General features: G+C 66.3%; 58 protein-coding genes (2 of these 58 cut by a window edge). 29 read left to right on the top strand and 29 right to left on the bottom strand.

Annotation, left to right across the window (positions count from 1 at the left end; all coding sequences use genetic code 11):
• Positions 1-342: the 3' portion of a TetR/AcrR family transcriptional regulator gene (locus OHA42_RS35825; RefSeq protein ID WP_406232573.1), read on the top strand. 237 nt of this gene lie to the left of the window's left edge; the window shows 342 of its 579 coding nt (coding positions 238-579); its start codon lies beyond the left edge, outside the window; the stop codon is at positions 340-342.
• A gap of 72 nt (positions 343-414) precedes the next feature.
• Positions 415-1,881, top strand: a complete 1,467-nt coding sequence (locus OHA42_RS35820; protein ID WP_406232571.1) for a phytoene desaturase family protein — start codon at positions 415-417, stop codon at positions 1,879-1,881.
• Between the two features lie 142 nt (positions 1,882-2,023).
• Here OHA42_RS35820 and OHA42_RS35815 read toward each other — a convergent pair whose 3' ends face one another.
• The 7 genes from OHA42_RS35815 to OHA42_RS35785 all read right to left on the bottom strand — a co-directional run bounded on the left by OHA42_RS35815 (position 2,024) and on the right by OHA42_RS35785 (position 9,235).
• Positions 2,024-2,944, bottom strand: a complete 921-nt coding sequence (locus OHA42_RS35815) for a cation diffusion facilitator family transporter (RefSeq protein WP_406232569.1) — start codon at positions 2,942-2,944, stop codon at positions 2,024-2,026.
• Between the two features lie 1,035 nt (positions 2,945-3,979).
• Positions 3,980-5,212: a mannose-6-phosphate isomerase, class I gene (gene manA, locus OHA42_RS35810; protein WP_406232567.1), complete on the bottom strand. Its 1,233-nt coding sequence runs from the start codon at positions 5,210-5,212 to the stop codon at positions 3,980-3,982.
• Positions 5,212-6,438, bottom strand: a complete 1,227-nt coding sequence (locus OHA42_RS35805) for a tobH protein (protein WP_406232565.1) — start codon at positions 6,436-6,438, stop codon at positions 5,212-5,214. Before OHA42_RS35805 ends, manA begins: the two co-directional genes overlap by 1 nt.
• A gap of 88 nt (positions 6,439-6,526) precedes the next feature.
• A complete protein-coding gene (locus tag OHA42_RS35800) occupies positions 6,527-7,903 on the bottom strand; it encodes a phosphomannomutase/phosphoglucomutase (RefSeq protein WP_406232563.1) in 1,377 nt (458 codons plus the stop codon).
• Between the two features lie 53 nt (positions 7,904-7,956).
• Positions 7,957-8,337 carry a DUF3499 domain-containing protein gene (locus OHA42_RS35795; RefSeq protein WP_328413358.1) on the bottom strand — a complete coding sequence of 127 codons (381 nt, stop codon included), beginning with the start codon at positions 8,335-8,337 and terminating at the stop codon, positions 7,957-7,959.
• A gap of 122 nt (positions 8,338-8,459) precedes the next feature.
• Positions 8,460-8,939 carry a metallopeptidase family protein gene (locus OHA42_RS35790; protein ID WP_328405384.1) on the bottom strand — a complete coding sequence of 160 codons (480 nt, stop codon included), beginning with the start codon at positions 8,937-8,939 and terminating at the stop codon, positions 8,460-8,462.
• 62 nt (positions 8,940-9,001) lie between these two features.
• Complete coding sequence (locus OHA42_RS35785; RefSeq protein WP_040709504.1) at positions 9,002-9,235, bottom strand: WhiB family transcriptional regulator; 234 nt, start codon at positions 9,233-9,235, stop codon at positions 9,002-9,004.
• Between the two features lie 492 nt (positions 9,236-9,727).
• On the opposite strand from OHA42_RS35785, the gene cofD reads away from it, so the two are divergent.
• The 15 genes from cofD (at position 9,728) to hpf (ending at position 25,364) form a co-directional block, all read left to right on the top strand.
• On the top strand, positions 9,728-10,726 hold the full coding sequence (cofD, locus tag OHA42_RS35780) for a 2-phospho-L-lactate transferase (protein WP_328405382.1): 999 nt from the start codon (positions 9,728-9,730) through the stop codon (positions 10,724-10,726).
• A complete protein-coding gene (locus OHA42_RS35775; protein WP_406232561.1) occupies positions 10,723-12,066 on the top strand; it encodes a coenzyme F420-0:L-glutamate ligase in 1,344 nt (447 codons plus the stop codon). Before cofD ends, OHA42_RS35775 begins: the two co-directional genes overlap by 4 nt.
• Positions 12,067-12,154: 88 nt before the next feature.
• Positions 12,155-12,673, top strand: coding sequence for an NUDIX hydrolase (locus OHA42_RS35770; RefSeq protein ID WP_406232559.1), 519 nt, complete (start codon positions 12,155-12,157; stop codon positions 12,671-12,673).
• Between the two features lie 513 nt (positions 12,674-13,186).
• Positions 13,187-14,452: an alkane 1-monooxygenase gene (locus OHA42_RS35765; protein ID WP_406232557.1), complete on the top strand. Its 1,266-nt coding sequence runs from the start codon at positions 13,187-13,189 to the stop codon at positions 14,450-14,452.
• Positions 14,449-14,622, top strand: a complete 174-nt coding sequence (locus OHA42_RS35760; protein ID WP_328405374.1) for a rubredoxin — start codon at positions 14,449-14,451, stop codon at positions 14,620-14,622. Before OHA42_RS35765 ends, OHA42_RS35760 begins: the two co-directional genes overlap by 4 nt.
• Positions 14,619-14,801, top strand: a complete 183-nt coding sequence (locus OHA42_RS35755) for a rubredoxin (protein ID WP_063047281.1) — start codon at positions 14,619-14,621, stop codon at positions 14,799-14,801. The genes OHA42_RS35760 and OHA42_RS35755 overlap by 4 nt, the downstream gene beginning before the upstream one ends.
• Before the next feature lie 40 nt (positions 14,802-14,841).
• Positions 14,842-15,462 (top strand): TetR family transcriptional regulator, encoded by a 621-nt coding sequence (locus OHA42_RS35750; protein WP_328405369.1) that lies wholly within the window; start codon positions 14,842-14,844, stop codon positions 15,460-15,462.
• 246 nt (positions 15,463-15,708) lie between these two features.
• Positions 15,709-16,812 (top strand): alkane 1-monooxygenase, encoded by a 1,104-nt coding sequence (locus OHA42_RS35745; protein ID WP_406239834.1) that lies wholly within the window; start codon positions 15,709-15,711, stop codon positions 16,810-16,812.
• A gap of 136 nt (positions 16,813-16,948) precedes the next feature.
• Positions 16,949-18,433, top strand: coding sequence for an adenosylhomocysteinase (gene ahcY, locus OHA42_RS35740; protein ID WP_328405367.1), 1,485 nt, complete (start codon positions 16,949-16,951; stop codon positions 18,431-18,433).
• Positions 18,434-18,544: 111 nt separating this feature from the next.
• The gene (locus OHA42_RS35735; protein WP_406232553.1) at positions 18,545-19,192 is read left to right on the top strand and encodes a dTMP kinase; all 648 of its coding nucleotides are present in this window, start codon (positions 18,545-18,547) and stop codon (positions 19,190-19,192) included.
• Positions 19,193-19,270: 78 nt separating this feature from the next.
• A complete protein-coding gene (gene mtrA / locus OHA42_RS35730; protein ID WP_062984230.1) occupies positions 19,271-19,948 on the top strand; it encodes an MtrAB system response regulator MtrA in 678 nt (225 codons plus the stop codon).
• A gap of 74 nt (positions 19,949-20,022) precedes the next feature.
• Positions 20,023-21,765 carry an MtrAB system histidine kinase MtrB gene (mtrB, locus tag OHA42_RS35725; RefSeq protein WP_406239832.1) on the top strand — a complete coding sequence of 581 codons (1,743 nt, stop codon included), beginning with the start codon at positions 20,023-20,025 and terminating at the stop codon, positions 21,763-21,765.
• A 2-nt stretch (positions 21,766-21,767) separates the two neighbouring features.
• Positions 21,768-23,573 carry an MtrAB system accessory lipoprotein LpqB gene (lpqB, locus tag OHA42_RS35720; protein ID WP_406232551.1) on the top strand — a complete coding sequence of 602 codons (1,806 nt, stop codon included), beginning with the start codon at positions 21,768-21,770 and terminating at the stop codon, positions 23,571-23,573.
• Between the two features lie 207 nt (positions 23,574-23,780).
• The gene (locus tag OHA42_RS35715; protein WP_406232549.1) at positions 23,781-24,425 is read left to right on the top strand and encodes a ComF family protein; all 645 of its coding nucleotides are present in this window, start codon (positions 23,781-23,783) and stop codon (positions 24,423-24,425) included.
• A gap of 231 nt (positions 24,426-24,656) precedes the next feature.
• A complete protein-coding gene (hpf, locus tag OHA42_RS35710; protein WP_406239830.1) occupies positions 24,657-25,364 on the top strand; it encodes a ribosome hibernation-promoting factor, HPF/YfiA family in 708 nt (235 codons plus the stop codon).
• Positions 25,365-25,435: 71 nt separating this feature from the next.
• Here hpf and OHA42_RS35705 read toward each other — a convergent pair whose 3' ends face one another.
• Genes OHA42_RS35705 through OHA42_RS35695 form a run of 3 tightly spaced genes read right to left on the bottom strand, consistent with a single transcriptional unit; the run spans position 25,436 to position 27,151 of the window.
• Positions 25,436-25,945 (bottom strand): hypothetical protein, encoded by a 510-nt coding sequence (locus tag OHA42_RS35705; protein WP_406232547.1) that lies wholly within the window; start codon positions 25,943-25,945, stop codon positions 25,436-25,438.
• Between the two features lie 58 nt (positions 25,946-26,003).
• Positions 26,004-26,435: a hypothetical protein gene (locus OHA42_RS35700; RefSeq protein ID WP_406232545.1), complete on the bottom strand. Its 432-nt coding sequence runs from the start codon at positions 26,433-26,435 to the stop codon at positions 26,004-26,006.
• Between the two features lie 11 nt (positions 26,436-26,446).
• The gene (locus OHA42_RS35695) at positions 26,447-27,151 is read right to left on the bottom strand and encodes a helix-turn-helix domain-containing protein (protein WP_406232544.1); all 705 of its coding nucleotides are present in this window, start codon (positions 27,149-27,151) and stop codon (positions 26,447-26,449) included.
• 324 nt (positions 27,152-27,475) lie between these two features.
• Between OHA42_RS35695 and OHA42_RS35690 the strand changes: the two genes are divergently transcribed.
• A complete protein-coding gene (locus OHA42_RS35690; RefSeq protein WP_406232542.1) occupies positions 27,476-28,768 on the top strand; it encodes an acetyl-CoA C-acyltransferase in 1,293 nt (430 codons plus the stop codon).
• A 10-nt stretch (positions 28,769-28,778) separates the two neighbouring features.
• Here the strand turns inward: OHA42_RS35690 and bluB are convergent, their stop codons facing one another.
• The 6 genes from bluB to OHA42_RS35660 all read right to left on the bottom strand — a co-directional run bounded on the left by bluB (position 28,779) and on the right by OHA42_RS35660 (position 35,740).
• Entirely contained in the window at positions 28,779-29,399 is a 621-nt protein-coding gene (gene bluB, locus OHA42_RS35685; protein ID WP_406232540.1) for a 5,6-dimethylbenzimidazole synthase, read from the bottom strand.
• Positions 29,400-29,589: 190 nt separating this feature from the next.
• Positions 29,590-30,837 (bottom strand): fatty acid desaturase family protein, encoded by a 1,248-nt coding sequence (locus OHA42_RS35680; RefSeq protein WP_406232538.1) that lies wholly within the window; start codon positions 30,835-30,837, stop codon positions 29,590-29,592.
• Positions 30,838-30,936: 99 nt separating this feature from the next.
• Positions 30,937-32,349, bottom strand: a complete 1,413-nt coding sequence (locus OHA42_RS35675; RefSeq protein ID WP_406232536.1) for a fatty acid desaturase family protein — start codon at positions 32,347-32,349, stop codon at positions 30,937-30,939.
• A 79-nt stretch (positions 32,350-32,428) separates the two neighbouring features.
• Positions 32,429-33,586: a ferredoxin reductase gene (locus tag OHA42_RS35670; RefSeq protein WP_406232535.1), complete on the bottom strand. Its 1,158-nt coding sequence runs from the start codon at positions 33,584-33,586 to the stop codon at positions 32,429-32,431.
• A 137-nt stretch (positions 33,587-33,723) separates the two neighbouring features.
• Positions 33,724-34,278, bottom strand: a complete 555-nt coding sequence (locus OHA42_RS35665; protein ID WP_406239828.1) for a DUF6912 family protein — start codon at positions 34,276-34,278, stop codon at positions 33,724-33,726.
• Positions 34,279-34,318: 40 nt separating this feature from the next.
• Entirely contained in the window at positions 34,319-35,740 is a 1,422-nt protein-coding gene (locus tag OHA42_RS35660; RefSeq protein ID WP_406232533.1) for a WS/DGAT/MGAT family O-acyltransferase, read from the bottom strand.
• A gap of 690 nt (positions 35,741-36,430) precedes the next feature.
• Here OHA42_RS35660 and secA point away from each other — a divergent pair.
• The 5 genes from secA (at position 36,431) to OHA42_RS35635 (ending at position 41,668) form a co-directional block, all read left to right on the top strand.
• The gene (gene secA, locus OHA42_RS35655; protein ID WP_406232531.1) at positions 36,431-39,259 is read left to right on the top strand and encodes a preprotein translocase subunit SecA; all 2,829 of its coding nucleotides are present in this window, start codon (positions 36,431-36,433) and stop codon (positions 39,257-39,259) included.
• A gap of 109 nt (positions 39,260-39,368) precedes the next feature.
• Positions 39,369-39,746, top strand: coding sequence for a nuclear transport factor 2 family protein (locus OHA42_RS35650; protein WP_406232529.1), 378 nt, complete (start codon positions 39,369-39,371; stop codon positions 39,744-39,746).
• An 11-nt stretch (positions 39,747-39,757) separates the two neighbouring features.
• On the top strand, positions 39,758-40,060 hold the full coding sequence (locus OHA42_RS35645; protein WP_406232527.1) for a hypothetical protein: 303 nt from the start codon (positions 39,758-39,760) through the stop codon (positions 40,058-40,060).
• A 325-nt stretch (positions 40,061-40,385) separates the two neighbouring features.
• Entirely contained in the window at positions 40,386-40,781 is a 396-nt protein-coding gene (locus OHA42_RS35640) for a nuclear transport factor 2 family protein (protein WP_406232525.1), read from the top strand.
• A gap of 11 nt (positions 40,782-40,792) precedes the next feature.
• Complete coding sequence (locus tag OHA42_RS35635; RefSeq protein ID WP_406232523.1) at positions 40,793-41,668, top strand: TIGR03560 family F420-dependent LLM class oxidoreductase; 876 nt, start codon at positions 40,793-40,795, stop codon at positions 41,666-41,668.
• Between the two features lie 2 nt (positions 41,669-41,670).
• Here the strand turns inward: OHA42_RS35635 and rsgA are convergent, their stop codons facing one another.
• From rsgA to OHA42_RS35620, 3 genes are all read right to left on the bottom strand, one after another.
• Positions 41,671-42,723 carry a ribosome small subunit-dependent GTPase A gene (gene rsgA, locus OHA42_RS35630; protein WP_406232521.1) on the bottom strand — a complete coding sequence of 351 codons (1,053 nt, stop codon included), beginning with the start codon at positions 42,721-42,723 and terminating at the stop codon, positions 41,671-41,673.
• Positions 42,672-43,982 carry a 3-phosphoshikimate 1-carboxyvinyltransferase gene (gene aroA / locus OHA42_RS35625; RefSeq protein ID WP_406239826.1) on the bottom strand — a complete coding sequence of 437 codons (1,311 nt, stop codon included), beginning with the start codon at positions 43,980-43,982 and terminating at the stop codon, positions 42,672-42,674. The genes rsgA and aroA overlap by 52 nt, the downstream gene beginning before the upstream one ends.
• Positions 43,983-44,465: 483 nt before the next feature.
• The gene (locus OHA42_RS35620) at positions 44,466-45,974 is read right to left on the bottom strand and encodes an aldehyde dehydrogenase family protein (protein WP_406232520.1); all 1,509 of its coding nucleotides are present in this window, start codon (positions 45,972-45,974) and stop codon (positions 44,466-44,468) included.
• A gap of 181 nt (positions 45,975-46,155) precedes the next feature.
• On the opposite strand from OHA42_RS35620, the gene OHA42_RS35615 reads away from it, so the two are divergent.
• Positions 46,156-46,962: an SOS response-associated peptidase gene (locus OHA42_RS35615; RefSeq protein ID WP_406232518.1), complete on the top strand. Its 807-nt coding sequence runs from the start codon at positions 46,156-46,158 to the stop codon at positions 46,960-46,962.
• 32 nt (positions 46,963-46,994) lie between these two features.
• Here OHA42_RS35615 and OHA42_RS35610 read toward each other — a convergent pair whose 3' ends face one another.
• Positions 46,995-47,306, bottom strand: a complete 312-nt coding sequence (locus tag OHA42_RS35610) for a hypothetical protein (RefSeq protein WP_406232516.1) — start codon at positions 47,304-47,306, stop codon at positions 46,995-46,997.
• 74 nt (positions 47,307-47,380) lie between these two features.
• The gene (gene ybaK / locus OHA42_RS35605) at positions 47,381-47,875 is read right to left on the bottom strand and encodes a Cys-tRNA(Pro) deacylase (RefSeq protein WP_406232515.1); all 495 of its coding nucleotides are present in this window, start codon (positions 47,873-47,875) and stop codon (positions 47,381-47,383) included.
• A gap of 261 nt (positions 47,876-48,136) precedes the next feature.
• Between ybaK and OHA42_RS35600 the strand changes: the two genes are divergently transcribed.
• Positions 48,137-48,778: a sigma-70 family RNA polymerase sigma factor gene (locus OHA42_RS35600; protein WP_406239824.1), complete on the top strand. Its 642-nt coding sequence runs from the start codon at positions 48,137-48,139 to the stop codon at positions 48,776-48,778.
• Positions 48,779-48,798: 20 nt separating this feature from the next.
• A complete protein-coding gene (rsrA, locus tag OHA42_RS35595) occupies positions 48,799-49,071 on the top strand; it encodes a mycothiol system anti-sigma-R factor (protein ID WP_406239822.1) in 273 nt (90 codons plus the stop codon).
• An 84-nt stretch (positions 49,072-49,155) separates the two neighbouring features.
• Here the strand turns inward: rsrA and OHA42_RS35590 are convergent, their stop codons facing one another.
• Positions 49,156-49,230: a 50S ribosomal protein bL37 gene (locus tag OHA42_RS35590; protein ID WP_022597109.1), complete on the bottom strand. Its 75-nt coding sequence runs from the start codon at positions 49,228-49,230 to the stop codon at positions 49,156-49,158.
• Positions 49,231-49,320: 90 nt separating this feature from the next.
• On the opposite strand from OHA42_RS35590, the gene OHA42_RS35585 reads away from it, so the two are divergent.
• Positions 49,321-49,536 carry a biotin/lipoyl-binding carrier protein gene (locus OHA42_RS35585; protein ID WP_406232513.1) on the top strand — a complete coding sequence of 72 codons (216 nt, stop codon included), beginning with the start codon at positions 49,321-49,323 and terminating at the stop codon, positions 49,534-49,536.
• A 24-nt stretch (positions 49,537-49,560) separates the two neighbouring features.
• Positions 49,561-51,075, top strand: coding sequence for a sensor histidine kinase (locus OHA42_RS35580; RefSeq protein WP_406232511.1), 1,515 nt, complete (start codon positions 49,561-49,563; stop codon positions 51,073-51,075).
• A gap of 690 nt (positions 51,076-51,765) precedes the next feature.
• Here OHA42_RS35580 and OHA42_RS35575 read toward each other — a convergent pair.
• Both OHA42_RS35575 and OHA42_RS35570 read right to left on the bottom strand, forming a co-directional pair.
• Positions 51,766-52,020 (bottom strand): WhiB family transcriptional regulator, encoded by a 255-nt coding sequence (locus OHA42_RS35575; RefSeq protein ID WP_011211115.1) that lies wholly within the window; start codon positions 52,018-52,020, stop codon positions 51,766-51,768.
• A 250-nt stretch (positions 52,021-52,270) separates the two neighbouring features.
• A complete protein-coding gene (locus OHA42_RS35570) occupies positions 52,271-53,215 on the bottom strand; it encodes a diacylglycerol/lipid kinase family protein (protein ID WP_406232508.1) in 945 nt (314 codons plus the stop codon).
• A gap of 91 nt (positions 53,216-53,306) precedes the next feature.
• Between OHA42_RS35570 and OHA42_RS35565 the strand changes: the two genes are divergently transcribed.
• Positions 53,307-53,744, top strand: a complete 438-nt coding sequence (locus OHA42_RS35565) for a hypothetical protein (protein WP_406232507.1) — start codon at positions 53,307-53,309, stop codon at positions 53,742-53,744.
• 12 nt (positions 53,745-53,756) lie between these two features.
• Here OHA42_RS35565 and OHA42_RS35560 read toward each other — a convergent pair whose 3' ends face one another.
• The 5 genes from OHA42_RS35560 to OHA42_RS35540 all read right to left on the bottom strand — a co-directional run.
• Positions 53,757-54,437: an endonuclease V gene (locus OHA42_RS35560; RefSeq protein ID WP_406232505.1), complete on the bottom strand. Its 681-nt coding sequence runs from the start codon at positions 54,435-54,437 to the stop codon at positions 53,757-53,759.
• A gap of 30 nt (positions 54,438-54,467) precedes the next feature.
• Entirely contained in the window at positions 54,468-54,965 is a 498-nt protein-coding gene (locus OHA42_RS35555; protein WP_406232503.1) for a GNAT family N-acetyltransferase, read from the bottom strand.
• Complete coding sequence (locus OHA42_RS35550; protein ID WP_406232501.1) at positions 54,962-55,573, bottom strand: acid phosphatase; 612 nt, start codon at positions 55,571-55,573, stop codon at positions 54,962-54,964. Before OHA42_RS35550 ends, OHA42_RS35555 begins: the two co-directional genes overlap by 4 nt.
• Before the next feature lie 133 nt (positions 55,574-55,706).
• Positions 55,707-56,945, bottom strand: a complete 1,239-nt coding sequence (locus OHA42_RS35545; RefSeq protein ID WP_406232499.1) for a hypothetical protein — start codon at positions 56,943-56,945, stop codon at positions 55,707-55,709.
• A 27-nt stretch (positions 56,946-56,972) separates the two neighbouring features.
• On the bottom strand, positions 56,973-56,978 hold the final stretch of the coding sequence (locus OHA42_RS35540) for a DEAD/DEAH box helicase (RefSeq protein ID WP_406232497.1). 1,755 nt of this gene lie beyond the right edge of the window; the window shows 6 of its 1,761 coding nt (coding positions 1,756-1,761); the start codon falls outside the window, past its right edge; its stop codon occupies positions 56,973-56,975.

Raw genomic sequence — 56,978 nt, 5'->3', positions numbered from 1 at the left:
CGTACGGGTGCGTCGAACCCGGCCGCGGCATTGGCGGCGATCGCGCGGGCCTACCTGGACTTCGCGACCGCCAATCCGGCCCGCTACGACGCGATGTTCGTGCTGACCACCGAGCTGAGGTTCGGTCCGGAAGCGCCGAAGGCGCTGAAGGATTCGTTCGGCGAGATCGAGGCCGCCTACAAACCCTTCGCGGGTGCGAACGATCTACAGGCGGGAACGGAGGTGGCGTGGGCCGCACTGCACGGGGTGGCGACCCTGGATCGCGGCGGACGGCTGCGCCCGGATCTGCGTGAGCAGCGCATCGAGGTCCTGATGAGCCAGTGGACAGCCGGCCGGGAGTGAGTTCGAAGGCGACAGTGTGTCGTGCACGGCAGATCAGAGCGTCCGGGTGGCGGGCAAGGCAGAGTGGGAAGTATGCCTGATGTTGTAGTCGTCGGATCCGGACCGAACGGGCTCGCCACGGCGGTGATACTGGCGCGGGCCGGGCTCGACGTGGAAGTGCACGAGGCGCAGGACGCCGCGGGCGGCGGTTCCCGGACCGCCGAGGTGACCCTGCCCGGCTATCGGCACGACGTGTGCGCCGGTGCGCATCCGATGGCGCTGGCCTCGCCGTTCTTTCGTGCGTTCGACCTGCGTGCGCACGGGGTCGAACTGCTGGTACCGCAGGTGTCCTACGCGCATCCGCTCGACGGTGGGAACGCCGGGCTGGCCTGGCGTGACCTCGACCGGACCGTGTACGGCCTCGGCCGGGACGGCGCGGCATGGCGCTCACTGTTCGGACCGCTCGTGGACCATTGGCGCGAGGTGGTCGAACTGGCGATGTCGGATCTGCGCCATCTTCCGGGAGACCTCGCGACCGCGGTGCGATTCGGCCTGCGCATGATGGAGCAGGGAACGCCGTTGTGGAACATGCGTTTTCGTGAGTCCGCCGCGCCCGCGCTGTTGACCGGTGTTGCCGCGCACGCGATCACCCCACCGCGCGCGTTTCCCGCCGTCGGGGCCGGTCTATTGCTCGGCACCCTCGCGCATGCGGGCGGTTGGGTGCTGCCGCGCGGCGGCAGTCAGGCGATTGCGGATGCGATGATCGCCGAACTCGAGCGGCTCGGTGGCCGGGTCGTCACCGGCCATCGCGTGGACTCACTGGCGGAATTCGGCGATGCTCAGGCGATCGTATTGGACACGGCCCCAGCCGAACTGCTGCGCATCGCGGGCCCTCAACTGCCGGAACGCTACGCCGCACGCCTGCGCCGCGTCCGCTACGGCGGCGCTGCGTGCAAGGTCGACTTCGCGCTGTCGGGACCGGTGCCATGGCAGGCCGAGGGCTGCGATCTCGCTGGGACTCTGCATCTGGTCGGCACGCGCGTGCAGGCAATGGCCGCCGAAAAGACCGTTGCCGCAGGACAACACGCAGCGCGGCCCTACGTGCTCGCCATCCAGCCCGGTGTCGTCGATGCGAGCCGGGCTCCGGCGGGCGCTCACACCTTCTACACCTACGCGCATGTGCCGAACGGCTCGACCCGTGACATGACGGAGTCGGTGATCAAGCAGGTCGAACGCTTCGCCCCCGGATTCCGTGACCTGATCCTGGCCTCGCATGTCCGCACCGGCGCCGAAATGCCTTCCCACAATGCCAATTACGTCGGCGGTGACATCTCCGCGGGCGCAATGACGTTGCGTCAGACCGCCTTCCGGCCCACCCCGAAATGGAATCCCTACGCAACGCCGCTGCCTGGCGTCTACCTCTGCTCGGCATCGACCCCACCCGGCCCCGGCGTGCACGGCATGAACGGTCTACACGCCGCTCGGCACGTGCTGTGGCAGGAGTTCGGCATCGACACCGACCCGCTCGACCTGCTGCGGACGCCGCAGGTATCGGCCTAGCGGCTGCGCAGATCTACAAGCCTGCTCTGCGCGTTGTCAGCCACGGCCGATCGGTTGCACGCTGTCCCGCTGCTCGGCAATAGGCTGTTGGACACCCCGATAGCGTTGGGGTACAGCGTAAGTCGTGATCCGCCGGTGCGGGTCAGCTGGTCGGTGTGCGGTACAGATCCGGCTCGAGGTAGATGATTCGAGCCGCAGGCACGGCGGCGCGGACCCTGGCTTCAGCGGCGTCGATGGCGGCGGCGATCTCTTCGATGTCGAGTCCCGGTGTGATCGCCACCTTGGCGGCGACGAGCATTTCCTCCGGTCCGAGGTACTGCGTCTTCACGTGGATCACCCGATCGATGCGGGTGTCGTCGACCAGGTTCGCGCGGATATCGCGGTCCTCGTCGGGTGTGGCGCCCTCGCCGATGAGCAGGCTCTGCATTTCGATGATCAGCACGATCGCGATGACCCCCAGCAGGATGCCGATGGCCAGCGTGCCGATGCCGTCCCAGATCGGCTCATCGGTGACCATGGTCAGCACCACCGCGGCGAAGGCGAACACCAGGCCGACCAGCGCGCCGCTGTCCTCCAGCAGCACGACGGGCAGTTCCGGGCTGCGCGAGTTGCGGATGAATCGCCACCAGCTCGAATCACCCTTGAGGGGCCTGGATTCGTGGATGGCCGTGCGGAAGCTGAAGCCCTCCAAGGCGATCGCGATACCGAGGATGGCGACCGCGACGATCGGCGAGCTCAGCTCCTCCGGATGCTGGATCTTGTGGATGCCCTCGTAGATGGCATAAACCGAGCCCAGCGTGAACAGCACGAGGGCCACGATGAAGGAGTAGAAGTAGCGGTTGCGCCCGTACCCGAACGGGTGCAGTTCGTCGGCCTCCTGCTCGGCGCGGCGCTGCCCGACCAGCAACAATCCCTGGTTTGCGGTGTCGGCCACCGAGTGCACGCCTTCAGCAAGCATCGACGCCGAACCCGTGATCGCCGCGCCGATGAACTTCGCCACCGCGATACCCGCGTTCGCCGTCAACGCGGCGATGATCGCCTTCTTGCCACCACCAGCCGACATTCGGTTTGGTCCTCTCTCCGCTTTGTCCGATCTCGGTTAACTTAGCCTGTCAGCCGACCGCGCTCGACCGGCGAACTCGCAAAGCACCCGCCGCGCACAAAATCCTAAGGTCGCAAGTGCCGCCCCGACGAACATCCCCGGGCAACCGAAGTCGCAACATCACCACCGATGCAGCCCCTCTGCACAATGACACCTTCCAGGTGCAGTGAGATCAAGCACGACAGTTCGCGGCCGATTCGCACCAGAAGCGCCCAACAGCTCCACCGAAGTCGCGACCATCACCGCCGACCCGGCCCTCGGCTCGATGGCCCTTTCGAGCAGTCGAGTTCGCGACCCCCGTCCACAGCAGTCCAAGCGCATCCACCGAATTCGCGAGCATCGCTACCGACATCCTCTCGGCAGGATGACGCCTTCAATGTGCAGTGAGATCGAGCATTAGAGTTCGCGGCCGTCTCACGCCATACGGCCCAATCGCATCCCCCAGAGTCGCAACCGTCGCCGCCGATGCGGCCCCCTCGGCTCGATGGCCCTTTCGAGCACTAGAGTTCGCGCCCCCGTTCCACAGCACCCATACGCATCCACGGAAAGCCGCAAGCTCAGCTACCGACGCACCCACTCGCCACGATGACACCTTCCGAGCGCAGCGAGACCGAGCACCAGAGTTCGCGGCGCATCCCACCTCCGCAACAGCCGAAGCGCATCCGCCAGAGTCGCAAGCTCAGCTACCGACGCACCCACTAGGCACGATGACACCTTCCGAGCGAAGCGAGACCGAGCACTAGAGTTCGCGGCGCATCCCACCTCCACAGCCACCGAAGCGCCCAAACCGAAGTCGCAAGCTCAGCTACCAACGCACCCACTAGGCACGGTGACACCTTCCGAGCGAAGCGAGACCGAGCACTAGAGTTCGCGGCCCGTCTCGCTTCCGAGCCGTCGAAGCGCATGCGACGAAGTCGCGAGTCTCGACGGCTCGGAAGCGAGACCAAGGGGGCCGCGAACACGCAGCGCCGCAGGCGCTGCCAAAAAACACAGCAATCAAACACCTCCCACGCAAGCGCAGAACAGTTGGGCGTTGCCTTCCACTGCTTGGGCGCGAATATCGGTGTCGGTAGCGGAGATCCAGGCCGCCGCGCCGCGTTCCAGCACCAGTTGTTCGTCGCCGTGCAGCAGGCGGACCGTGCCCGACGTGCAGAGCACGATCCCGGGCCCCGCTGCGGTGAGTGGCACCTGCGCCGAGCCCGCGGTCAGGTCGAAGCGGCGGAGCGCGAATTCCGGTGCTGGGGTCCGGTAGTGGACCGAGCCGTCGCCCACCGGTTCCGGCAGCACCACCGGCAGGTCGATCGGCTCGAAGTCCAGTACCCGCAACAGCTCGGGCACGTCGACATGCTTCGGCGTCAGACCGCCGCGCAGCACATTGTCGGAGTTGGCCATGATTTCGACGCCGAGTCCGCGCAGATACGCGTGCAGATTGCCGGCCGCGAGGAACAGGCCCTGTCCTGGTTCCAGGGTGAGCCGGTTGAGCAGCAGTGCGGCAAGCACTCCGGCATCGCCGGGATAGGCTTCGGCGAGCTCGAGCGCGGTGCGTGCCTCGGGGGCGAACTCGCGCCTGCCCTTGGATGCGGCCGCGCTGCCCGACAGGTACTGCACGCAGCCGTCGAGGACCTGGGGCAGCAGCGTGCTCAACGCGGCGTGCGGCAGCGTGATCCAGGTGGTGAACAGCGTCCGTAGACCGGCCGAATCCGGTTGGGCGGCAAGCAGGTTTGCATACGGATGCAACCCGGGCACGTCCAGCGCGCGGAACAGCTCGACGGTGCGTAGCGGATTACGGAACCCGGCGAGCGCCTCGAACCGATCCAGCGCGACCACCAGCTCCGGCTTGTGGTTCTCGTCGCGGTAGTTGCGCATCGGCGAGTCGAACGGCACCCGCGCCAGGTTTTCCCGTTCGAATCCGGCCTTGGCCTGCGCTGAACTCGGATGCGCCTGCAGTGACAACGGTTCCTCTGCGGCCAGGATCTTCAGCAGGAACGGCAGTCTGCCACCGAATTCCGGTGCGGCGGGTCCCAATTCCCGATCCGGGTCGGCCGCGACCAGCTCCAGCAGCGACCGCGTGCTGCCGTCGATGCGCACGTGCGCCGGATCGGCGGGATGCGCACCGAACCACAGTTCGGCTTCTGGATGCGCGGACGGTACCGGTCGGCCGCACAACTGAGCGAGTGCGGTGCGTGAACCCCAAGCGTAGGAACGCAGCGCACCAACGAGTTCGTGCACTAGTAGCGTCCCCCGTACTGCCCCTGGCTCTCGGTCGCGCTCCCGCGCGAACCGATCAGCCGTAGATAGGCGGCGGCCATTTCCAGTCTGAGGGCGAGCACCGCGAGCTGTTCGAGCTCGGTGCCGTGCCCGGTGGTGCCGAGGCCGCTGCCACCGAAGCCGGGTTCGTCCTGTCTGGCGGGGGTCGGGACGGACGGGTCGGTGAGCGTGGTGTGCAGCAGGTCGACATCGGCGCGCACCAGATCGGCGTCCACCAAACCGGACCCGGCGGCCCCGAAGACAGCCAGCCGGCGCCGCGCGGCGGATTGGTCGGCATCGGAACTGAGCACGAACACGCGCATGCGCTCCACCGGCACCGGTCCGTCGAGCTCCTCGTCGTGGAACAGCGGATCGAAATTCGGCGCGGATTGCCCTGCGGCCTCCACCATTCGAGGATTGGCGGCGACGGCCTCTGCCAGGTCCACCGCTGCGGCCACCCGGCCCGCCGACTGCAGCAGCACCTCGGTCCCGTGCTCGGCCAGTTCGGCGGTGGCGGGGGAGTCGCCCGCCAGCACGACACCGCGCTGGTGCATGCGCGCGGCGAGGGTTTTGGCCGGATTGCGGAAGACCTCGTTGTGCGGGCCGTCGCGCAGCGCCTCCGCGTCGAGCACATCGGCGAGCTCGGTCAGATCGGGTACCGCCGCACCCGCGCGCGTCGGGTCCACGATGCGTAGGACGGCCATTCCCGCGGCCAAGAAGCGCAGCAGGCGATTGTGATCGAGCACCTGGACTCTGGGCTCCAACAGGGCCGCCCGGCCGGCCGCAGCAGCGCGCAGCGGTCCCTCGTGCGGAGCCGCGACCACCACCTCGGCGCCGCGGCGCACCGCGCGATCGACGGCATCGATCAGTCGTGGATCGCCCGCGTCGTCACCGGCGACCAGGACCACGTCGAGCGGACCGACCCACGGCGGTAGCGAAGCAACGGGCACGATGGGCAGGCTCGCGCGATCGCCGAGCGCGGCGACCAGCAGCGCGGCGGCGCGTGTGGCACGGCCTGCGCCGGAGACGAGCACGACGCTGCGTGGGCGTAGGTCGGCAAGGCGTATCAGCGTGTCCTCAGCGACAGCTGCGGCGGTGGCGCGCACCTGAGCGCCACCGGAAGCGGCCGAGCGTAGGGCGCCGCCGGCATCGGCTGCCTCGAGCGAAGCAGCATCGTCGAGGTCGAGCACCGGTGTTCCAGCGATCATCGGGCGTCCCACCTCCCCTCATCGCGCTGTGCCATCCACACCGAACCCAGATCGGGCGAATCCAAGGCCTGTGATTCCACTATTCCAGTCAGGAGCGAACGATGCTCAGAATCTCGGTCACGAGTGCGTCTACTTCCTCCGGCGATCGGGCTTCGACGTTCAGCCTGAGCAACGGTTCGGTATTCGACGCGCGAAGATTGAACCAGGCGTGGTCGGGCAGCTGCACGGTCACCCCGTCCAGTCGATCGACCGACACTGTCCGGTCACCGAATGCCTCGACCACGGCCATCGTCCGTTCCTTCGCGTCCGCCACTGTCGAGTTGATCTCTCCGGAGGCGGCATATGTTGCATACGCCGACATCAGCTCCGAGATCGGCCGATCCTTCTCGCCGAGCGCGGCAAGCACGTGCAGCGCCGCGAGCATTCCGGAATCCGCACCCCAGAAGGCGCGGAAGTAGTAGTGCGCGGAGTGTTCGCCGCCGAATACCGCTCCGGTGGCGGCCATCTCCTGCTTGATGAACGAGTGGCCGACCCTGGTGCGCACCGGGGTCCCGCCGAGCTCGGTGACCAGCTCCGGCACCGCATGCGAGGTGATGAGGTTGTGGATGATGACTGCGCCCGGCTCCTTGGTCAACTCGCGCTCGGCGACCAGGGCGGTGATCGCCGAGGGCGACACCGGGTCGCCGTTCTCATCGACCACGAAGCAGCGGTCGGCGTCGCCGTCGAAGGCGAGGCCGATGTCGGCGCCGGACTTGCGCACCAGATCCTGCAGATCGACCAGGTTTTTCGGATCGAGCGGATTCGCCTCGTGGTTGGGGAACGAGCCGTCCAATTCGAAGTACAGCGGCACGATCTTCAGCTGCGGCAGGGTGCCGAGCACCGCGGGCACGGTGTGCCCGCCCATGCCGTTGCCCGCGTCCACCGCGATGGTCAGCGGGCGGATCTCGTCGAGATCGACCAGGCCGCGCAGGTATGCCGCGTAGTCGGCGAGCAGGTCGATCTCGGTGGCGGTGCCGCGTGCGCCATCGTAGGCGGGCACACCCGCGACGATCTCGGACTTGATCGTGGCGAGGCCGGTGTCCTGACCGACCGGCAGTGCCTTCGCGCGGCACATTTTGATGCCGTTGTAGCGGGCCGGGTTGTGGCTGGCGGTGAACATGGCGCCGGGGCAGTCCAGGTTGCCGGAGGCGAAGTACAGCTGGTCGGTGGAGGCGAGGCCGATGTGCACCACATCGAGGCCCTGATCGAGGACGCCGTCGGCGAACGCGGCGGCCAAACTCGGCGACGAGTCCCGCATATCGTGGCCGATGACCACGCGGGTCGCGCCCTCGGTGCGCATCAGCCTGGCGAAGGAAGCCCCTACGTCCCTTACGAATTGCGCGTCGATCTGTTCACCGACCACTCCGCGAACGTCATAAGCCTTGATCACCGCGTTCACGAATTCGGCAGAGCGCGCGACTGTCATGGGAACCACCCTAGTGGTTGCCGGGGATACCCCTGACACGGTCCCGCCTCTTGTCAGCTCGGCGGGTCGGGCAGCACTCGGAGATGACCGCGGCGACCGGTGCGGGTGGCTCGCGGCGGCGGTGGGGCGTAGTCGGAATAGCCGCGCTGATCGTGCTCGGGCGGGCGGCGGCGCAGTCCCGCCTCGCGTACCGCCTCGGCCAACGCTGTCAGATCGTCGTCATCCGGTGTGCTGGAAGAGAATCCGCCTTCGTGGCGAACCATTTCCCAGCCCTTCGGGGCGGTGATCCTCGAACCGTGTGTTTCGCAGAGATCCCAGGAGTGCGGTTCGGCCACCGTGGCCAGCGGCCCGACGACTGCCGTCGAGTCCGAGTACACATAGGTGAGCGTCGCGACTGCCGGATTCTTGCAGCCTGGTCGGCAGCAACGACGCATGGGGATCACGACGATGAGAGTAACCCGCCACGCCGCCTGATGGAGGCAGACACGCTCAGGTAATGGGTGAGACTTGTCCGGATCGACCGTTAGTGAGTCGCTCGGGGACAACTGATCTCGCGCTAATCGCCCTCCGGGTCGATCAGGTCGGGGTCGACGCCGAGATACGTTGCGATCTGCTGGACGAGGACTTCGCGGAGCAGATCGACCAGATCCTCGGGATCGCCCGCGCGCAGTTCGAGGGGCTTGCGGAACAGCACGACGCGGGCACGGGTGGCCACTCCGTGCCGATCGACGCCGGCGGGGATGAGCCGCGACAGCGGCACCGGCCCGTCGGCCACCACCTCATCCGGCCAGGTAACCGAATCAGGGTGCAGCGGACGGATTTTCGGTACATCGTCGACCGCGATGTCCAGCTTGGTCAGCCGGTCGTGCCAGCGGGTGTCCAGTGGTGCGAACGCCTCCAGTACCAGCCGATCGAACTGTTGGCCGCGCGTTCGCCACGCAGGTACCGTCGGCGGCAGCATCGGCCCGCGCAGCCCACGACCGCGGCGGATCACCGACCGAGCGGTCGGTGGTCGTCGGTTCCGAAAATGCGCCATGAACAAAATCTAGGCCAGCCCGCCGCGAACGTGTGCATCGAGGCAGGCTGGCCTCACGTCTTCTAGCCGATGCCACGCTTCAGGCGGCGCCGCTCGCGTTCGGAGAGGCCGCCCCAGATGCCGAAGCGCTCATCGTGCGCGAGTGCGTATTCCAGGCACTCGTCGCGTACCTCGCAGCCCAGGCAGATCCGTTTCGCTTCGCGGGTCGAGCCGCCCTTCTCGGGGAAGAACGCCTCGGGATCTGTTTGCGCGCACAGGGCGCGCTCCTGCCACTGCTCCTCGATGGATTCGAACATCTCGTCGAAGCCCGTCACGACCAGGCTGAGCCGGGGTGGTGCCGAGACTTCGTTACCCCCCTCATGCTCGATCCGGCCGATATCTGCGCAGACGCCACGTGCTGCGCCTGCTGTGGAATCGGTCGGCGAGACCATTTCGTTGGCCATCGCTCCGCCTCCTCACTGTGTGTTAGCGCAGAATGATTCTTTCCGTCGGACCAACACGCACACCGACGGCCGTACCCCGCGACGTTGTCCCGCGGACATCCCCGAGCTTGTCATTTCGATGCGAACATCTGTTCGAAAAACTGTCCGCGCCTTGACCTCTCACGCGAACCCGAAATGACATGACTGTGATTAGACACGCCGGACGTGTCGATGGTCAAGCCGCCGTCGCAATTCCGTTACTATCCGCAACCGCATTCCGGATTGATCTTGAAGCACCAAATAGCAAATGAGCAGCAAATATGGGATGAACTGCGGCCGCTCCGGTACCGCATAGGCTGTGCGGATGTGACTCCACAACAAGCGGACACCGCACCTGCCAGCGGGCCCCGGATCGCCGTCCTGGTGGGCGGAGTCGGTGGCGCGCGCTTCCTTCAGGGCGTTCGGGAACTGCTGCCCGAGGCAGATGTTTCCGCGATCGTCAACGTCGGTGACGACGTCTGGATGCATGGCCTTCGCATCTGTCCTGACCTCGATACCTGCATGTACACCCTCGGCGGAGGAATCGATACCGACCGGGGCTGGGGCAGGCTCGGCGAAACCTGGCACGCCAAGGAAGAGCTGGCCAAATATCACGCGCAGCCCGATTGGTTCGGTCTCGGCGATCGGGACATCGCCACACACTTGGTTCGGAGTGAAATGTTGCGCGCCGGGTACCCGCTGTCGGCGGTGACGGAGGCGCTCTGCAATAGGTGGCAGCCGGGTGTGAAACTCATCCCGGCAACGGACGATCGATGCGAAACGCACGTGGTTGTGAGCGACCCCGACAACCCTGGCGAACGTCGCGCGATCCATTTCCAAGAGTGGTGGGTTCGCTACCGCGCGGACATCGAGACCCACGGATTCGCCACAATTGGGGCAGATGAGGCGAAACCTGCACCAAATGTGACCGAGATCATATCCACTGCGGACGCCGTCTTACTGGCCCCGTCCAACCCGGTGGTGAGCATCGGCGCGATCCTCGCGGTACCGGGTATTCGCGGCGCATTGCGCACCACGGATGCGAAGGTCATCGGGGTGTCCGGGGTGATCGACGGCAAGCCGTTGCGCGGCATGGCAGACGAGTGCCTCTCGGTGATCGGCGTCGAGACCACGGCCGAGGCGATCGGCCGCTACTACGGCGCCCGCTCCGCCACCGGCATCCTCGACGGCTGGTTGATCCACACCACCGACACCGCCGATGTGCCCGGCGTGGAGGTGCGCAGCGTGCCCTTGTTGATGACCGATCCGCCGACCACCGCAGAAATGGTGCGGGAGGCGCTCGACCTCGCGGGAGTGAAGCCGTGAACGAATACGACCACGCGGCCGCCGAGCTGACGATTCTGCCGATCACCGGACTGCCGGAATTCCGCCCCGGTGACGACGTCGCCGAACACATCGCCGCCTGCGCGCCATGGCTGGCCGATGGCGACGTGCTCGTGGTGACGAGCAAGATCGTCGCCAAGGCCGAGGGCAGGATTGTGGCGGCCCCGCTCGACCTGGAGGAGCGCGACGCCGCGCGCCGCGCGCTGGTCGACCAGGAGGCCGTGCGAGTGCTCGCGCGCAAGGGCCGCACCCTCATCACCGAGAACAAGCTCGGCATCGTGCAAGCCGCGTCCGGAGTCGACGGATCCAATGTCGAACAGGGCGAATTGGTGCTACTGCCCGCCGATCCCGATGCGAGCGCCAAGGCATTGCGCACAGCCCTCGCAGAGCGGCTCGGGGTGCAGGTCGCGGTGCTCATCACCGACACCATGGGCCGGGCCTGGCGCAATGGACAGACCGACGCCGCCATCGGCGCCGCAGGACTTCGGGTGCTGCACAACTACGCGGGCGCGGTCGACGGGCAGGGCAATGAACTGCACGTCACGCAGGTCGCGATCGCCGATGAACTCGCGGCCGCCGCAGACCTGGTGAAGGGCAAGCTCGGCGGTGTCCCGGTCGCGGTGGTGCGCGGGCTTCCGGTCACCGACGACGGTTCCACCGCCGCCGACCTGCTGCGCGGCGGCACCGACGACCTGTTCTGGCTCGGCACCGCGGAGGCCATCGAGAAGGGCCGCTCGGAGGCGGTGCTGCTGCGCCGGTCGGTGCGGCAGTTCGCCGACGAACCCGTCGATCCCGAGCGCGTCCGCTCCGCTGTCGCGGTGGCTTTGACCGCGCCGGCGCCCCATCACACCCGCCCGGTGCGTTTCGTGTGGCTGCGCAAACCCGGTCTGCGTAAGCAGCTGCTGGAGGCGATGGCGGAGAAGTGGCGCGAGGACCTCACCGCGGACGGGCTGCCGCCGGAGCGGGTGGAGCGCCGAATTGCCCGCGGCCGCATCCTTTTCGACGCCCCGGAGGTGATCATCCCGTTCTGTGTGCCCGACGGTGCGCACGACTATCCGGATGAGCGCCGCCGCGCGAACGAGCGGACCATGTTCACTGTCGCGGTCGGCGCGGCCGTTCAAGGGCTGCTGGTCGCCCTCGCCACCGAGGGGCTCGGCAGCTGCTGGATCGGTTCGACCATCTTCGCGCCGGAGATCACCCGCGACGTCCTCGGCCTCGACGAGGACTGGAACCCCTTGGGCGGCATAGCCATCGGCCATCCGCTGGAGGAATTGACCCCGCGTCCCGTGTACGGCCCTGGCCTCGGCCTGGTCGAACTGTGACCCACGGAGACCTCACCTCCCTGACCGGGATCCGCGCCTGTCGTGGGTGCCCACCAGAGGTGCGGATCCCGAGCCGGGATGCGGATCGATGAGCGCGAGTTCGTTGCATGCTTCGGCGACGGAGTTGCTGGAATCGTGGCGCCCGGCATCGGGACCCGATGCCTCCCTGCGGGAGGCGATGCTGGCGTTTCTCGGCTCGGCACCGCGTGGTTGCCTGCGCGAGCACGTCCCCGGTCACATCACAGCGTCGGCGGTCGTGTTTTCGCACGACGAACGCGAGGTGCTGCTGACCCTGCACCCCCGAGTCGGTCGTTGGATCCAGCTCGGCGGCCACTGTGAGGAATCCGACGACACGGTACCCGCCGCCGCACTGCGGGAGGCAACCGAAGAGTCCGGCCTGACGGATCTATGGCTCGATCCGGAACTGTATGGCGCGCAAGCACATCCGATCACCTGCTCACTCGGCATCCCAACCCGACATCTGGACCTACTGTTCCGGATCGTCGCTCCCGCCGGCGCCGTCCCGGTACGCAGCGCCGAATCCACCGACCTGCGCTGGTGGCCGATCAACGCCCTACCTCCGGACAGCGACGTCCTACTGCGCTGAACCCACCCATCGGCGGTAGCGCCATCGCAACACTCCACGGAGTTCAAGGGGTGGGTGTTGCATCCACCCCTTGAACCCAAGCACCTCCGCAGCCGCCATTTCACTACCCTCGATCGCTATTTCACCTTTCACCCCGTGGCACACGCGGTGTAGCGGTCGGGCGTGGGCTACGCCGGGGCTCGGTTGCCGCGCGGGGTGTCGGGGTCGGCACGGGGTGTGCCGATGGGGTGGTGGCGCCTGGACCGACACAGAGAGTGGATCGTCACGGGGTGTGGTGGCCGTCGAGATCGGCCAGTGACCGATCGGCATCGGCGCTGCTCTGTCCCTGCCTTCTTTCCCGCAGCCTGGGTGGACAGGCGCTCCGCTTCCGTCGTGACGGCTGCGCGGTGTCATTCTCGGATTCGCTTTACAAAATCTCTGATTTGTCTAGACAGGAGACATGTTGATCTCTAATGTCAATTTAAGTAGTACTGCACATCACATGTGATGTGCCGCTCGAATGGAGAGACAACGATGTCTACAGAAGCCGATACCTCGGGCCGTCAGGTCGAGGCGCCCGCGTGGCGTGACCGCAAGCGGTACATGTGGTTGTGGGGGTTGTTCGCGCCGACGGGTCTATTCACCATCGGCTTGCCCTTGGTCTGGGCGTTCAATGAAATCGGCTGGCATCGGCTGGCCCAGGTGCCGTTCTGGCTCGGTCCGGTCCTGGTCTACGTGTTGATTCCGCTGGCCGACATCTTCTTCGGTCCGGACGGCGACAACCCGCCCGACGAGGTGATGGAGTACCTGGAGAACGACAAGTACTACCGCTACCTCACCTACCTGTACCTGCCGTTCCAGTACGCGACGCTGATCATGGCCTGCTACCTGATCACCGCGGATAACGTCAGCTGGCTCGGCATCGACGGCAGTCTGCACATCATCGACAAGATCGGCCTTGCGATCACCGTCGGCATGATCGGCGGCATCGGCATCAACACCGCGCACGAGCTCGGCCACAAGAAGGTCGACCTGGAGCGATGGCTGTCGCGGATCGCGCTGGCGCAGTCGTTCTACGGGCACTTCTACATCGAGCACAATCGCGGCCACCATGTGCGCGTCGCCACCCCGGAGGATCCGGCGAGTTCTCGTCTGGGCGAATCGTTCTGGGCATTCTGGCCGCGCACCGTGTCGGGCGGCTTCAGCTCCTCGTGGCGGTTGGAGAAGGTGCGCCTCGAGCGGCTCGGCAAGAAGCCGTGGAGCCTGCAGAACGAAGTACTCAGCGCCTGGCTGATGTCGGTGGCGCTGTACGCGGTGCTGATCGCGGTGTTCGGCATCGGCGTGCTGCCATATCTGATCTTGCAGGCGGTGGTCGGCTTCAGCCTGCTCGAGGCGGTCAATTACCTGGAGCACTACGGTCTGGTGCGCCAGCGCACCGCATCCGGACGGTACGAGCGGCCCGCTCCGGTGCACAGCTGGAACAGCGACCACATCGTCACCAATATCTTTCTGTACCACCTGCAGCGGCACAGCGATCACCACGCCTATCCGACGCGGCGCTATCAGACGCTGCGCAGCTGGGACGGCGCGCCCAACCTGCCGAGTGGCTACGCGAGCATGATCCTGCTCGCCTACTTCCCGCCGCTGTGGCGTCGGGTGATGGACAAGCGGGTGCTCGCACACTACGGCGGCGACGTCACCCGCGCGAACATCCATCCGGCGAAGCGGGACAAGGTGATCGCCCGCTACGGCGTCGGCTCGACGGCCGCGGGTTCGGATGCCGAGGCGGCTGGGCTATGAGCGCGTTTCGCTGCCCCGTCTGCGATTACGTCTACGACGAGGCGAAAGGTGCACCGCACGAGGGATTCCCGGCGGGCACGGCGTGGGACAAGGTGCCCGACGACTGGTGCTGCCCGGACTGTGGGGTGCGGGAAAAGATCGACTTCGAATTGATGGGAGCTGCCTCATGACCGAATACAAGCTGTTCCAATGCATCCAGTGCGGTTTCGAATACGACGAGGCCAAGGGCTGGCCCGAGGACGGCATCGAGCCGGGCACCCGCTGGGACGACATCCCCGACGACTGGACCTGTCCGGACTGTGGCGCGGCGAAGGCCGACTTCTACATGGTCGAGATCGAGCGGTCGTGAGATTTTGACTGCGGCATATCGCCGTGACAATGTCGCGGGTATGCCGCGCACAGGACCGAGGGTTCCGTATCAGGAGGCGGCGCGGGAACTCCTGCGCACATCGGTTCTGGACGCGATGCGGGAACTGCTCACCGAACGGGACTGGTCGAAGATCACCCTCGGCGATGTGGCGGCACGGGCCGGGGTGAGCAGGCAGACCCTGTACAACGAATTCGGATCGCGGTCGGGCCTCGCGCAGTCCTACGCGCTGCGCCTGGCCGACGATCTGGTCGATCACGTCCGTTCGGCGATCGACGGCAATGTCGGTGATGTCAGGTCCGCTTTCCGTGAGGGGCTCGGCGGCTTCTTCCTCGAAGCCGCCGCCGATCCGCTGGTGCAGTCACTGCTCGCAGGCGAGGTGAAGCTGGACCTGTTGCGACTCATCACCCTCGACGCCGGACCGTTGCTCGAGCATGCCACCGAACGGCTCGCTGTCGCGTTCCAGCACAGCTGGGTGGCCGCGACGGCGGCGGAGTCGACAGTTCTCGCACACGCGCTGGTGCGCATCGCCCTGAGCTACATCCCGACACCCCCTGCACCGGGGCGGAATGCGCCCGCCGATCTGAGCGATTTGCTGAGTCCGTACGTCGAGGCAATTCTGGCGGCACGCGAGCGGAGTTAACGCCGCTGCGGGAGCCGACGGCGGTTTGCCGGAAGGGTGCGGTGGCTGATAGCGCCTGACAATTGGCTTGGAAACCGACTGTTAGGCATGTAACTGCCGACATCATTCGAGGCCTTCCCGGTGTGGAAGGTTCGATAAGTCTGTATGTATTGTCAGGCGTCCGAGTTGGGGTACTTACTTAGGTGGTCAAACGTGCATTCGGTTGGCAAACCGACGGGGTCGCCAGACCCCAAACGCCATCTGTGGATTCTGGGCTTGATCGCTCCGTCCAGCGCACTGTTGCCATCACAACTGGTCTTGCACACCGGCCTCGTCGTGTTCTGGTGGGTGGGCCCGATCATCGTGCTGATCGTCATTCCGGTATTGGACTGGGTGATCGGCGACGACGGCAACAACCCGCGCGACGAGGACTACGAGCTGCTGTCCAACGATCGCTACTACCGTTGGTGCACTTACCTATTCCTGCCGATCCAGCTGATCGGACTCGGCATCGCCAGCTACATGTGGGCGGGTGACGAGCTGAGCTTCGTCGACAAGCTCGGGCTCGCGGCCACTTTGGGATTCGTCAGCGGCATCGGCATCAACGCGGCGCACGAACTCGGGCATCGGGTCGAGCACTTGGAGCGCTGGCTCGCCAAGATCGCGCTGGCCCAGTCGGGCTATGGCCATTTCTTCGTCGAGCACAACCGTGGACATCACGCCAGGGTGGCGACTCCGGAGGATCCGGCCAGCGCCAGAATGGGCGAGTCGCTCTGGGAGTTCTTGCCACGCACCGTTTCCGGCGGGTTCCGTTCGGCGATCGCACTGGAACGCGAGCGTTTGACGCGCAAGGGTCACCGCTGGTGGAGCGTGCACAACCACATCCTGCAGGCGTGGTCGATGAGCCTTGCGCTGTTCGGTCTGCTGCTCGGCCTGTTCGGCTGGCGGGCGCTGCCCTGGCTGCTGCTGCAGGCCGTGATCGGAATCGCCCTGTTGGAGACGGTGAACTACGTCGAGCACTACGGGCTGCTGCGCGGGCGCAGGCCCAACGGGCTCTACGCGCGATGCTCGCCGCGCGACAGCTGGAACAGCGACCGGCTCGTCACCAACATTTTCCTGTTCCACCTGCAACGCCACAGCGACCATCACGCCAATCCCGGCCGTCGATACCAGACCTTGCGTAGCTCGGTGCAGGCGCCGCAATTGCCTGCCGGATACGCCACGATGATCGTGTTCGCGACGATTCCGCCGCTGTGGCGCGCTGTGATGGATCACCGGGTGCTCGCCCACTACGACGGTGACATCACCCTGGCGAACATTCAGCCACGCAAGCGCCGCCGTATTCTGTCGTCCTACGGGGTGACCGCATAATGGACGCTGCCGGACGAAGTCCGACCTTCGCCCGCGCAGGGGGGAACGAAGGCGAGGCAGCCGCATAGTCCAGGGGCTGATTCAGCGACTAGCCTTGCCTCGGTACTGACGAACCAGGAGAGGCTGATAGAGGCAGATGACGACCTCAGAACTTCCCGCACGCACGTCCCTGACCGCCGATGTCCGCAACGGCATCGATTACAAGGTGGCCGACCTGTCGCTGGCCGAGTTCGGCCGCAAGGAAATCCTCCTCGCCGAGCACGAAATGCCCGGCCTGATGGCGCTGCGCCGCGAATACGCGGAGGTGCTGCCACTGAAGGGTGCGCGGATCTCCGGTTCGCTGCACATGACGATCCAGACCGCGGTGCTGATCGAAACCCTCGTGAGTCTCGGCGCCGAGGTGCGCTGGGCCTCCTGCAACATCTTCTCCACCCAGGACCATGCCGCCGCGGCCATCGTCGTCGGTCCGAACGGCACCGTCGAGGAGCCCAAGGGCACGCCGGTCTTCGCCTGGAAGGGCGAAACCCTCGAGGAGTACTGGTGGGCCGCCGAGCAGATGCTCACCTGGCCGGGTGAGCCCGCCAACATGATCCTCGACGACGGTGGCGACGCCACCATGCTCGTGCTGCGCGGTGCGCAGTTCGAGAAGGCCGGCGTGGTGCCGCCCGCGGACGAGGACCACTCGGCCGAGTACACGGTCTTCCTGAACCTGCTGCGCGAGCGCTTCGAGACCGACAAGACCAAGTGGGGCAAAATCGCCGACTCGGTGCAGGGTGTCACCGAGGAGACCACCACCGGCGTGCTGCGGCTCTACCAGTTTGCCGCCGCAGGTGAGCTGGTGTTCCCGGCCATCAACGTCAACGACTCGGTCACCAAGTCGAAGTTCGACAACAAGTACGGTACCCGACACTCGCTGATCGACGGCATCAACCGCGGCACCGATGTGCTCATCGGCGGCAAGAAGGTTTTGATCTGCGGCTACGGCGATGTCGGCAAGGGCTGCGCGGAATCGCTTGCCGGACAGGGCGCTCGGGTGCAGGTCACCGAGATCGATCCGATCAATGCGCTGCAGGCGCTGATGGACGGCTACGACGTCGTCACCGTCGAGCAGGCGATCGGCAACGCCGACATCGTCATCACCTCGACCGGCAACAAGGACATCATCACCCTCGATCACATGAAGGCGATGAAGGACCAGGCCATTCTCGGCAACATCGGTCACTTCGACAACGAGATCGACATGGCGGCGCTGGAGCGTTCCGGCGCAACGCGTTTGAACATCAAGCCGCAGGTCGACCTGTGGACGTTCAAGGAGTCCGGCAAGGCGATCATCGTGCTGTCGGAGGGCCGCCTGCTGAACCTGGGCAACGCCACCGGCCACCCCTCGTTCGTCATGTCCAACAGCTTCTCCAACCAGGTGATCGCGCAGATCGAACTGTGGACCAAGCCGGACGAGTACGACAACGAGGTCTACCGGCTGCCCAAGCACCTGGACGAGAAGGTCGCCAAGATCCACGTCGAGGCGCTCGGCGGCACGCTGACCAAACTCACCAAGGATCAGGCCGAGTACATCGGCGTCGACGTCGAAGGCCCGTACAAGCCGGAGCACTATCGGTACTGACGCCTCGTCGGCATCGAGTACGCGCGGTGAAGAACATGTGTCCCGCCGGCCCCTGCGGTCGGCGGGACACTGTCGTTCGGTGCCGAACACGGCGCATGTAGCCTCCTGACCATGGGCGTGTTGATTGCGGTGGAAGGCCTCGACGGTGCGGGCAAACGCACGCTGACCGACGCCGTCGTCGCGATGCTCGCCGCGCGTGGACTGCGGACGGCCACGCTGGCCTTCCCACGCTACGGGCGTTCGGTGCATGCGGACCTCGCCGCCGAGGCGCTGCACGGCGGGCACGGTGATCTCGCGGCGTCGGTGTATGCGATGGCGTTGCTGTTCGCGCTCGATCGGGCCGATGCCCGTGACGAGTTGTCGAAACTCCTGGCGGACAATGACATCGTGATCCTGGACCGCTACGTGGCCTCCAACGCGGCCTACAACGCGGCCCGGCTGCACCAATCCATGGACGGCGAGATCGCGCGCTGGACAGCCGAATTGGAATTCGGCAGGTTCGGCATGCCCGAGCCGACGCTGCAAGTGCTGCTGGACGTCTCGACGGAAGTGGCGGCCGAGCGTGCCCGCAGCCGAGGCGAACTCGACGACAGCCGCGCTCTCGACGCCTACGAACGCGACGGCGGACTGCAGCAGCGCACCCTCGAGGTGTACCGCGAGCTGGCCGAACGGGACTGGCACGGCCGGTGGTGGATATACCGATCCGATGACGATCCGGCCTCATTGGCCTCGCGACTAGCCGAAATTGCAGGCCGATAAGGTTGGATGTGCCGCGGGATGCCACGAGTGTTGGCGTGGCGGCCCGATCCGAGCCGGAGAGATGACACCATAGTAATTATGAAGCCCAAGATTCTGGTCGTCGACGACGATATGGCGCTCGCTGAGATGCTCACGATCGTCTTGCGCGGGGAAGGGTTCGACCCGCATGTGGTCGGCGACGGTACGCAGGCGCTGGCGGCGGTTCGGGAGATCCGCCCCGATCTTGTGTTGCTGGACCTGATGCTGCCCGGCATGAACGGCATCGACGTATGCCGCGTGCTGCGGGCCGACTCCGGAGTTCCGATCGTGATGCTCACGGCGAAGACCGACACGGTCGACGTCGTGCTCGGTCTGGAGTCCGGTGCCGACGATTACATCGTCAAGCCGTTCAAGCCCAAGGAGCTCGTTGCCAGGGTGCGTGCCCGCCTGCGCCGCACCGAGGAGGAGCCCGCCGAGCTGCTGTCGATCGCCGACATCGTCATCGACGTGCCCGCCCACAAGGTGACGCGCGGCGGTGCGCAGATCTCGCTGACTCCGCTGGAGTTCGATCTGCTTGTCGCGCTCGCCCGCAAGCCCCGGCAGGTGTTCACCCGAGAGGTGCTGCTCGAGCAGGTCTGGGGCTACCGGCATGCCGCCGACACCCGCCTGGTGAACGTGCACGTGCAGCGACTGCGCGCGAAGGTCGAGAAAGATCCGGAGAACCCGGAGATCGTGCTCACCGTCCGCGGCGTCGGTTACAAGGCCGGACCCCCGTGATCGAAGGCGATGCCGATCGTTCGAACGATGGGGAAGGGGTGGCCCACCGTCTCGAACGATCGCTCGCACCGGTGATCGCCTGGTTCAAGGAGGTCGGCACCGCGCTCGGCCATGTGTGGCGTCGTTCGCTGCAACTGCGCGTCATCGTCTCCACGCTCACCTTGTCGCTGATCGTCATCACGATCCTCGGCGTGGTGCTGACCAGTCAGATCACCGATCGATTACTCGACGCCAAGATCAACGCGGCGGTCGAGGAGATGGATCGCGCCCGTAACACGGTGGAGAACCAGCTCGCGGGCGTGCACGACATCGGCACCCAGCAGCAGCGCCTCGCCGACGCGCGCAACGCGCTGTCCAACCGCGGCGGCACCGGCCAGTCCAGCGGTGCGGCAGGCAGTTTCGACTCGGCGCTGAGCATCGTCGGCGGCACGCCGCTGCAGCAGATCTCGACCGGCCCGATCCAGGAGGTGCCGGAGGAGTTGCGCCGCTATGTCGAGCGCAACCAGGTCAGCTATCAGTTCGCCACGGTCTCCGACCCCGATGGCTACCGTGGCCGTGCGCTGATCATCGGCAGCCCGAGCGCCGAGATCCCGACGCTGCAGATCTATCTGATCTTCCCGCTGGCCAACGAAGAACGCAGTCTGTCGCTGATGCGCGGCACCATGCTGATCGGCGGCATTGTGCTGCTGGTTCTCCTCGCCGCTATCACCGCGCTCGTCACACGTCAGGTGGTGCTGCCGATCCGTTCGGCCGCGCGGATCGCGGGCCGTTTCGCCGACGGCAGGCTCAAGGAGCGCATGCTGGTGCGCGGCGAAGACGACATGGCGCGACTGGCCCAGGCCTTCAACGAGATGGCCGAGAGTCTGTCCAACCAGATCACCCAGCTGGAGGAGTTCGGCAATCTGCAACGCCGCTTCACCTCCGATGTCAGCCACGAGCTGCGGACCCCGCTGACCACCGTGCGCATGGCCGCAGATCTGATCCACGGCAGCAGCGACGATCTCGACGCCGCACTCGCCCGAAGCGCCGAACTGCTCGTCACCGAGCTGGACCGCTTCGAGGGTCTGTTGAACGATCTGCTCGAGATCAGCCGTCACGACGCGGGCGTCGCCGAACTCCAGGTCGAATCCCTCGACGTGCGGATGTGCGCGCGGGCCGCGATCTCGACCGTCCGGCATTTGGCCAAGGAGGCCGGCGTCGAGGTCGTGATCGATTTGCCGGAGGATCCGTTGGTCGCCGAGGTCGATCCGCGCCGGGTCGAGCGGGTGCTGCGCAATCTGCTCGCCAACGCGATCGACCACAGTGAGGGCAAGCCGGTGCTGATCCGGATGCGCGGCGATCTCGATGCCAACGCGGTCGCGGTGATCGTCCGCGATCAGGGCATCGGCCTGCGACCTGGCGAGGAGAAGCTCGTCTTCAACCGATTCTGGCGCTCGGATCCGTCGCGGATGCGTCGTTCCGGTGGCACCGGACTCGGGCTGTCGATCAGCGTCGAGGACGCGAACCTGCACGAGGGCAAGCTGGAGGCGTGGGGTGAGGTAGGAGTCGGCGCCTGCTTCCGGCTCACGCTGCCGCTGGTGCGCGGCAAGAAGCTCGGTGCCAGCCCGCTGCCGCTCGAGCCTGTGTTGCGCAAGAACGCACAGCTGCGTGCGGTCGAAGCCGCGCCCGCGAGCAATGGCGAGGTCGAGCGGCCCGCGGTGGTGGCGGAGCCGGAACCGGTCGAGCGTGCCGAGGTGACGAACGGCACTGGACCGCAGACCGACCAGAGTGCCGCCGCCGACGCCGAAGCCGCCGAACCGGGGGACGTACAGTCATGAGGATGCGTGCCTGGTATCCGATGTCGCACCGGCGGTCCGCGCTCGGTGCGGCCGCCATCGCTGCGTTGCTGATGCTCACCGGCTGTGCGAGTCTGCCGGAGTCCTCGGCGCCACAGGCGCTCGGCACCATCAACAGGGAGCCGACCAACGACGGTCCGCCGCCGCCCATCGCGGGACGCGATCCCGACCTGCTGCTGCGTGATTTCCTGCAGGCCACCGCGGATCCGACCAACCGGCACCTGGCCGCTCGGCAGTACATGACGCCGTCGGCGTCGGCGCAATGGGACGACACGGCGAGCACGACGATCGTCGAGAAGACGGACACGCTGCGTGAATCGCGTGTCGGAGACAAGGCGACCTATGTGATCCGAACGCACAAGGTCGGTGAGCTGGCGCCGGACGGCGCCTATCGGGCAAACGACTTGCCGCTGGAAAACAAGATCGAAATGTCGAAGGTCGACGGTGAGTGGCGCATCGACCAGCTGCCGGACGGCGTGATCATGGACCACTCCGCGTTCGCCAAGTCCTACCGGCGCTACGTGCTGTATTTCATCGACCCCTCCGGCACCACCGTGGTCCCCGATCTGCGGTGGATCTCGGTTGCCAAGAATCAATTGACCCAACGACTGACGACCCTGCTCACCGAGGGCAGCCAGCCCGCACTGGCGACCGTGGTGCGCAACGAGCTGGCGCCGCCGGTCGCGCTGCGCGGGCCGATCACCAAGGCGGGCAGCGATCCCGGTGAAGTCGGTGTCGGGCTCGGCGGGGTGCGCCTCGACTTCGCAGGCGCCGCCAACCTGTCGCCACGCGACCGAGAACTGCTTGCCGGGCAGGTGGTCCTCACGCTGGCAGGCGCCGACATCCTCGGCCCGTACATGCTGTTTGCAGACGGCAAACCGCTGGACGATCGATTCGCCGCCGGCTGGTCGGTCGCCGACGTCGACCATCTCAGCGTGGCGGCACACACGAAGAATCGGATCGGATTGCACGCCCTGCGCAACGGATCCCTCGTGCAGGTCACTGCGGACGGAATGGTCACCCCGCCCGGTTACTTCGGTGCTGTGAACAACCTGCAGTCGGTGGGTCTGTCACCGGATGGCCAACTGGTCGCCGCCGTCGCCGATGCTGGACGGCCGCCCCCCGAACCGCCGCGCACGCTGATGGTCGGCAGCTACGGCGGCAATGCGTTCCCCGTCGCCGAGGGCACGACCATCTCCAGGCCATCCTGGAATGCCGACGGCAGTGCCGCATGGGTGGTCATAGACGGCGAACGGGTGATCCGCGCGGTCAACGACCGGACCACCGGAACCGTCTCGGTGCAGGATGTCGACATCTCGGCGCTGACCTCGGCGATTCCCAGCCTGACATTCCGGCTGCCGATAACCGAACTACGCGTCTCTCGAACCGGGGTGCGTGCTGCGCTGATCGCCGACGGCAAGGTCTATGTCGCGGTCATCGTCCCACAGCCGAACGGCAAGTACGCCCTGACCTCACCGCTTCCGCTGGCCGTCGGACTGAGCACGGCCGCCGTCTCGGTGGACTGGCTCGGTGCCGACACCCTGCTCATCGCCCGCGCGGGCGATGTCGACCCGGTGAGTTCTGTGTCCGTGGACGGTTCCCAACCGCTCCCGCAGACAAGCCAGAATCTGACCCCGCCGGTGCGGCTGGTGAGCGCGTCACCGGAACACCAGTACGTCGCGGATTTGCGTGCGGTACTGGAGCTGACCAGCAACCCCGGCGGTGGCGAGCCCTACTGGCGTGAGGTGCCCGGTCTCGGCGCGAATGCCATTCCGGTCCTGCCCGGCTGATCGTCGTGGTTGTCCGATCGCCCGCGCTCGAGCGCTACCGGCAATCGGTGACCCGATGTGCTTCGGACCCACCCGGCGTAGCGGCGTAATGGTTGTGCTGGAACGGAATCGGCGACCAAATCGGCTTGCCATCTCAGTGGCAGCGCCCGGTTTACGTCGCGAGGTCGGTCGATCGAACTTGTCGGTGGGTGCGCGCACACTCGGGTGATGCGGACACTGCTGGATCTCGTGCTGCCGTCGGCCTGTGCCGGATGTGGGGCGGCCGGGGTCGGCTGGTGCGCCGATTGTGCGGCGGTGCTGACACTCGGGCCGGTGCGGGTGCGGCCGCGTACCGAGCCCGGGGTGCCGTGTTGGGCGCTCACGAAATATGCGGGTCCTGGGCGGCGGGCGGTACTCTCGGCCAAGGAGCACGGGCGCCGCGATCTGGCGGAGCCGCTCGGCATGGCACTGTCAACTGCGTTAGCGCTATTGCGGGCCGAGGGTCGGCCGCTGGTGTTGATTCCGGCGCCGAGCAGAAGTGTGGCCGCGCGCCGTCGGGGCGGGGATCCCGTGGTGCATACGACCCATGCCGCGGCGAGGTGGCTGCCCGATTGCCGGGTGGTACCGATGTTGCGGGTGTGGTGGGGTGTGCGGGATTCGGTGGGCTTGACAGCCGCTGAGCGGCGGCGCAATCTCCGGGGCCGAATCGTGGTGGCGCGCAGTCGCTGCGGTGGGGCGGTGATACCGGAGAATGCTGAGGTAGTGCTGGTCGACGACGTGCTGACGACCGGAGCCACCGCCTCCGAATCGGTCCGGATGTTAGCTGGAATCGGGGTACCGGTACGTGCCGTGGTGGTTACGTGTGCTGCTTGACTCCGGGAAATTTGCGTGAACACTGGCGTACCGCCCGATGTCGTACTACCGTCGCGGTCACACACCCGAACCGGCAGTTTGGAGGTGGCGCCTCGGACATCAATGTGCCGAGAGATTGTCAATCGGCACGGCTCATCCCGCCGCACGTGCATCGGTTTGTGCGGCCATATCCGGGAGGTACGCGTGACGACTTCTTCACGACCTTCAGTGAAAGATGCCGATTCTCTGGTGCTGGATTCCGGCACCCAGGATCAGACAGAGCAACCCCCAGCGGACCGTCCTAGGACCCCTAGCGCGGACGTCGTGGTGAAAGGTCGCAACGTCGAGGTACCTGATCACTTCCGAATCTACGTCGCGGAGAAACTCTCCCGACTCGAACGTTTCGATCCGTCGATCTTCCTCTTCGACGTCGAGCTCTTCCATGAACGAAATCGTCGACAGCGCAAGAGCTGCCAGCGAGTCGAGATCACCGCACGCGGCAAGGGTCCGATCGTCCGGGCGGAGGCCTGCGCGGATAGTTTCTATGCCGCATTCGAATCGGTGACTGCGAAGCTGGAGAGCCGGTTGCGCCGGACCAAGGATCGGCGCCGGGTGCACTACGGCGACAAGACCCCGGTGTCGGTTGCCCAGGCCACCGCGGACCTGATCGACGATTCCCTGTTCATTCACACCAACGGCACTATGGCGCACGACCACCCCGAGGGCGAAGGCCGCCGTGCTTCCGAAACGTCGGAGGCAACGGACTACGAGGCCGGCCCCGGTCACATCGTCCGCACCAAGGTCCACGCCGCGACTCCGATGACCGTCGATGACGCCCTCTACCAGATGGAACTCGTCGGCCACGACTTCTTCCTCTTCCAGGACAAAGAGACCGACCGACCGTCGGTCGTCTACCGTCGGCACGCCTTCGACTACGGCCTTATCCGGCTCGCGTACTAACCACGCTCCGCGTCTCCGGGTATTCAGCGCACCGAGTTGGATGCCCGGAGAACTGCGATGCGCGCGGGCGTTCACCGTCTGTCGCGGAAGAATGTCTTGTGTAGCAAGGATTCTCGGCGTTGGGGGCGCATGGCCTGGAGCATGACCAGGTCGGCGAAGGTTTCGGCGTCGCGCTCGCGGGTGGATTCGTAATCGCTGCGACCGAGGACGTGTGCGATGGATTCCGGGGAGATCGAGGGGAGCAGATCGGTGATCACGGCGTAGTTCTGCGTCGGGGGACGTGACGGTTCGGCGCCGTGTCCGAGCAGCATGTGCCCGAGTTCGTGCACGATGATGTGCTCGGCATGCCATTCGGTGGTGTCCGCGCCATAGGCGATGACGTCGCTGTCGTGCTTGGCGATCCACAGGCCGCTGCCGGTGCCGCAGCCGGTGCCCGAGAGGATGGGGGTGTTGACGGGAAGCAGGGTGATCGTCCGGCCGCGATGGGCGGCGACTGCGTTCAGGTAGGTCGGCAGATCCCACGGGTGGGGTATCGGGACGGTCCGGGAAAGTTCCCGAAATCGGCTGTCCAAACCGGCCATTCGATGCGATCTCCTACCTACAGCGGCACTACGGTTCCCGCCCCGGTAGGAGACGATGTTACCGAGTCGGAGGCCCGAGTCGATCCGCGCTCTCGATGATGGCGGTGAGCATGGCGGGATCGATGTCGGAACCGCGCAGTGCGATGCTCGCGACATTGGCGTCGCGCATGGTCGCGAGCAGCTCCAATTCCCGGTCGATCGCAACCGCGGCCTGCCCCGACGTGGTGAGGTAGTCGGCGCTCACGCCGAAGCACTGGGCGATCGCGGCGAGCACGGTTCTATCGACCGCGCCGGCCGCCTCGTCGAATTCGCCGCGGCGCAATCTGTCGATGTCACTCTCGCGCACCTCGCGCCGCAGTTGGCCGCTGACGTGCTCGGCCACCGACGATGTACTGCGTTCGGGAGCCGAGCGTGGGTGCACGGTGGCGAACAGCCGGTTGATCTTCTGGCTGAGCGCGAGACTTGCTCGGGCCGCCGCGTCGTCGATCATGTCCTTCACCCTCAGTGCCTGCCGTTCCGGATCGGTGTCGGACCATTGTTGGCTGCCAGCCAGCGGGCCCGAAACCGGGCCTCGGTGGTGGCGTCCACATCCTCGGTTCGGCCTGCCAACCAGCGGCGATAGCGGCGCTCTTCGAACTCCGACGGATCGTCGGCCTCGGCGGGCACCTCCAGTAGATGCGCAAACGCCATCTCGACGAGCGGATGCAGGTGCCTGCCCGGCCCGCCGTTGCGTTCGAGCATTGCCGTCGCATAGCGCGCCGATAATCGGGAGACGACGGCGTTGAGGTCCGAAATCGCCGAGACCACATGGGGTTCGGTCGTTCGGCCGCGCTCGACCGCGTCGTTGAGTCGGCCGGCCGCCGCGAGCAGGCCGGTCAGGTCCGAGATTTCGAAACGGATCGAATCGGGTCCCGACACGATCGATTCGTCGGATCTCGGCGCGTGCATGTCGACGTCGTGTGCGGCCGGGGCGCCGCCCGCGTAGGTGCGCGCGGCACTGCCCGGCAGCCAGCGCAGGGGCGCGTCGAGTTTGTTGAGTGTGTGTGTGCTGATTGCCGCGTCGCCGTCTTCGATCTTCCTGATCGTCGGCGCCGAGGGCCCTCCAAGATCACCGATCTGCATCTGGGTGAGGCCGAGTTCATCCCGGCGCTCCTTGATGATTCGGCCGAAGCGCTTCTGTCGCGACAGCTCCGAAGGGCTCTGCATAGTGGGCCTCATGGTAGATCCAGCGTAGGCAAAAAGACAAGTTGATAGAAAGTATTTGAAAAATCCATGAGAAAATTGCTACTGTTTCTTCGCGCCGAGTGGACGACGTCGGCCTTGCGAAGTGTCGGCTTTGGGCAGTTCCGGAACGAGCAGGGGCGTTCGCCGGGACTGGCGCCCGGTCTGTTGCGCAATGGCGCGTGGCAGGCCGGCTCACCGGCGACGAACCGGCTCAGCGGCACTGGAGGGGATCGCTGAGCCGGGGGCGTGGCGCCGGAACTTACCTTGAAGTAAGTTAGGGGGTCGAGGCTCTCGAAGGGAAAACCCATGGCTACCAAAGCTGCTCGCCGTGCTGTCATTGTTTCCGGTGCCCGGACGCCGTTCGTGCGGGCGTTCGCCGAATACACGCGAATGGATTCGATCGCGCTGGCGGATGCGGCGGTGCGGGGCCTGCTGGAGCGGACCGGGCTGCCGGGCGCGCAGGTACAGGCCATTGTGTGGGGCGGGGTGATCCTGCCGAGCGTCGCACCGAACATCGCTCGGGAGATCGCGCTGGATCTGGGGCTCGACGCCGGGTGCGAGGGGTACACGGTGACGCGAGCCTGTGCGTCCGGATTGCAGGCGGTGACGTCGGCGGCCGCGGCGATCGAGCGCGGCGAGTACGACATCATGATCGCCGGTGGCAGCGATTCCACCAGCAATGCCGAGGTGAAGCTGCCGCAAAAGGTGGTGCACGCGGCCGCGCCGCTCGCACTCGGCAAGCCGAAGCCGAAGGATTACCTGTCCGCGATCGCGCAGCTCGCGCCTTTCACCGATCTGCTGCCGAGCAGGCCGAAAATCGCCGAGCGCACCACCGGTGAGGTGATGGGAGAGTCGGCGGAGAAGATGGCCCGCATCCACGGTGTCAGCCGCGCCGATCAGGACGAATTCGCCGCGCGCTCACACCACCGCGCCGCCGCTGCCATCGAGTCGGGACGCTTCGACGACGAAGTACTGCGGGTGCGCACCCCGCAGGGCGTCGAGGTAGCGCGTGACGGGTTGGTGCGCGGGGACACCAGCATCGAGAAGTTGGCGCGCCTGAAGCCGGTGTTCGCCGCCGACGGCAGCGTCACCGCAGGCAATGCCAGCCCGCTCACCGACGGCGCCTCCGCGGTGCTGCTGATGAGCGAGGAGAAGGCGCACGCACTCGGCTACCGGCCGCTTGCCGCCTTCCGTTCCTGGAGCTACGTGAGCGTCGATCCGACCGACCAGGTGCTCATCGGCCCCGCCATCTCCATGCCACGGGCTTTGGACAAGGCCGGAATGTCCTTGGGCGACATCGACTTCGTCGATATCCACGAGGCGTTCGCCGCCCAGACTCTGTCGGTGCTTGCCGCACTGAACAGCGACGAATGGGCGAAGACCAGGCTCGACCGGGACACCGCGGTCGGCGCGGTCGACATCGACAAGCTCAACGTGCACGGCGGCTCGGTCTCGCTCGGCCACCCGTTCGGCGCGACCGGCGCCCGCATGGTCACCACCATGGCCAACGAGCTCGCCCGCACCGGCAAGAGCGCCGCCCTCCTCGGTATCTGCGCCGCGGGTGGCATCGGCGCCTCGGCGGTACTGGAGCGCGTCTGAGCCCGGCTGCTCAGTTCCGGTAGGTCTCCTGGTGCACTGCGTCCGCCAGGGGACGTCCGGTGTGCCAGCCGAACCGTTCCAGGTCGGGAACCCGCTGAAATTCGTGGACCGGGCCGACGCAGAGCCAGGCGACCGGACGGATGCCGTCCGGGAGGCCGACAAGATCGGTGAGGAATTCCGCATCATAGAACGACACCCAGCCGACGCCGACCTGCTCTGCGGTTGCGGCCAGCCAGAGGTTCTGGATCGCCAGAACCGCAGAGTAGACACCGGTTTCGGGGACGGTTGCCCGCCCGAGCACCTGGGGGCCACCGCGGTTGTGGTCGTAGGTGACCACGATGCCGGTGCCGCTCTCGGTGATGCCCTCGACCTTGATCGGCTCGAACGTCGCCGCACGCTCCGGCGGCAGCGCATCCCGGAATTCGATCCGTTTGTCCGCGACGTGGCCGGCGAACCTGCGCAGGGTCACCGGATCTCGCACGACCACGAAGTCCCACGGCTGTGAGTTGCCGACACTCGGTGCCCGATGAGCGGCATCGAGAATCTGCCACAGCGTCGCATCGTCGACGACGTCTCCGGTGAACTCCGCCCGCACATCGCGTCGCAACCGGATGGCGTCGTACACGCTCAAATGATCAGCACACACGAGGCCAGTCAACCAGCAGCGAACCGTCACCTGCACCCGGGACGTAGGTTGGGTACCTCGTCGACGGCTGCTCGGGGGATATGAGGTGCATCGGTCGATGAGCGCCGCGGTCGAGGCAGTCGCGTGCGGGTTGGCCGCGGCGGGAAAGACGAAGGCGAACGGTGTGGGCTGCTGATCAGCCGATGGGTACGGCGCGGCGGGTGAAACGACGCCGGCTCTCGGTGAGCGCCGTGCGCAGGCCGCGGCGCTTGCCGGTGATCGGGTCGATCATCGGGTGGGTGTCACCCTCGAACTTGCGTTCCGAGGCGGTCTCGGGGGCATCGTCGGTGGTGGCGCGCAGGTACTTGTTGGGCAGCGCCAGCTTGAGGATGGTGCGCCAGGACTTGAAGTACTGCACCGGCAGCGAGCCGGTGGTGTAGGGCAGGTCGTACTTCTCGGCGAGGGCGCGCACCTTCACCGCGATGTCGGCGTAGCGGTTGCTCGGCAGGTCGGGGAATAGGTGGTGCTCGATCTGGTGGCTGAGGTTGCCGGTCATGAAATGCATGACGGGGCTGCCGGAGATGTTGGCGCTGCCCAGCATCTGGCGAAGGTACCACTGGCCCTTGGATTCACCATCGATGTCGGCCTTGGTGAACTTCTCGGCGCCGTCGGGAAAGTGTCCGCAGAAGATCACCGCGTTGGTCCAGACGTTGCGGACCATATTGGCGGCGATATTCGCGGTCAGCGTCGAGAGGAACGCGGGGCCGGTCAGCAGTGGGAACAGCAGATAGTCCTTGCCGACCTGCTTGCCGATCTTCAACAGCACCTCGCGGCGCTTGACCTCGAACTCGGCCCGCTCTGGTGAGCCCTCCTTGTACCGGCCCACCTTGCCCAGCTCCAGATGCTGGACCGCGACACCGTATTCGAAGAACAGCTGCAGCAGCAGGTTGTAGACGGGGTTGCCGATATTGAACGGCTTCCAGCGCTGGTCGCGGGTGACGCGCAGCAGCCCGTAGCCGATGTCGTCATCCATGCCGAGCACGTTGGTGTACTTGTGGTGCAGGTAGTTGTGCGTCTGCTTCCAGTGCTTGGACGGCCCGGTGTTGTCCCATTCCCACGAGCTGGAGTGGACCTCGGGATCGTTCATCCAGTCCCACTGGCCGTGCATGACGTTGTGCCCGATCTCCATGTTCTCGATGATCTTGGCGGTGCCGAGCAGGGCGACGCCCGCCAGCCAGGCCGGCGGCAGGAAGCTGGCGAACAGCACGGCGCGGCCACTGATCTCGAGGGCGCGCTGCAGCCGGATAACGTTGCGGATGTACTGCGCATCGCGCACGCCGCGCGAGGCTTCGATATCACGGCGGATCGCGTCGAACTCCGCGCCGAGCGCTTCTACATCGGCTTCGGTGAGGTGTGCGTATTCCTTGACATCCGAGATCGCCATGGCGGTTACAGTACCGTAAGTTACGAGACCGTAGGTTACGGGGATAGGCCTCGGGATGTGGCAAATCCCCCATTGCAAAGGCGGCCGAGGTCTGCTATGTCAGCGCTTGCGCCGAATGCGGCGTAACGCCCGCTCCCGCACGGCTTTTCGACGCAACGTCGCCTGTTCCTGCCTGGCCTTTTCCTGCAGCGCTACCTTGGCCTCGCGCAGTACTTCTTTCTCGTGCCGTGCCTTTTCCTTCAGCACCACTTTGGCCTCGTTCAGCGCCGAACGCAGACCGCGTCGCTGACCGGTCTCCGGGTCGACGGGCAGCCAGTGCGTCTCGTTCCATCGGTCGGCCCACCGCTCGGTGTTCGGCATCGACGGCATGGTCGGCATGGAGATGCCCGCGAACTTGCGCTCCGAGGAGGTCTCCGGGGCATCGTCGGCGGTGCGGCGCAGGAACCGGTCCGGCAATGCCAGCTTGTGGATGGTCCGGAAGGCGAGCAGGTACTGCTTGCCGAGCGAGCCGGTGGTGTAGGGCAGGTCGTACTTGTCGCACAGCTCGCGCACGCGGACCGCGACCTCCGAGTACCGATTGCTCGGCAGGTCGGGGAACAGGTGGTGCTCGATCTGGTAGCAGAGGTTGCCGCTCATGAACGCCATGACCGGACCGGCCTTGAAGTTGGCACTGCCGAGCATCTGCCGCAGATACCATTCGCCGCTGGTCTCGCCCTCGAGCTGCTCGACGGCGAATTTCTCTGCGCCGTCGGGGAAGTGGCCGCAGAAGATCACCGCGTAGGCCCATAGGTTGCGCACGAAGTTGGCCGTCGCGTTGGCCTTCAGCGTGCTCTTCCACGCGGGGCCGGTCAGCGCCGGGTAGAACACGAAGTCCTTGGCCACCTGGCGGGTGATCTTGCGGGCGAATTCCTTGTTCGGCTCCGACATCAGATGCTTGGGCGTGCCGGACAGCTGCTTTTCGATGTCCCAGTCGTGCAGCGCAATGCCCCACTCGAAGGTCGCGGCGAGCAGGACGTTGGCGAACGGCTGGACCAGGTGGACCGGCCGCCACTCCTCGTCGCGGGTCATCCGCAGAATGCCGAAGCCTAGGTCCTCGTCCTTGCCGAGCACGTTGGTGTAGGTGTGGTGGGAGTAGTTGTGCGCCCGCCGCCACTGCGACGAGGGACCGGTCATATCCCATTCCCACGAGCTCGAGTGGATCTCCGGATCGTTCATCCAATCCCACTGCCCGTGGCTGATGTTGTGCCCGAGCTCCATGTTCTCGATGATCTTCGCGACCGACAGCAGGGCCGTGCCGCCGAGCCACGCCCAACGGTTGCGGCTGCCGAACAGCACCGCGCGCCCGGCGACTTCGAGCGCCCGCTGCGCGGCAATGGTCCGGCGGATGTACTTCGCGTCACGTTCCCCGCGCGACAGCTCCACCGAGCGGCGGATCGAATCGAGCTCCTGCCCCAGTGTTTCGATGTCCGCGGCCGTGAGATGGGCGAACGCCTTGATATCGGTGATGGCCACCGGGGTCCTTTCGCTGCTGGAATTACCTCGAGGGTACCTGGCGGCTGCTCCGACTACGGTGCGCTCGCGGTGCCCGTTGTTACACGTCGAGTGTGCAGTCGCCTGCCGCGGCCGAGATGCAGGTCTGCACCTTGTCGCCCTCGCGGCGCTCGTCGCCGTTGCGCAGATCGCGCGTATGTCCGGAAGTTATTGTCACCACGCAGGTTTGGCAGATGCCCATCCGGCAGCCGAAGGGCATCTGGACCCCGGCCGACTCGCCCGCCTCCAGGAGACTGGTCGCACCGTCGACCTCGGCGCTGCGGCCGGTCTTCCCGAAGGTGACGGTGCCGCCTTCGCCGACCGCGGAGCGCTCGATCTCGAAGCGCTCCACGTGCAGTCGATCGGCGATGTCCGCATCGCGCCAGTGGTGCTCGATCTCGTCGAGCATCGCGGCCGGGCCGCAGGCCCAGGTCTGCCGCTCGCGCCAATCGGGGAACTGCTCATCCAGTTCGGCGAGGGAGAACTTGCCCTGCTCGCTGGTGAGCTGCAGATGTGAGGAGAAGCTCGGGTGCCGATCGTGCATATCGCGCAGCTCCGCGCGGAACATCACGTCGCCGTCGGTGCGCGCGGAGTGCACGTGCACGACATCGGTCACCCGGTCGCGACGGTCCATTGCCCGCAACATCGACATGACCGGGGTGATGCCGCTGCCCGCGGTGAGGAAGAGCACCTTCTCCGGTGGCGGGAAGGGCAGCACGAAGCCGCCCTGCGGCGCGGCGAGCCGCACGATGGTGCCCGCGGCGACGCCGCTGACCAGGTGGCTGGACAGGAAGCCCTCGGGCATGGCCTTGACCGCGATGGAGATCAGCCGCTTGCTGCCGTGTTCCGGGTCGGTCCAGTTCGGCGGGCAGGTGAGCGAGTACGACCGCCAATGCCAACGGCCGTCGATCAGGATGCCGATGCCGATGTACTGACCCGGCTCGTATTTCCAGTCGAACCCCCAGCCGGGCTTGATGACGAGGGTGGCCGAATCGGCGGTTTCCTTGCGCACCTCGACGATTCGCCCGCGCAGCTCGCGTGCCGACCACAGCGGGTTGGCCAGATGCAGGTAATCGTCGGGCAGCAGGGGGGTGGTGACCCGGGCGACGGCGCCGCGCAACACATTCAGCCGTCCACCGCGCTCGGCGACATCGGCGGCCGGTGCTTCCAGCCACTCCCGAACACCCCGCACCGAGAATCCCCCTTTTTTCAAGACCATCGCTGCCGTTCGTCTCCCTGTCGTAGTGTCCGCTGTCACGGCCGCCTTGCAGTCAGGTTACGGCATCGTAGGTTCGAGCGGGGATCGGCAGGTTCGATAGGTGATCTGTCAGCGCGGGTCTTGCACGAGGATGTCGCTCACAGCAATTCGAGCAGGAAGGGGAGTTCCTGCGCGGCGTACCAGGCGAGCTGGTGGTCTTCGGCGTCGCCGAGCACGAACTCGGCATCGGTGTCGCCGAGGTCGGCGGCATCGACGACATCGACGGCCTTGGCGACCTGGGGCTCGGCCTCGGCCAGGTCGACGTGCACCGAGGCGATCTGGTCGTAGCTGATGGGACTCGTCAATCGCACCACGGCGTCGTCGAGGTCGGAGCGTAGTTTCGCGCCGATCACGTCGGCGGCGATCACCGCGCGCCGGTACACCGGGCTGTGGCTGTGCATGGCCGTCGGCCCGGCGTCGTCACTCTCGGCCGGTGCGGCACCGTCGGCAGGGTCGTGGTCCGCCGATTCGGCGGGCTCCTCGCGTTCGGCGGCGAGTAGCCGCAGCGAGGCGCGGGCGGCCTCGCCCATCGCGACCTCGGCCAGTTCGTCGTCGTCGCCGGAGGCGTAGGCCTCGCGCAGCGCGGGGGTCACCGCGAAGGCAGTGCCGCTGACCGCGCGCAATTCCCGGTTCGCCACCAGTTCGCGCAGCATCGGCACCGTCGCGGGGATGTAGACCCGCAGCTTGTTCTGGTCAGATACAGGCACCGAGCATCTCCTCCATGGACTCGTGCACCGACGCGGCCAGCACGCCGATGTCGGCCATCGCGTCGCGGTCGGCGTTGAGCCCGTAGAAGACGCGCCCGTCGTAGGACGTGATCCCGATACTCGAGGCCTGATTGCGGAGCAGCGGCGACACCGGATACATCTCCAGCATCCGCGCGCCACCGATGAACATCGGTGTCTGCGGACCCGGCGCGTTGGTGATCACCAGATTGAACGTGTGTTCTGCGAACGTACTCGCCGCCCGCACGCTCATCGCATGCAGGCTGGCCGGAGCGAACCCGGCCAGGTGCACCAGAGTTCGCGCCCTGACTCCGCGCCGTTGCTTGCCGGTTGCCTCGGTCGCGTGCGAGATGTGCGACAGCCGCATCACCGGGTTCGGTTCGCCGACCGGCAGATCGATCAGGAACGAGGACACCTCGCTGGCAGAGTGCGGCTGGTCGCCGTCGACTCCCTCGACGTACACCGACATCGGCACCACCGCACGCAGCACCGTCGACTCGGTGAGCGCCTCGCCACGGGACAACAGCCAGTTGCGCAGTGCGCCGGTGACCACCGCGAGGATGGCGTCGTTGATCGAGCAGTCGAAGCGCTTGCGGATCTTGCGGTAGTCCTCCAGATCCGTCTGGACGACATCGAACCGGCGGTTGCGGGAGGTCTTGGCGTTGAGCGGGCTGTCCGGCGTGCCGGCGGTCGCCACCCGCACCGCCGACACCACCGAGTCCACCGCCTTGCCCGCGGCCCCGATTACCGCGAAGGCGCTCGCGCTCGCATGGCGGGCCACCTCCAGTGCCTCGCGCGGCTGCGCGGCCAGATGGGTCAGCGCGCCGACGAACAGTTCCATCTCGTTGGGTTCGCGCGGCGCGTGCCAGGCGTCGTCGGCGAAAGCGCGTGGTGAGGCGCTGGCATCGAGGATCACGTGCCCGATCTCCAGCGCGGTTTCCCCGTCGACGAGCGCCGAATGCGTCTTGGTGAAGATCGCGCGCCGGCCGTCGGAAAGACCCTCGATCAGGTACATCTCCCACAGCGGCCTGCTCTGGTCCAACGGCCGCGAGGCGAGCCGGGCCACCAGATCGTGCAGCTGCTCGTCGGTACCGGGACCGGGCAGCGCCGACCGCCGAATGTGGTAGGTGATGTCGAAGGCGCTGTCCTCCACCCAGACCGGCCGACCCAGCGCGAACGGGATCTCGCGAACCTTGCGGCGATAGCGCGGCACCAGCGAGAGCCTGGCCTCGACAAGATCGACCAGCCGGTCGTAGTCGAGTGCGGGTTCCTCGGATCCGTGCGCGGGGTCGGTGTTTCGGACGATCGCGAGGGAGCCGATATGGATGGGATTGCTACTCGACTCGAGCCGATAGAACGCCGCGTCCTGCGGCGACAATCTCGTGATCACGCTGCCCGGTGCTCCTTCCGACGCCTCGGTCGACGCCGATTGTGTTCACTCCACAACGGTTCGCCTCTTCCCCTGTGGCATATCCAGCGAAACCGGCACACCTCTTTTACCCTGTTCGGGCCTGTGGCAGGCTGCGCCGACCCGAGCTCGGTGAACTCGATTCGATCACAAGGGGAAGGGTTGTGCACAGCAGACGATCGTTGCTGTCGCTCGCTCCGCATGAGCCTGCGCTGCCCTGCCGTCACCGCATGTCGTCTCCTCGCGGGCAGACCGCTACCGGGGGTGGGTCCGCGCGGGGACGATAGACGACTTACATCGTACGGCACCGGGACTGAAACAGGTTCCGCAGCAATTCGATTCGCTGAAAGTTCGCTGCGACCGTATTTCGGGACCCGCGCGTGGATCTGTGCACGCGACCAGCTGTGATACCCGACCGTGCCTGGGAGGCGTGCCGCGCGGCGGGTACGGTGGCAAGTAACGGGCGGGACCACATGGTGGGGCCGGGGTGAAGCAGCGCAACGCTGCTCGTCGACGCTTACCATGGGTGCCGCATTATCATGAAGCGTGCTGCGGATTCCGTCATACCCGACGGGCCCGTGCGCACCGGCCCGACTGGGCTCCGCACTCGGGCCTGACGCGGGCGGCGGCCGACAACACGATGACACACCGACCAGAGGACTGACGAGACCCGTGCCTGCGCTGACACTGACGAGGTTGCTACGGATTGGTGAGGGTCGCACGGTCAAGCGCCTGGCCCATCTCGCGGACGAGGTCCTCACGCTCGGCTCGGAGATCGAGCTGCTCACCGACGCCGAGCTGCAGGCCAAGACCGACGAGTTCAGGGAACGCTACGCCGACGGCGAGTCGCTGGACGACCTGCTGCTCGAGGCGTTCGCCGTCGCGCGCGAGGCATCCTGGCGAGTGCTGAACCAGAAGCACTACAAGGTGCAGATCATGGGTGGCGCGGCGCTGCATCTGGGCAATATCTCCGAGATGAAGACCGGTGAGGGCAAGACGCTCACCTCGGTGCTGCCCGCCTACCTGAACGCGATCAGCGGCGACGGCGTGCACATCGTCACCACCAACGACTACCTCGCCAAGCGCGACTCCGAGTGGATGGGCCGTGTGCACCGTTTCCTCGGTCTCGAGGTCGGGGTGATCCTGTCCGGCATGACGCCCGCGCAACGGCGCACGTCCTACCACGCCGACATCACCTACGGCACCAACAACGAGTTCGGTTTCGACTACCTGCGCGACAATATGACGCACTCGCTGGACGATCTGGTGCAGCGCGGCCACAACTTCGCCGTCGTCGACGAGGTCGACTCCATCCTCATCGACGAGGCGCGCACCCCACTGATCATCTCGGGTCCCGCGGACGCTTCCAGCAAGTGGTACGCAGAGTTCGCCAGGATCGCGCCGCTGCTGAAGAAGGACCTGCACTACGAGGTCGACATCAAGAAGCGCACCATCGGTGTACACGAGGCCGGTGTCGAGTTCATCGAGGACCAGCTCGGTATCGACAACCTCTACGAGGCTGCCAATTCGCCGCTGGTCAGCTACGTGAACAACGCCATCAAGGCCAAAGAGCTCTACGCGCGCGACAAGGACTACATCGTCCGCGACGGCGAGGTGATCATCGTCGACGAGTTCACCGGCCGCATCCTGGTCGGCCGCCGCTACAACGAGGGCATGCACCAGGCGATCGAGGCCAAGGAAGGCGTCGAGATCCAGCCGGAGAATCAGACTCTGGCCACGATCACGCTGCAGAACTACTTCCGTCTCTACAACAAGCTCTCCGGCATGACCGGTACCGCGGAGACCGAGGCGGCCGAGCTGCACTCGATCTACGCCCTCGGTGTGGTGCCGATTCCGACGAACAAGCCGATGGTCCGCGCGGACCAGTCGGACCTGATCTACAAGACCGAAGAGGCCAAGTTCGCCGCCGTCGTCGATGACGTCACCGAGCGGCACGAAAAGGGTCAGCCGGTGCTGATCGGTACCACGAGCGTCGAACGCTCGGAGTACCTGTCCAAGCAGTTCACCAAGCGCGGCATCCCGCACAACGTGCTGAATGCGAAGTTCCACGAGAAGGAAGCCGAGATCATCGCCGAGGCCGGTCGGCCCGGCGCGGTGACCGTGGCGACCAATATGGCCGGTCGTGGCACCGACATCGTGCTCGGCGGCAACCCGGACATCATCACCGACATCATCCTGCGCAAGGAGGGCCTCGATCCGGTCGAGACGCCGGACGAGTACCAGGCCGCGTGGCTGCCCACGCTGGAGCGGGTCAAGGCAACGACCTCCGAGGACGCCGAGGATGTGCGCGATGCCGGTGGGCTGTACGTGCTCGGCACCGAGCGGCACGAATCGCGTCGTATCGACAACCAGTTGCGTGGTCGTTCCGGCCGCCAGGGCGACCCCGGCGAGTCCCGCTTCTACCTGTCGCTGGGTGACGAGCTGATGCGCCGCTTCAACGGCGCGGCGCTGGAAGCCATCATGACCCGGCTGAACCTGCCCGATGATGTGCCGATCGAGGCGAAGATGGTCTCCAAGGCCATCAAGAGCGCGCAGACCCAGGTCGAGCAGCAGAACTTCGAGATCCGCAAGAACGTGCTCAAGTACGACGAGGTGATGAACCAGCAGCGCACCATCATCTACGGCGAGCGCAACAGGATCCTGCGTGGCGAGGACATGGAGGGCCAGGTCCAGAGCATGATCACCGACGTGATCAGCGCATACGTCGACGGTGCCACCGCCGAGGGCTATGTGGAGGACTGGGATCTGGACAAGCTGTGGGCGGCGTTGAAGACGCTGTACCCGGTGAGCATCGACGTCAAGGAGCTGACCGGCGAGACCTCGGTCGGCGAGGCGGGTGACCTGACCAGTGAGGAACTGGCCGATGCACTGCTCGACGACGCGCATGACGCGTACGAGAAGCGCGAGCAAGAGATCGACGGTCTCGCCGGCGACGGCAGCATGCGCAATCTCGAACGCCAGGTGTTGCTTTCGGTGCTGGACCGCAAGTGGCGCGAGCACCTCTACGAGATGGACTACCTCAAGGAGGGCATCGGCCTGCGCGCGATGGCGCAGCGTGACCCGCTCGTCGAGTATCAGCGTGAGGGCTTCGACATGTTCTCCGCGATGCTGGAGGGCCTGAAGGAGGAGTCGGTCGGCTTCCTGTTCAACCTGCAGGTCGAGGTCCAGCAGCCGCAGCCCGAGGGTGTTTCGGTGGACACCGGCCTGCGCTCGCCGGTCGGCGCCATGTCGGCTCCCCGTCCGCTGCCCACCCAGCAGGCCCCGGTCGCCAACGGTGCACCGGCTGCATTGCGTGCCAAGGGCATCGACGATTCCGGCTCTCGCGGCTTCCACTACTCGGGCCCTGCCGAGGACGGGCTCGCCCAGGTGCACGACGACGCCGAGGAGTACGGCGACGGCACCACCCGCCGCGAACGCCGCGAGGCGGCCCGTGGCCAAGCGAAGCCGAAGCGCGCCCCGAAGACCCGCCGCAGGCACTGACGGCCGCGATCGGAACTCAATAGCGAAGGCGCCCATGGACACTCCGAGTCCATGGGCGCTTTTGTGTATCAATACCAGGGGGCGACGGGTGCGCCGCTAGGTTCGAAGTATGGATCGCAGCGCTGTCGAGGAGTGGGTCGCGGGCTACGAACGGGCCTGGCGGACGCCGGGAACGCGGGGACTGGGTGAGCTGTTCACCGCCGATATCCGGTATCTGATGTCACCGTGGTCGGAGCCGGTGGTCGGTTTGGTTGCGCTGGAGGCGTTTTGGGAGGCCGGGCGGGACGGACCCGATGAAGCGTTCACCATGCGGTCGGAGATCGTCGCGGTGGACGGGTCCGCCGCCGTCGTCCGGGTTGCGGTCGAGTACGTCAGGGATCAACCGTCTCGGTGGCGCGATTTGTGGGTGTTGCGGTTCGATCCGGACGGGCGTTGCGCGTGTTTCGAGGAGTGGCCGTTCGCGCCGGGGCAGCCCGACGGGCACTAAACGAACCGCCAATGTTCCTCTACATCGACGACAGCACCGGTGTCGATGCGATCGAGGCATTGGAAAGTCTTGCCGACGCCGCCCGTCGTGCGGCACATGGGCAAATCGACGTATACCTCGTTGCGGCGCCAGGGGCCGCCGTCGATGGGACGGTACTGCCGGTGATCCGTGACCGTGATGGGGACTTCGCACGCACGTACCGCGCCGAGGGCGGCGATGTCTATGTCGTCCGACCCGATGGGTACCTAGGCTTCGCTCAGCAGGCCGCCTCGGCCGACGATCTGGCCGAGTACCTCGGGTCCACCTTCCGCTGACCGGGCAGGCGCCCGCACTCGTGGCAGGCTCGACGGGCATTGGACCCGTGTGCGCGGTCGGTTCCGGGTGTCGAGGATGGCGTCGAAGGATTTGAACGCCGTCTTCTCGGAAATATTTGCGGCGCGGGCGATTTCGCCACGGTGACGGCGTCGGAGCCGAGTTCGGCGAACAGTGCCGCGGGCCGTACCCATGATCTGCGGCGGTCCCGAGCTTCTTGCGCGCCCGCAATCCGAGTTCGTTCAAGCAATGACGATTGCACTTGACGTATAGCGACAGTATTTTTACAGTGACAGTAATTTACTGAACAACTAGAGAGCGGCAATCATGACGACCACCGATGACATCCTGGAACTGAGCGCGCGTTGGGCCGCGGCCGAACAGCGCGCGGATACCGCCGAACTCGACCTCATCACGACCGCCGATTTCACCCTGGTCGGACCACTCGGCTTCGTCCTCGACAAACAGCAGTGGCTAGCTCGCTACCGCACGGGTGGACTGGTCACCAAGACGCTGACCTGGCATGACGTGACCATCCGCGAGTACGGCGATGCTGCCGTCGCCGTCGGTGTGCACACCCAGGAGGCTGAATTCCAGGGCACGTCGGCCGACGGCTCGTTCCGTGCCACGCACATCTTCACCCACGACGGCGTGCGGTGGGCGCTGGCCGGAATGCATCTCTCCCCGGTCGGCGCGATGCCGTTCCAGCCGCCCGCGAGCTGAGGAGCACCGCGATGCGGGTCAGTATCAGCATGACGAATTTCACCGTGCCGGGCGGCCCACCGGAGCTGCGCGACTATCTGACGCGAATCGCGCGGGTCGCGGATGAGTCGGGCATCGATACCCTATGGGTGCCCGACCATCTGCTTCCCGCCGATCCGATGAGCGCGATCGATGACCCCATGCTCGAGGCATGCACCACACTGGGATTCCTTGCGGCACAAACGGAACGGGTGCGCCTGGGCACCATGGTCACGGCAGTGCACTTCCGTCCGCCCAGCGTAACGGTCAAGGCGATCAGCACCCTCGATGTGCTGACCGGTGGTCGTGCCTGGTTCGGTATCGGCGCAGGCTACCAACAGGATGAAGCACTCGCGATGGGTTTGTCGTTGCCGTCGGTCTCCGAACGCTTCGAGCGCCTGGAGGAGACGCTGCGGCTGGCGCGTCAAATGTGGGCAGGTGACACGTCGCCGTTCGTCGGCGTCCACTACCGGCTGGAGCATCCGGCGAACAGCCCGAACACTCTGCGCCGCCCGCACCCGCCCATCCTCGTCGGCGGTGCCGGGGAGCGTCGGACGCTCCGGTTGGTCGCGCGATACGCCGATGCTTGCAATCTGTTCGACATCCCCGACGGCGGAAAGACACTGCGGCACAAGCTCGCCGTGCTCGCCGAGCACTGCGCCGAGAACGACAGGCCGTACGGCGACATCGAGAAGACCGTCACCACGGCTCTGGCGCCGGGGGAGTCGGCCGCGGAATTCGCACGCCGATGCGCCGACCTGGCGGAACTCGGTGCCGAGCACATCGTGGTGATCACCCGCAACGTTCCGTGGACCGACGAGGCGGTGCGCATCGTCGCCGCGGGCGCTGCGGACATGCCGCAGCCGTAGCCCTACTCGCCGCGGTCCAGTTTCCAGGAGTCGTTGGAGATCAAGGCGGTGAGCAGCAGGCGGATCGCGGCTACTCTGCGCTCTTTGCCCGGCAGTTGGTCGAGAGCGCATTCTGGGTCGGTGGGCGGACCCAGGTGGGTGCAGCCGCGGGGGCAATCCTCGATGGCGGTCGCGAGGTCGGTGAAGGCGGAGATGACGTCGTCGGGGGTGATATGGGCGAGACCGAAGGAGCGAACCCCCGGGGTATCGATGACCCAGCCGCCCGCGGGCAGGGGCAGCGCGACGGATTGGGTGGAGGTGTGGCGCCCCTTGCCGACGCCGGAGACGATGCCGACGGCCCTATCCGCGTCGGGGACAAGGCGATTCACCAATGTGGACTTGCCGACACCAGAGTGGCCGATGAGCGCGGTGAGGTTGCCGTCGAGTAGTTCGTTGATCGGGCCGAGTGGATCATCGATGCCGCCGTAGACGATGGTGAGGTCGAGATCGTCGAAAGCGGCGGCGAATTCGGATTCGGCGGCCAGGTCGTGTTTGGTCAGACACAGGATGGGTTGCAGCCCACCGGCATACGCGGCGACCATGGCGCGCTCGACGAAACCGGTGCGCGGCGGCGGGTCGGCGAGCGCGACCACGATGAACAGCTGTTCGGCATTGCCTACCACGATCCGTTCGAAGGGGTCGGTGTCATCGGCGGTGCGGCGCAATACTGTTCGGCGTTCGGAAACACGGACAATGCGGGCGAGGGTGTCGGGCCTACCGGACAGATCTCCTACCACGTCCACCTGATCGCCGACCACGATCGGGGTGCGGCCGAGTTCGCGGGCCCGCATCGCGACGATCGGTCGATCCGGGTCGCTGCCGAGCACGCAACCCCAGCGGCCGCGGTCCACCGCGACAACCATCGCGGATTCCGCATCATTGTGCTGCGGACGGGTTTTCGTGCGGGGACGAGAACTCTTGCCCGGGCGCACCCGGACATCGGATTCGTCGTACTCGCGACGCCTCAGTGTGCCGCTCCCTGGTTCGAGAGTGTCGGATCGAGCATCTGCTCCCACAGCGCGACGAAACCGGGCAGCGTCTTGGCTGTCGTGCCGATGTCCTCGATCTCGATACCAGTCACCCGAAGTCCGAGAATCGCACCCGCCGTTGCCATTCGGTGATCGGCGTAGGAGTGCCAGATGCCACCGTGCAGCGGGGCCGGGATGATCTCCAGCCCGTCCTCGGTCTCGGTGACATTGCCGCCGAGCCGGTTGATCTCGGTGGACAGTGCCGCGAGGCGGTCGGTCTCATGGCCGCGCAGATGCGCGATACCGCGCAGCCGGGACGGCGAATCCGCCAGTGCGGCAAGGGCTGCCACGGTGGGGGTCAGCTCGCCGACGTCGTGCAGGTCGATGTCGATGCCCGCCAGGCGCTCCGGGCCGCGCACGGTGAGCACGCCGTCGAAGCGGCTCGTCTCGGCGCCCATGCGCACCAGGATTTCCCGGATCACATCGCCGGGCTGGGTGGTGATCCGCGGCCAATGCGGAATGCGCACCTCGCCGCCGGTGATCGCCGCGGCGGCCAGGAACGGTGTGGCATTGGACAGATCGGGCTCGATATCCCAATCCACCGCGCGGATCGGCCCCGGCGCGACGGTCCAAGTCTGGGCCTTGCGGCTATCCGCGGGCGCCTCGACGGCGACATCGGCCCGCCGCAGCATCTCCACGGTCATCTCGATATGTGGCATCGAGGGCAGCGCTTTGCCGTCGTGGTGCACGATCACGCCCTCGTCGAACCGGGCTGACGACAACAGCAGTCCCGACACGAACTGGGAGGACCCCGACGCGTCGATGGTGACCTTGCCGCCACGCAACGCGCCCTTGCCGTGCACGGTGAACGGCATCGCACTGCCATCGATATCGGCGCCGAGCCTGCGCAGTGCGTCCAAGATGGTGCCGAGCGGTCTGACCCGCGCCTGCTCATCGCCGTCGAACGCCACATCGCCGCTCGCCAGCGCCGCCACCGGCGGCAGGAACCGCATCACGGTGCCCGCCAGCCCACAGTCGACAGTGCCGCCGCCCAGCGGAGCCGGCGTGACGGTGAGCGTGTCGCCGTCACCCTCGATGCCTACGCCCATGGCGCGCAACGCGCCGATCATCAGATTGGTATCGCGACTGCGCAGCGCGCCGGAGATCGTCGAAGGGCCGTCGGCAAGGGCAGCCAGGATCAAGGCCCGGTTGGTGATGGATTTAGATCCGGGCAAGGTCACGGTCGCGTGCACGGGGACATCGACATGGGGCGCTGGCCAGAAACTCACCTGTCCATCTTCGCCCATCGTGCAGTCGGACACGCGGGCGGTGTTGTTTTTGCAGCGCCTGCGGCGCTGTGTTTTTGGCAGCGCCTGCGGCGCTGCGTGTTCGCGGCCCCCTTGGTCTCGCTTCCGAGCCGTCGAGACTCGCGACTTCGTCGCATGCGCTTCGACGGCTCGGAAGCGAGACGGGCCGCGAACTCTAGTGCTCGGTCTCGCTTCGCTCGGAAGGTGTCATCGTGCCTAGTGGGTGCGTTGGTAGCTGAGCTTGCGACTTTGTTGCTGCGCTCGGGTGCTCGAACGCGAGACGGGTCGTGGACTCTAGTGCTGGGTCTTGCTGCGCTCGGAAGGTGTCATCGTGCCGAGTGGGGGCGTTGATAGGGATTGTCGCGACCTTGTTGGGTGCTGTTGGGTGACCTTGGCACTGCCCGTTCGGTGAGTTGGCCGCGTGGTGAGTTGGCCGCCCGGCCACGGGCTTTTGTCGGTGGCCGGGCGGTATCCAGAAGTCGGTTACTTGTGGCGGCCGTGGAGGAGCGGGACGAGTTTGCGCAGCAGCTTCATGGTGGAGTCGGTGCGCGAGTAGCTCAGTAGCGCCATGCCGGGGATGGCGAAGCGCTGCACGGCGATCGAGTGCGGGCGGGAGAATTCGCGCAGGCCGGGCTCGCCGTGGATGCGGCCGATACCGGAATCGCCGACGCCGCCGAAGGGCAGGCCTGCGATGGCGGCGAAGGCGAGCACGGAGTTGACCGAGGTGGCGCCGACGCGCAGCCTGCGGGCGATCTCCAGGCCGTTCTTCTTGGAGTACACCGCAGAGGACAGGCCGTACTTGGACTTGTTGGCCAGTTCGACCGCCTCGTCCACGTCGTCCACGGTGCGGATGGTGATGGTCGGGCCGAAGGTCTCCTCGCACACCGCTTCGGAGTTCTCGTCCACATCGACGAGCACCACCGGCTCGATGAACGGCGCCTTGACCGATTCCGGCCCACCGAGGACCGCGGTGCCACCGTTCTTCAGCGCGTCCTCGATATGGCGGCGCACGATGTCGACCTGGCTCGGCATGGTCATCGGGCCGTAGGCGGCACCGGCACCGGATCCGGGCTTGATGTCGGTCAGAATGCGCTTCACCTCGGCGACGAACGCGTCGCGCACCGAACGATCCACGTACACCCGCTCCACGCCCGCGCAGGTCTGGCCGCTGTTGGCGGTGGCGCCCCAGGCGACCGCGTCGGCGGCGGCCTTGATGTCGGCGTCGCCCGCGACGATCACCGCGTCCTTGCCGCCGCATTCCAGCAGCACCGGGGTCAGCGAGTCCGCTGCCGCGGCCATGATGCGCTTGCCGGTGGCGGTGGAGCCGGTGAACGCGAGCTTGTCCACGCCGGACTTGACCAGCGCCGCGCCGGTGGCGCCGAAACCGTTGATGGTCTCGAAAACGCCTTCCGGCAGTTCCGGATTGGCCTTCTTGAACGCCTCGGAGAGGAAATTGCCGATGCTGGTGGAGAATTCGCTCGGCTTGAACACCACGGTATTGCCGGCGGCGAGGGCGTAGGCAATGGAGCCGTTGGGAGTGTAGACGGGGTAGTTCCATGGGCCGATCACGCCGACAACGCCCAGCGGGCGCTGCTCGAGGCGGGCGGAGAAGTTCGACATCAGCACGCCGGGGAAGACTTTCTTCGGCGAGAGGATCTTCTTGGCGTTCTTCGCCGCCCAGGCGATGTGCTCGAGTGCGAGCATCAGCTCCAGGAAGGCGTCGTCGAGCGGCTTGCCGTTCTCCTGGTGGATCAGCGCGCAGAACTCGTCGGAACTCGTGACCAGCTGGGTCGACCAGCGCAGCAGGTGCTTGTGGCGCTCGTCGAAGCTCAGCGTCCCCCAGGTCGCGGCGGCGGTGCGGGCCTTGGCCACTGCCGCGCGCACCGCGTCTTCATCGGCGACGGTGTGCGTGGCGATGACCTCGCCCGTGGCAGGGTCGACCGACGTCAGCGCCGTGTCTGGCGCGGCCGGGGTGGTCTCGATGGTGGTCACGGTGGGTTTCTCCTCTTGCCGGTAACGGCGGCCGGACGTGGCGGTCGGTGCGCATGTCGGAACGAGCGACATAAGTTACCGCCCATTCCTTGAGAGAATGCTATGTCAGAACTCTCACGAGGTCACCTACTACCTTCCAATTGTTCCCGACTCTGTCGGCCCTCGGTGGGAGTATCGACATATGTGCGGACGATATGCGACGACCACCGATCCCGGCCGGCTTGCCGTCGAGCTGGACGCCATCGATGAGACCGATACCGGAACCGACGCGCGGACCGGTGGTTTCACCAACTACAACGTCGCGCCGACCACCCAGGTACTGACGGTCGTCGAGCGCCATGAGCACGGAACCAAAGACGACGATCCGCGGCTGCGGATCCGGCGAATGCGCTGGGGCCTCATCCCGACGTGGACCAAAGCCGCCGAGCCTGGTGTGCCGGTGAAGGGCAAGCCGCTGTTCAATGCCCGCGCCGACAAGGCCGCCACCACCGCGTCGTTCCGCGATGCGGTGAAGTACCGGCGCTGCCTGGTGCCGATGGACGGCTGGTACGAATGGGTCGTCGAGCCCGACGCGCTCGCCGGGGCCAAGGGGAAGGTGGCCAAGCATCCGTTCTACATGTCGGCCGCCGACGGTTCCCGGTTGTACATGGCCGGTCTGTGGTCGGTGTGGCGCGATCGAACGCAGGCGAGCGAGCCGCTGTTGTCGTGCACGATTCTGACCACGGACGCGGTGGGCGATCTGACGCACATCCACGATCGGATGCCGTTGCCGATGCCGAAGGAGCACTGGGACGCCTGGCTCGATCCGGACCATCCCGCGCCCGCCACCCTGCTGGAGACCCCCGGTGTCGACGCCGTGTCCGGCATCGTGGCACGGCCGGTGCCGGATCTGGTCAACAGCGTCCGCAACAACGGTCCGGAACTGCTGGCCCGGGTGTCGGGTGCGGCGGCGGACATCGAGCAGGCCGGGCAGATCAGCCTGTTGTGATCGCCCGGCCTGTCGGTGTCGCTAGCGGTGATTCAGAGCTGGCACTTGACGCTGGGCGTCGCGATATTCAGCCCGCACTTGATGATGCCGGTGATCAGGTCGATGATCTTGGTGGTCACTCCACCGCCGAGTTTCTCGGCCTTATCGGCCTTATCATCCTTTGTCGGGGTGCCCTCTTTACTCGGTGCATCGTCGGCGCCGAGCCCGTCGAACGGGAAGTCGGCGATCTGAGTCACCGAGGGACGGTCTGGTGCGGCCGCGGCCGCTGGAGCTTGTAGCGCCCCCGAACCAAAGGCTAGGACCAGCGCACCGAACAGGGAGACGATCATGGTGCGCAGAGACATTTCGCATCACATCCTCGGGTCGGACGAATCTGGGTCTGTCCAGTAACGCACAGGTAGCCCGGAATCCGCGTCGATTACACCGATGTGACCGGCGTGGTGACCGCATTGGTCAGCCGAACCAGATCGCCGGGCGCGACCTCGATCTCCAGCCCCCGTCGCCCCGCGCTGCACAACACCCGATCCCAGGTCAGCGCAGAGGCGTCCACCACGGTGGGCAGCGACTTGCGCTGTCCGAGTGGTGAGATGCCGCCGAGCACGTAACCGGTGACCCGTTCGGCCTTCGCTTTGTCTGCCATCGCCGCCTTCGGCGCGCCGAGCGCCGCGGCAGCTGCCTTGAGCGACAACATATTCGGCACCGGAAGCACCGCGACGGCCAATGTTCCCGTCGACAGCTCGAGCACCAGGGTCTTGAAGATCTGCGCGGCGTCGAGGCCGAGTTCGCCGGCCAGCGCGTCGACCGCTTCGGTGCCATAGGAATCGGCGCGTGGGTCGTGGGGGTAGGCGTGCACATGGTGGGCGACTCCGGCCTTGATCAAGGTGCGGATCGCCGGGGTCGAGGCTCCTGCCATGCCGGACACCTTAGTTGCGTGACGGCACAGGCTGACAACGGCTTTTCGATGCCGTGACGTTGCCGTGGGAACACAGTCGGGGCCGAGTCTGTTGACGCAAATACACAAGCAGCCTTGTGCACGACGCGAAGGAGAAGTCGGGTGCCCGTTCTGATCGAGGAACGTCCGGTATGGACCGAGGTGTCGCCGACGAATGACCGGTTCCCGTTCGAAATGCCACTGCCGGTAGATTTGGCAGGTACGGCGATCGAAGGGACACGTGTGACGAGCGACGACGATGTGGTGACCGACGGTGAGGTCGGCGCCGCGGTCGACGAAACCGCGCTGGCGCAGCGGTTCGAGCGGGACGCGCTCCCGATGCTCGACCAGCTGTACGGTGCCGCGCTGCGCATGACCAGGAATCCGGCCGACGCCGAGGATCTGGTTCAGGAGACCTACGTCAAGGCATTCCAGGGATTCAAGTCCTTCAAGGAGGGCACCAACCTGCGCGCCTGGCTGTACCGGATCCTGACCAACACTTACATCAACTCCTACCGCAAGAAGCAGCGTCAGCCCGCGCAATACCCGACAGACGAGATCACCGACTGGCAGCTGGCGGCAACCGCCGAGCACACCTCGCAGGGTCTGCGTTCGGCCGAGGTCGAGGCGCTGGACGCGCTGCCGGACGACGACATCAAGGCTGCATTGCAGGAGTTGCCGGAGGAATTCCGGATGGCGGTCTACTACGCCGACGTGGAGGGCTTTCCGTATAAGGAGATCGCCGACATCATGGGTACCCCCATCGGTACGGTGATGTCCCGATTGCATCGCGGGCGCAAGCAGCTGAAGGGTTTGCTCGCGGACGTGGCGCGTGAACGTGGATTCAACCGCAACGAGGCGGAACGCCAGGAGGTCAAGCAGTGAGTACGGAGCGCGACCCCGATATGGAGCTCGACTGCACGGCTGTGCTCGCCGATGTCTGGTTGATGCTCGACGGTGAATGTGACGCCGCGACCCGAGCCCGGTTGCAGCATCACATGGATCACTGCTCGCCCTGCATCGAGGCATACGGCATCGAGGAGAAGATCAAGGGTCTGCTGAGCCGCAAGTGCGGTGGCGACCGCGCACCGGACTCGCTGCGTGACCGGCTGACCGTGGAGATCCGCCGATCGGTGACGATCGCCCAGGTCGAATCGCCGCAGGCGAGCGAATCCTGATCGGGGGCGACCCCCGAAACGACTGAGCGGCACGCTCTTCCGTCCTGGAGGAGCGTGCCGCTCACGTTCTGTCAGCAGAACGGCTCAGGCGTTCGGCCTCTTGCCATGGTTTGCTGCGTTGCCCTTGCGGCTGCGCTTCTTACGACCACGCTTACCCATCGGTAGTCTCCCTTCTGTTGAAGGCCATTGTTTCATGTGTGGTTGGCTGTACCTTCAGCGGATACAGCGCCGACGAGTGAATGGGGTGTCATGGCTGAGGAAGTGCGCGCGGAGATGGTGTCGACAGTGCTGACCGTCGAAGTGGCCGTCGGCGACAAGGTGGAACTCGACCAGACCTTGGTGCTGCTCGAGTCCATGAAGATGGAGATCCCGGTGGTCGCCGAGATCGATGGTGAAGTCACCTCGATCGTCGTCGCGCCCGGCCAGGTCCTGAAGCAGGGCGACCTGATCGCCGTCATTTCCTGAGCGAACCGAAGCGGCAGACCGAACATGGCGACACTGAGCGAGCTCCTCGCCGAGCACACCGATCTACCCGGCGTTGCCGTAGACCATCTGCAGCGGGTGGTGGGGGACTGGCAGCTGCTCGCCGATCTCTCCTTCGCCGATCTGCTCCTGTGGGTCGGTGCGGGTCCCATTACCGATGGCGCGGACATCGTCTGTGTCGCGCAGTGCCGTCCGACGACAGCGCCCACCGTGCATCCGGAGGATCGGGTGGGCAGGCCTGCCCTCCAGGCCGAACATCCGCAGGTGTTCGACGCATTGGTGACCGGCAAGATCGTGCGCGCCGACAGCGATGTCGAGGCCGAAGGGGTTTACCACCCGCACCCGGTGCATGCCATTCGTGAGGCCATCCCGGTGCGTTGCGGCGACGATGTGATCGCAGTGCTGAGCCGCGACACCGATCTGCAGCGTTCCCGGGTGCGCAGCACCCTGGAGATCGCGTATGTGGCCTGCGCGGACGACCTGTGCCAGATGATTGCCGACGGCACCTTCCCGACCACGGAGGATCGCGCCGCGACGCACTCCAGCCCGCGCGCGGGCGACGGTTTCATCCGGCTAGACACCGAAGGCATCGTGGTCTACGCGAGCCCGAATGCGCTGTCCGCATACCACCGTATGGGTTTGCAGGCGGATCTGGCAGGCCAGGATCTCGCTGTCACCACACGGTCGCTGATCACCGATCCGTTCGACGCGCAAGAGGTGGTCGGCGATATCCAGGCCGCGCTCGCCGGCCGGACCGGGCGGCGGATGGAGGTCGAGGCCCGCGGGGCGACCGTGCTGCTTCGCACCCTGGTGCTGCGCCCGCACGGCGAGCTGGCCGGTGCCGCGGTGCTGGTGCGTGACGTCACCGAGGTCAAACGCCGCGACCGGGCGTTACTCAGCAAGGACGCGACCATCCGGGAGATCCACCACCGGGTCAAGAACAATCTGCAGACCGTGGCCGCGCTGCTGCGGCTGCAGGCACGTCGCACCGAGAACGAGGAAGCGCAGGTCGCGCTGACCGAGTCGGTGCGCAGGGTCACCTCGATCGCTTCCGTGCACGAGATGCTGTCGATGTCGGTGGATGAAGAGGTCGATCTCGACGAGGTCGTCGACCGGCTGCTGCCGATCATGGCGGATGTCGCCACCGTGCACACCGCGCGAATCAAGGTGCGCAGGGCAGGCTCGCTCGGTGTCTTTTCCGCGGAGCGGGCGACGCCGCTGGTGATGGTGCTGACCGAGCTGGTGCAGAACGCCATCGAGCACGCCTTCGATTCCGGTGAGAACGGTTCGGTGACAATTCGTTCCGAGCGGTCGGCGCGCTGGCTGGATGTGATCATCAGCGACGACGGCCGCGGCCTGCCGCCCGGCTTCAGCCTGGAATCCTCCGACCGCCTCGGCCTGCAGATCGTGCGCACCCTGGTCACCGCCGAACTGGGCGGTTCGATCGGCCTGCACCCCGGCGCCGACGTCGGCACGGACGCCGTGCTGCGAGTCCCGTTGGGTCGCCGCTCAGGCCGCTGACCAGGACCGTGACGTTAACCTCGGGTGATCCCCTTGACAATCAACAACTTTCGATCGCCCCATGATCAACATCCGCCATTCGCAACCCACCTCACGATCGACGCAAGCGCATCCACCAGGTCGCAACAGTCCCTACCAACACACCCACTCGCCACGATGACACCTGCCGAGCGCAGCGAGACCCAGCCCTAGAGTTTGCAGCCCGTCCCACCTCCACACAAAAGCTGAAGCGCAGCCACCAAAGTCGCGAGATCAGCTACCAACACATCCGCTCGGCACGATGACACCTGCCGAGCGCAGCGAGACCCAGCACTAGAGTTCGCGGCCCGCCCCACCTCCACGCAACAGTTGAAGCGCATCCTCCAAAGTCGCAAGCTCAACTACTGCCGCCCCCGCTCGGCACGATGATGTCTTCCGAGCGCAGCGAGACCGAGCACTAGAGTTCGCGGCCCGTCTCGCTTCCGAGCCGTCGAAGCGCATGCGACGAAGTCGCGAGTCTCGACGGCTCGGAAGCGAGACCAAGGGGGCCGCGAACACGCAGCGCCGCAGGCGCTGCAATCAAACACAGCCGCGAACACGCAGCGCCGAAGGCGCTGCAAAAACAATACAGCCCGGCACCTCGGGAGGTGCCGGGCTCAATGCGCTACCGGTCCGGGCTGAATGGCCCGGTAACGCCGGTCGCCTCGAGAATCAGACGACAGTGCGGGTGCGGGTGCGCGCGTTGCGACGCTTGAGCGCGCGGCGCTCGTCCTCGCTCATTCCACCCCACACGCCGGCATCCTGCCCGGACTTCAGGGCCCAGGACAGGCAGTCGGCGGTAACGGGGCAGCGAGCGCAGACCAGCTTGGCATCGGCAATCTGCGCGAGCGCAGGACCACTGTTACCCACCGGGAAGAACAGCTCGGGGTCCTCATCGCGACAGATGGCCTTGTGGCGCCAGTCCATTCCTCTGCTCCTTTGCTGGGCGCCGTAAAAAGGCGCCTACGGTTTGTGGATCGTTCACTTGTGCGACTCGAATGTTTCCGCACGGTTGCTTGTGAATGCTTTCACGAACACCGTAGATGTCAATAGGTATCTGGTGCACCGTGGGGAAGCTCACGCTCTCAAGGTTCCCCTAGGGGAACCGCCGGGTCCTTTGTACTCGCTCTACCCAGTTTTCGCAGCGCAAACGCGATGTTTTTCGCGCGTTTCGTGCTCAGGAAGGCTGGGGAGCGACGACGGCGAGCACGTCGGGCACAGCTGTGAAATCCACCATGTTGCGTTTTCCGATAAAGTCGCCATCGATTTGCAGGCCGATGGGCTCCGCGGCGACGATCCGCACCGATGGAACGTCGTCCTCGCGAAACAGGTTGCGGGACTTGGGGTTTCCATTGGTTGCCAGCAACTGGCGCGCGAGCATGAGGGTCGGGACCACCGCCATCGACCGCACGGCGAACACGCCGAGGCCCGTCTCGAAGGTGGTGCCGGGGTTGGTGTGCACCGGCGTGGAGTTCAGGTAGGTCCATGGACTGGCGTTCGTTACGAATGCGTAATGGACACCGTCCACCGGTGCGTGTCCCGGGATCTCGATCCGGACGCTCGGCTCCTTGCCCTTTGCGCGGAAGAATTGGCGCACGGTGGTTCGGACGTAGTGGCCGGGCGTCGCCGCTCGGCCGTTGGCGCGGCTGGCGTCGATCGCCTCGCACACATCGGCGTCGAGTCCGACTCCGGCGCTGAAGGTGAACCAGCGGTCGTCGGCGATGCCGAGACCGATCTTGCGGTCACGGTCGAGCGTGAGCAGATCGATCAATTGGTTGGTCGCGGTCACCGGATCCGGCGAAATGCCGAGCGCCCGTGCGAAGACATTCGCCGAGCCGCCGGGGATCACGCCGAGCCGAGGCAGCCAGGCCTGACCGTCGTTGAGCTGGGGCAATGGCAGGAAACCGTTGATGGTTTCGTTGACCGTCCCATCGCCGCCGTGCACCACGATCAGATCCATCTCATTGGTCGATGCCCACTGCGCCAATTCCGCCGCGTGCCCGCGATGCTGGGTGTGTGCAACGGTCAGCTGGGTCCGGCTCTCCAGGGCGTGTGCCAGCAGATCCCGTGTCGCCGGTGTAGTCGAGGTGGCATTGGGATTCACGATCAGCAACGTCCGCACGCTTCGAAGCCTAATCGGGCGCTGACGGAGGCGGTCCGGCGACAGCCTTGCGCTCGGACGGGCGCGGGCGGCGGCCGTTTAGGCTTGGCGCGTGGCTGAGACCGACAAGGGCGAGTTTTCCGGTGTGCCGACCACGGTGCGCGGTGCGGGTGGACTGGTGACACTGGAGGGCGGCGTCGCCGTGATCGCAGCGATCGTGCTGGTGGTGCGCGGTTTGCTCGGGCATGACCAGAGCGCGACGAGCGGGTACGGCACCGCGGCGTGGTTCGGCATCCTCGGCGGCGCCGTGCTCGCCGCGGGCATCGGGCTACTGCTCGGCCACCGCTGGGGCCGGGCGATCGCAGTGATCGCTCAGCTGTTGTTGCTGCCGGTCACCTGGACATTGCTCACCGACTCGCACCAGCCGGTCTTCGGAGTCCTGCTCGGCGTTGTGGTGATCGCCGCGCTGGTGCTGCTGTTCGCGCCGCCCTCGTCGCGGTGGATGGCCCAGGAGTACGGCATTGATACCGACGGGCCGCGGTCCGGATAGCAGTGGTGTTGCTCAGGCTCCGGTGGCGGCGCGCAACGCCTGCCGGCAGAGCCGATCGGCCTGCCGAGTCGTCTCGGGTTGCCGGTAGCGCGGGGTGAGCGCGAGCACCTGGGTGCAGGCCGTGTCGAGGTCGATGAGATGGCCGACCGATACGAAGACGGGCTTGACCCCGCTTCTGGTGCGCAGCACGCGGCCGACGATCTGCCCGTCGATGGTGATGTCGGAGGTCGCGCCGCGTTCGGGCCCCGGCGCGGTGTAGTCGCCCCATGCCGACTTGGCCACTCCGATGGTCGGCAGTCCGGTGAGCACACCGACGTGACAGGCCAATCCGAACTGTCGTGGATGGGCCAGGCCCTGGCCGTCGCAGACCAGCAGATCCGGTGTGGTGCCGAGCTTTTCGAGTGCCGCGATGGTGGTCGGCAACTCGCGGAACGCGAGCAGGCCCGGCACGTAGGGAAAGGTGACGGTGCCGTGTGTCACCGCGGTGTCGACGGGTTCCAGTGTGGCGCTGTCCAATACGACGACAGCGGCGGCGAACGTGCCGTTGTCGTGATAGGCCGAGTCCAGCCCGGCGACAGTCCGGAACTTTGCTGTACCAAGGTTTTTCGTGACAACCGACGGGCGAAGCTCGTCCTGCATCGCCACTGCCTCGTCTGCCGTGGTCGGCCACTCGGCCGGGGCGGTCACCCGCATGTCGGTCCTTGCTCTCGCCCCGCCGTGCGACTACTTGCCGCCGCGCCCGAGTGCGTCCAGGGCCTCGCCCTCGAGCCGGTAGCCGACCCACTCGTCCTGCCCGACGGCGCCGAGTGACTTGTAGAAATCGATGGACGGTGTGTTCCAGGTCAGTACCGCCCAATCGACCCTGCCGTAGCCGTTGGCGACGGCTTCCTCGGCGAGCGTGGTCAGCAGCGCCTTGCCGTACCCCTTGCCACGGGTCTCCGGTTTGACGTACAGGTCCTCCAGGTAGATGCCGTGTGCACCCTTCCAGGTGGAGAAGTTCAGGAACCAGATGGCGCAGCCGACCAGTCCGGTGTCCTCCTCGACCACGTGCGCGAACAGTGCCGGCGTCGGGCCGAAGAGCGCGGTGTGCAGCTGCTCGGCGGTCAATGTGCACTCATCCCTTGCCTTTTCGTACTCGGCTAGGTCGTAGACCAGTTCGACGAGACCGGGCACGTCGGCGGGCGTCGCGCGGCGGATGACGCCGTTGCCGGATCGAGTCACAGGATTGCTCCGTTCGGTGCGGGAACGAGGTTGTGCGCCAGGATGGTTCGCACGTCGTGTTCGTAACCGAGGACGGTGATCGCCCCGGTCGACATGGTGAAGCGGCGGCCCTCCCTGAGGTCCAGCTCGGTCCAGCGGGCGATCAGTGCTCGGGAGAAGTGTCCGTGCCCCACCAGCACGATATCGCGGTCGGCCAGCGTGGGTTCGACGGAGGTCAGCACCCGGTCGGCCCTGGCGCGCACCTGGTCGGCGGTCTCGCCGCCAGGCGCCGGACCGGTCCAGATGGTCCAGCCCGGGACGGTTTCGCGGATTTCCGCGGTGGTGCGGCCCTCGTACTCGCCGTAATCCCATTCCGCCAGGTCGTTGTCGACAGCGGTGTCGGTGAGCCCCGCCAGCGCGGCCGTGTGCACGGCGCGTTGTCGTGGGCTGGTGAGCACCAGCGGATCGCGCAGCTTCAGCTCGGTCAGCAGCTGACCGGCTCGGCGGGCCTGCTCTTCGCCGCGCTCGGTGAGCGGCAGATCGGTTCGCCCGGTATGGCGGCGCTGGGTCGACCAGGTGGTTTCGCCGTGCCGGAGCAGCACGAGCCGGGCATCATCGAGTGCAGACATGGTTGCTTTCCCGCCTCTCCGCGTCTTCAGGCCAGACTAGCTACTGCGACGGTGGCGTCGGCGGCCGGCGGTGAGGTGGCAGGTGAGTCGGCCGGTACCCGGTGAGTTACCGATGTGCTTGCGAAATCGGTCGTCACTGGCCGAGGGCGTACAGCTGCGTGCCGCGCTTTTCCAGCACCGTGGTGCCGATTACGGCGAGCGAGATGGGGGAGTTTTCGGAGCCCTGGCGATGCACCGGGATACGGGCTGTCTCGGCGCCGGAGGTCGGGTCGAGAGCGGCGAGCGCTCCGGTCACCGGAACGAGCAGCTTGCCTGCCATGAATGCGGGTCCGCCGAGGGCGTTCGGGGTGGTCCACAGTGGGTCGAAAGTGCTGGCACTCAACGCGATCACGCTGTTGCCGGTGAAAACGAAGAAGGCGGAGCTGATGCGAGTTGTCGTCGCCTTGTCGGTCAGCGGCGCGGAAAGTTGGTGCACCATAAGCGGATTCCCGGTGCCGTCGTAGACGGCGAGCCGTGGTGTCGCGGCTTCCACGCCCGGGGCCGCGGGCCCGCCGGGTAGGTACAGCACAATTCGGTTGTCCGACACCGCGATCACCCGGGCGTCGGCGGAATCGGTCCCCGGCCCGATCAGCACGTGGGAGCCGTGTTCCTCGGGGACGGTGTTGTCTTTCGGTGCCGGGTTGAGCACGGTCAGCCGGTCGGCGGGGTCTTCCGGGCAGCGCTCCAGTACCGCGACCCGAGAGGCGCTCGACCCGGCCGACAGTAGGGAGCAGCCCTTGCGTGGTTGAGTTTTCACATTCACCGGCGCGTCGACGTAGCCGTATTCGAGGGTGCGCACCAGATCCGAGCGCCACATCTCCAGCCGCTGCGGTCCCTTGGCGAGCACGTAGGTGCCGTCGACGGACAACTGCAGCGTCTCGTCCATGTAGCTGCTGCGGGCGGTGCGCCGCGAACCGTCCTCGCCCGCGAGCAGGGTGGCTTGGCTGCAGCCTCGCTGATCCCGGTACACCGCGACCACCGTGCCGAATTGCGACTCCACCCCGCACAGCGGCATGTCGCGGCGATACAGCCACAATTGCGCACCGGACTGCGGATCGCGGCCGACGACGGTGCCGTCATCGCCGGTGATCACCGCGCCACCGGCGACGAGGGCGCGTGCGGTTGCCCCGTCGGGCGCGTGCCACAGCTCGTGCAGGGCGGTCGGCAACTGTTCCGCGGCGGGCGGCGTCGGCACGGGATGTTCCGCGGTCAGCGACTCGGTGCCGTTGGCGTCGCCGCGCGCCCACACCAACGCCGCCGCGATCGCCACGAGCACGGCGATCGCGACTGCGGAGATGATGTCGGCGCGCGTCCGCCGCTCAGGTTCGAGCACGATTGCGAGAGTAGCGGATCCGCCGGACTAGAC

Origin of the sequence: Nocardia sp. NBC_01009 (genome assembly GCF_045208035.1) — a bacterium.
Lineage (GTDB): Bacteria > Actinomycetota > Actinomycetes > Mycobacteriales > Mycobacteriaceae > Nocardia.
This window is presented reverse-complemented; position numbering and strand designations above follow the sequence as displayed.

Bases quoted from the DNA above. Each gene is read 5' to 3' on its own strand.
- OHA42_RS35715 (WP_406232549.1), top strand. From the start codon at position 23,781: ATGCGGACACTGCTGGATCTCGTGCTGCCGTCGGCCTGTGCCGGATGT.
- OHA42_RS35815 (WP_406232569.1), bottom strand. From the start codon at position 2,944: ATGTCGGCTGGTGGTGGCAAGAAGGCGATCATCGCCGCGTTGACGGCG.
- OHA42_RS35795 (WP_328413358.1), bottom strand. From the start codon at position 8,337: ATGCGTCGTTGCTGCCGACCAGGCTGCAAGAATCCGGCAGTCGCGACG.
- OHA42_RS35770 (WP_406232559.1), top strand. From the start codon at position 12,155: ATGAGCGCGAGTTCGTTGCATGCTTCGGCGACGGAGTTGCTGGAATCG.
- OHA42_RS35785 (WP_040709504.1), bottom strand. From the start codon at position 9,235: ATGTTCGAATCCATCGAGGAGCAGTGGCAGGAGCGCGCCCTGTGCGCG.
- OHA42_RS35550 (WP_406232501.1), bottom strand. From the start codon at position 55,573: ATGTCTGCACTCGATGATGCCCGGCTCGTGCTGCTCCGGCACGGCGAA.
- mtrA (WP_062984230.1), top strand. From the start codon at position 19,271: ATGAAGCCCAAGATTCTGGTCGTCGACGACGATATGGCGCTCGCTGAG.
- OHA42_RS35585 (WP_406232513.1), top strand. From the start codon at position 49,321: ATGGCTGAGGAAGTGCGCGCGGAGATGGTGTCGACAGTGCTGACCGTC.
- rsrA (WP_406239822.1), top strand. From the start codon at position 48,799: ATGGAGCTCGACTGCACGGCTGTGCTCGCCGATGTCTGGTTGATGCTC.
- OHA42_RS35650 (WP_406232529.1), top strand. From the start codon at position 39,369: ATGGATCGCAGCGCTGTCGAGGAGTGGGTCGCGGGCTACGAACGGGCC.
- OHA42_RS35580 (WP_406232511.1), top strand. From the start codon at position 49,561: ATGGCGACACTGAGCGAGCTCCTCGCCGAGCACACCGATCTACCCGGC.
- OHA42_RS35790 (WP_328405384.1), bottom strand. From the start codon at position 8,939: ATGGCGCATTTTCGGAACCGACGACCACCGACCGCTCGGTCGGTGATC.
- OHA42_RS35705 (WP_406232547.1), bottom strand. From the start codon at position 25,945: ATGGCCGGTTTGGACAGCCGATTTCGGGAACTTTCCCGGACCGTCCCG.
- OHA42_RS35645 (WP_406232527.1), top strand. From the start codon at position 39,758: ATGTTCCTCTACATCGACGACAGCACCGGTGTCGATGCGATCGAGGCA.
- OHA42_RS35670 (WP_406232535.1), bottom strand. From the start codon at position 33,586: ATGGTCTTGAAAAAAGGGGGATTCTCGGTGCGGGGTGTTCGGGAGTGG.
- ahcY (WP_328405367.1), top strand. From the start codon at position 16,949: ATGACGACCTCAGAACTTCCCGCACGCACGTCCCTGACCGCCGATGTC.
- OHA42_RS35690 (WP_406232542.1), top strand. From the start codon at position 27,476: ATGGCTACCAAAGCTGCTCGCCGTGCTGTCATTGTTTCCGGTGCCCGG.
- OHA42_RS35680 (WP_406232538.1), bottom strand. From the start codon at position 30,837: ATGGCGATCTCGGATGTCAAGGAATACGCACACCTCACCGAAGCCGAT.
- OHA42_RS35750 (WP_328405369.1), top strand. From the start codon at position 14,842: ATGCCGCGCACAGGACCGAGGGTTCCGTATCAGGAGGCGGCGCGGGAA.
- OHA42_RS35610 (WP_406232516.1), bottom strand. From the start codon at position 47,306: ATGTCTCTGCGCACCATGATCGTCTCCCTGTTCGGTGCGCTGGTCCTA.
- OHA42_RS35635 (WP_406232523.1), top strand. From the start codon at position 40,793: ATGCGGGTCAGTATCAGCATGACGAATTTCACCGTGCCGGGCGGCCCA.
- OHA42_RS35760 (WP_328405374.1), top strand. From the start codon at position 14,449: ATGAGCGCGTTTCGCTGCCCCGTCTGCGATTACGTCTACGACGAGGCG.
- OHA42_RS35805 (WP_406232565.1), bottom strand. From the start codon at position 6,438: ATGATCGCTGGAACACCGGTGCTCGACCTCGACGATGCTGCTTCGCTC.
- OHA42_RS35640 (WP_406232525.1), top strand. From the start codon at position 40,386: ATGACGACCACCGATGACATCCTGGAACTGAGCGCGCGTTGGGCCGCG.
- aroA (WP_406239826.1), bottom strand. From the start codon at position 43,982: ATGGGCGAAGATGGACAGGTGAGTTTCTGGCCAGCGCCCCATGTCGAT.
- OHA42_RS35700 (WP_406232545.1), bottom strand. From the start codon at position 26,435: ATGATCGACGACGCGGCGGCCCGAGCAAGTCTCGCGCTCAGCCAGAAG.
- OHA42_RS35665 (WP_406239828.1), bottom strand. From the start codon at position 34,278: ATGCTGCGCGAACTGGTGGCGAACCGGGAATTGCGCGCGGTCAGCGGC.
- OHA42_RS35735 (WP_406232553.1), top strand. From the start codon at position 18,545: ATGGGCGTGTTGATTGCGGTGGAAGGCCTCGACGGTGCGGGCAAACGC.
- ybaK (WP_406232515.1), bottom strand. From the start codon at position 47,875: ATGGCAGGAGCCTCGACCCCGGCGATCCGCACCTTGATCAAGGCCGGA.
- OHA42_RS35575 (WP_011211115.1), bottom strand. From the start codon at position 52,020: ATGGACTGGCGCCACAAGGCCATCTGTCGCGATGAGGACCCCGAGCTG.
- OHA42_RS35615 (WP_406232518.1), top strand. From the start codon at position 46,156: ATGTGCGGACGATATGCGACGACCACCGATCCCGGCCGGCTTGCCGTC.
- OHA42_RS35800 (WP_406232563.1), bottom strand. From the start codon at position 7,903: ATGACAGTCGCGCGCTCTGCCGAATTCGTGAACGCGGTGATCAAGGCT.
- OHA42_RS35765 (WP_406232557.1), top strand. From the start codon at position 13,187: ATGTCTACAGAAGCCGATACCTCGGGCCGTCAGGTCGAGGCGCCCGCG.
- OHA42_RS35695 (WP_406232544.1), bottom strand. From the start codon at position 27,151: ATGCAGAGCCCTTCGGAGCTGTCGCGACAGAAGCGCTTCGGCCGAATC.
- OHA42_RS35820 (WP_406232571.1), top strand. From the start codon at position 415: ATGCCTGATGTTGTAGTCGTCGGATCCGGACCGAACGGGCTCGCCACG.
- lpqB (WP_406232551.1), top strand. From the start codon at position 21,768: ATGCGTGCCTGGTATCCGATGTCGCACCGGCGGTCCGCGCTCGGTGCG.
- OHA42_RS35560 (WP_406232505.1), bottom strand. From the start codon at position 54,437: ATGCGGGTGACCGCCCCGGCCGAGTGGCCGACCACGGCAGACGAGGCA.
- OHA42_RS35755 (WP_063047281.1), top strand. From the start codon at position 14,619: ATGACCGAATACAAGCTGTTCCAATGCATCCAGTGCGGTTTCGAATAC.